This is a genomic window from Fontimonas thermophila (assembly GCF_900113085.1).
GTDB classification, from domain to species: Bacteria; Pseudomonadota; Gammaproteobacteria; order Nevskiales; family Nevskiaceae; genus Solimonas; species Solimonas thermophila.
Map to the genome: position 1 here is coordinate 1 of NZ_FOOC01000011.1, position 56,508 is coordinate 56,508.

Annotated in this window: 53 protein-coding genes (1 of these 53 only partly in view); 23 read left to right on the forward strand and 30 right to left on the reverse strand. The window is 66.3% G+C overall.

All coding sequences use genetic code 11. The features are described 5' to 3' along the window. Positions 1–72: 72 nt before the first annotated feature. From BMZ48_RS10270 to BMZ48_RS10280, 3 genes are all read right to left on the reverse strand, one after another. Positions 73–336 (reverse strand): ComEA family DNA-binding protein, encoded by a 264-nt coding sequence (locus BMZ48_RS10270; protein WP_091533435.1) that lies wholly within the window; start codon positions 334–336, stop codon positions 73–75. A gap of 504 nt (positions 337–840) precedes the next feature. Then, a complete protein-coding gene (locus tag BMZ48_RS10275; protein WP_159431153.1) occupies positions 841–2,982 on the reverse strand; it encodes an amidohydrolase family protein in 2,142 nt (713 codons plus the stop codon). 368 nt (positions 2,983–3,350) lie between these two features. Next, on the reverse strand, positions 3,351–5,549 hold the full coding sequence (locus BMZ48_RS10280) for a TonB-dependent receptor (protein WP_091534764.1): 2,199 nt from the start codon (positions 5,547–5,549) through the stop codon (positions 3,351–3,353). A gap of 174 nt (positions 5,550–5,723) precedes the next feature. On the opposite strand from BMZ48_RS10280, the gene ahcY reads away from it, so the two are divergent. From ahcY to mtgA, 3 genes are all read left to right on the forward strand, one after another. Beyond that, positions 5,724–7,166, forward strand: coding sequence for an adenosylhomocysteinase (ahcY, locus tag BMZ48_RS10285; RefSeq protein WP_091534766.1), 1,443 nt, complete (start codon positions 5,724–5,726; stop codon positions 7,164–7,166). Between the two features lie 48 nt (positions 7,167–7,214). Beyond that, entirely contained in the window at positions 7,215–8,072 is an 858-nt protein-coding gene (metF, locus tag BMZ48_RS10290) for a methylenetetrahydrofolate reductase [NAD(P)H] (RefSeq protein ID WP_091534768.1), read from the forward strand. Between the two features lie 205 nt (positions 8,073–8,277). Next, complete coding sequence (gene mtgA, locus BMZ48_RS10295) at positions 8,278–9,150, forward strand: monofunctional biosynthetic peptidoglycan transglycosylase (RefSeq protein ID WP_234981608.1); 873 nt, start codon at positions 8,278–8,280, stop codon at positions 9,148–9,150. Between the two features lie 17 nt (positions 9,151–9,167). Here mtgA and BMZ48_RS10300 read toward each other — a convergent pair whose 3' ends face one another. Beyond that, a complete protein-coding gene (locus BMZ48_RS10300) occupies positions 9,168–9,989 on the reverse strand; it encodes a hypothetical protein (RefSeq protein WP_143383680.1) in 822 nt (273 codons plus the stop codon). Positions 9,990–10,438: 449 nt separating this feature from the next. Here BMZ48_RS10300 and thiD point away from each other — a divergent pair, with 449 nt between their 5' ends. The 8 genes from thiD (at position 10,439) to rpoH (ending at position 19,248) form a co-directional block, all read left to right on the forward strand. Beyond that, positions 10,439–11,230, forward strand: coding sequence for a bifunctional hydroxymethylpyrimidine kinase/phosphomethylpyrimidine kinase (gene thiD / locus BMZ48_RS10305; RefSeq protein ID WP_091534774.1), 792 nt, complete (start codon positions 10,439–10,441; stop codon positions 11,228–11,230). Continuing rightward, positions 11,227–11,862 carry a thiamine phosphate synthase gene (thiE, locus tag BMZ48_RS10310; protein ID WP_091534776.1) on the forward strand — a complete coding sequence of 212 codons (636 nt, stop codon included), beginning with the start codon at positions 11,227–11,229 and terminating at the stop codon, positions 11,860–11,862. The genes thiD and thiE overlap by 4 nt, the downstream gene beginning before the upstream one ends. 398 nt (positions 11,863–12,260) lie before the next feature. Continuing rightward, entirely contained in the window at positions 12,261–13,583 is a 1,323-nt protein-coding gene (gene hemL / locus BMZ48_RS10315) for a glutamate-1-semialdehyde 2,1-aminomutase (protein ID WP_091534940.1), read from the forward strand. Beyond that, positions 13,580–15,598 (forward strand): VTT domain-containing protein, encoded by a 2,019-nt coding sequence (locus BMZ48_RS10320; RefSeq protein WP_091534779.1) that lies wholly within the window; start codon positions 13,580–13,582, stop codon positions 15,596–15,598. The genes hemL and BMZ48_RS10320 overlap by 4 nt, the downstream gene beginning before the upstream one ends. Next, entirely contained in the window at positions 15,546–16,514 is a 969-nt protein-coding gene (gene ftsY, locus BMZ48_RS10325) for a signal recognition particle-docking protein FtsY (RefSeq protein ID WP_436198145.1), read from the forward strand. The genes BMZ48_RS10320 and ftsY overlap by 53 nt, the downstream gene beginning before the upstream one ends. A 114-nt stretch (positions 16,515–16,628) precedes the next feature. Next, positions 16,629–17,345 (forward strand): cell division ATP-binding protein FtsE, encoded by a 717-nt coding sequence (gene ftsE, locus BMZ48_RS10330; protein ID WP_091534784.1) that lies wholly within the window; start codon positions 16,629–16,631, stop codon positions 17,343–17,345. Beyond that, positions 17,332–18,282, forward strand: coding sequence for a permease-like cell division protein FtsX (ftsX, locus tag BMZ48_RS10335; RefSeq protein WP_091534787.1), 951 nt, complete (start codon positions 17,332–17,334; stop codon positions 18,280–18,282). The genes ftsE and ftsX overlap by 14 nt, the downstream gene beginning before the upstream one ends. Before the next feature lie 108 nt (positions 18,283–18,390). After that, entirely contained in the window at positions 18,391–19,248 is an 858-nt protein-coding gene (gene rpoH / locus BMZ48_RS10340) for an RNA polymerase sigma factor RpoH (RefSeq protein WP_091534943.1), read from the forward strand. Between the two features lie 65 nt (positions 19,249–19,313). Here the strand turns inward: rpoH and cyoE are convergent, their stop codons facing one another. The 4 genes from cyoE to BMZ48_RS10360 form a co-directional block, all read right to left on the reverse strand. Further along, the gene (gene cyoE / locus BMZ48_RS10345; protein ID WP_234981609.1) at positions 19,314–20,225 is read right to left on the reverse strand and encodes a heme o synthase; all 912 of its coding nucleotides are present in this window, start codon (positions 20,223–20,225) and stop codon (positions 19,314–19,316) included. Between the two features lies 1 nt (position 20,226). After that, a complete protein-coding gene (locus tag BMZ48_RS10350; RefSeq protein ID WP_091534790.1) occupies positions 20,227–21,297 on the reverse strand; it encodes a COX15/CtaA family protein in 1,071 nt (356 codons plus the stop codon). Between the two features lie 122 nt (positions 21,298–21,419). Beyond that, positions 21,420–22,010: an SCO family protein gene (locus BMZ48_RS10355; RefSeq protein WP_091534793.1), complete on the reverse strand. Its 591-nt coding sequence runs from the start codon at positions 22,008–22,010 to the stop codon at positions 21,420–21,422. Further along, entirely contained in the window at positions 22,007–22,723 is a 717-nt protein-coding gene (locus tag BMZ48_RS10360; protein WP_091534796.1) for an SURF1 family protein, read from the reverse strand. Before BMZ48_RS10360 ends, BMZ48_RS10355 begins: the two co-directional genes overlap by 4 nt. Positions 22,724–22,833: 110 nt before the next feature. Here BMZ48_RS10360 and BMZ48_RS10365 point away from each other — a divergent pair, with 110 nt between their 5' ends. Further along, positions 22,834–23,085: a DUF2909 domain-containing protein gene (locus BMZ48_RS10365; RefSeq protein ID WP_091534800.1), complete on the forward strand. Its 252-nt coding sequence runs from the start codon at positions 22,834–22,836 to the stop codon at positions 23,083–23,085. 80 nt (positions 23,086–23,165) lie between these two features. On the opposite strand, the gene BMZ48_RS10370 is transcribed toward BMZ48_RS10365, so the two are convergent. Genes BMZ48_RS10370 through BMZ48_RS10390 form a run of 6 tightly spaced genes read right to left on the reverse strand, consistent with a single transcriptional unit; the run spans position 23,166 to position 28,179 of the window. Beyond that, the gene (locus BMZ48_RS10370) at positions 23,166–24,044 is read right to left on the reverse strand and encodes a cytochrome c oxidase subunit 3 (protein WP_091534803.1); all 879 of its coding nucleotides are present in this window, start codon (positions 24,042–24,044) and stop codon (positions 23,166–23,168) included. Positions 24,045–24,056: 12 nt separating this feature from the next. Beyond that, the gene (locus BMZ48_RS10375; RefSeq protein ID WP_234981610.1) at positions 24,057–24,566 is read right to left on the reverse strand and encodes a cytochrome c oxidase assembly protein; all 510 of its coding nucleotides are present in this window, start codon (positions 24,564–24,566) and stop codon (positions 24,057–24,059) included. 32 nt (positions 24,567–24,598) lie between these two features. Next, entirely contained in the window at positions 24,599–24,727 is a 129-nt protein-coding gene (locus BMZ48_RS13300) for a hypothetical protein (RefSeq protein WP_268762375.1), read from the reverse strand. Between the two features lie 13 nt (positions 24,728–24,740). Then, positions 24,741–26,399, reverse strand: a complete 1,659-nt coding sequence (ctaD, locus tag BMZ48_RS10380) for a cytochrome c oxidase subunit I (protein WP_091534807.1) — start codon at positions 26,397–26,399, stop codon at positions 24,741–24,743. Between the two features lie 38 nt (positions 26,400–26,437). Continuing rightward, complete coding sequence (gene coxB, locus BMZ48_RS10385; protein WP_091534810.1) at positions 26,438–27,676, reverse strand: cytochrome c oxidase subunit II; 1,239 nt, start codon at positions 27,674–27,676, stop codon at positions 26,438–26,440. Next, positions 27,676–28,179, reverse strand: a complete 504-nt coding sequence (locus tag BMZ48_RS10390) for a DUF2244 domain-containing protein (protein WP_159431154.1) — start codon at positions 28,177–28,179, stop codon at positions 27,676–27,678. Before BMZ48_RS10390 ends, coxB begins: the two co-directional genes overlap by 1 nt. Positions 28,180–28,371: 192 nt before the next feature. On the opposite strand from BMZ48_RS10390, the gene msrB reads away from it, so the two are divergent. After that, positions 28,372–28,869, forward strand: a complete 498-nt coding sequence (gene msrB / locus BMZ48_RS10395; protein ID WP_091534949.1) for a peptide-methionine (R)-S-oxide reductase MsrB — start codon at positions 28,372–28,374, stop codon at positions 28,867–28,869. Beyond that, positions 28,866–29,465, forward strand: coding sequence for a peptide-methionine (S)-S-oxide reductase MsrA (gene msrA, locus BMZ48_RS10400; protein ID WP_091534816.1), 600 nt, complete (start codon positions 28,866–28,868; stop codon positions 29,463–29,465). The genes msrB and msrA overlap by 4 nt, the downstream gene beginning before the upstream one ends. An 18-nt stretch (positions 29,466–29,483) precedes the next feature. Here msrA and bioD read toward each other — a convergent pair whose 3' ends face one another. From bioD to bioB, 4 genes are read right to left on the reverse strand one after another with little or no spacing between them, the layout of a single operon-like run. Then, positions 29,484–30,149: a dethiobiotin synthase gene (bioD, locus tag BMZ48_RS10405; protein WP_091534819.1), complete on the reverse strand. Its 666-nt coding sequence runs from the start codon at positions 30,147–30,149 to the stop codon at positions 29,484–29,486. Then, a complete protein-coding gene (locus tag BMZ48_RS10410) occupies positions 30,146–30,376 on the reverse strand; it encodes a CBU_0592 family membrane protein (RefSeq protein WP_091534821.1) in 231 nt (76 codons plus the stop codon). The genes bioD and BMZ48_RS10410 overlap by 4 nt, the downstream gene beginning before the upstream one ends. Then, positions 30,373–31,575, reverse strand: coding sequence for an 8-amino-7-oxononanoate synthase (gene bioF, locus BMZ48_RS10415; protein WP_091534825.1), 1,203 nt, complete (start codon positions 31,573–31,575; stop codon positions 30,373–30,375). The genes BMZ48_RS10410 and bioF overlap by 4 nt, the downstream gene beginning before the upstream one ends. Further along, positions 31,572–32,597, reverse strand: a complete 1,026-nt coding sequence (bioB, locus tag BMZ48_RS10420; protein ID WP_091534828.1) for a biotin synthase BioB — start codon at positions 32,595–32,597, stop codon at positions 31,572–31,574. Before bioB ends, bioF begins: the two co-directional genes overlap by 4 nt. A gap of 157 nt (positions 32,598–32,754) precedes the next feature. Here bioB and BMZ48_RS10425 point away from each other — a divergent pair, with 157 nt between their 5' ends. Both BMZ48_RS10425 and BMZ48_RS10430 read left to right on the forward strand, forming a co-directional pair. Beyond that, entirely contained in the window at positions 32,755–33,456 is a 702-nt protein-coding gene (locus BMZ48_RS10425) for a ComF family protein (protein ID WP_143383682.1), read from the forward strand. Between the two features lie 165 nt (positions 33,457–33,621). Continuing rightward, positions 33,622–34,857 (forward strand): DUF819 family protein, encoded by a 1,236-nt coding sequence (locus BMZ48_RS10430; RefSeq protein ID WP_091534831.1) that lies wholly within the window; start codon positions 33,622–33,624, stop codon positions 34,855–34,857. A 17-nt stretch (positions 34,858–34,874) separates the two neighbouring features. On the opposite strand, the gene BMZ48_RS10435 is transcribed toward BMZ48_RS10430, so the two are convergent. The 5 genes from BMZ48_RS10435 to BMZ48_RS10455 all read right to left on the reverse strand — a co-directional run bounded on the left by BMZ48_RS10435 (position 34,875) and on the right by BMZ48_RS10455 (position 41,386). Further along, the gene (locus BMZ48_RS10435; RefSeq protein WP_091534833.1) at positions 34,875–35,693 is read right to left on the reverse strand and encodes an alpha/beta hydrolase; all 819 of its coding nucleotides are present in this window, start codon (positions 35,691–35,693) and stop codon (positions 34,875–34,877) included. 61 nt (positions 35,694–35,754) lie between these two features. Then, positions 35,755–36,636 carry a 4-hydroxybenzoate octaprenyltransferase gene (gene ubiA, locus BMZ48_RS10440; RefSeq protein ID WP_234981611.1) on the reverse strand — a complete coding sequence of 294 codons (882 nt, stop codon included), beginning with the start codon at positions 36,634–36,636 and terminating at the stop codon, positions 35,755–35,757. A 68-nt stretch (positions 36,637–36,704) separates the two neighbouring features. Continuing rightward, complete coding sequence (gene recG / locus BMZ48_RS10445) at positions 36,705–38,798, reverse strand: ATP-dependent DNA helicase RecG (protein ID WP_091534834.1); 2,094 nt, start codon at positions 38,796–38,798, stop codon at positions 36,705–36,707. Further along, the gene (locus BMZ48_RS10450) at positions 38,791–39,174 is read right to left on the reverse strand and encodes a RidA family protein (RefSeq protein WP_091534836.1); all 384 of its coding nucleotides are present in this window, start codon (positions 39,172–39,174) and stop codon (positions 38,791–38,793) included. Before BMZ48_RS10450 ends, recG begins: the two co-directional genes overlap by 8 nt. Positions 39,175–39,226: 52 nt before the next feature. Continuing rightward, positions 39,227–41,386, reverse strand: a complete 2,160-nt coding sequence (locus tag BMZ48_RS10455; protein ID WP_091534837.1) for a RelA/SpoT family protein — start codon at positions 41,384–41,386, stop codon at positions 39,227–39,229. 80 nt (positions 41,387–41,466) lie between these two features. Here BMZ48_RS10455 and BMZ48_RS10460 point away from each other — a divergent pair, with 80 nt between their 5' ends. From BMZ48_RS10460 to BMZ48_RS10470, 3 genes are all read left to right on the forward strand, one after another. Beyond that, positions 41,467–41,868 (forward strand): DUF2946 family protein, encoded by a 402-nt coding sequence (locus tag BMZ48_RS10460; RefSeq protein WP_143383683.1) that lies wholly within the window; start codon positions 41,467–41,469, stop codon positions 41,866–41,868. Positions 41,869–41,950: 82 nt separating this feature from the next. Beyond that, on the forward strand, positions 41,951–42,850 hold the full coding sequence (locus BMZ48_RS10465; RefSeq protein WP_091534841.1) for a hypothetical protein: 900 nt from the start codon (positions 41,951–41,953) through the stop codon (positions 42,848–42,850). Between the two features lie 11 nt (positions 42,851–42,861). Then, positions 42,862–43,704, forward strand: coding sequence for a hypothetical protein (locus tag BMZ48_RS10470; RefSeq protein ID WP_091534842.1), 843 nt, complete (start codon positions 42,862–42,864; stop codon positions 43,702–43,704). Between the two features lie 63 nt (positions 43,705–43,767). On the opposite strand, the gene BMZ48_RS10475 is transcribed toward BMZ48_RS10470, so the two are convergent. From BMZ48_RS10475 to BMZ48_RS10490, 4 genes are all read right to left on the reverse strand, one after another. Continuing rightward, positions 43,768–45,777 carry a BamA/TamA family outer membrane protein gene (locus BMZ48_RS10475; RefSeq protein ID WP_143383684.1) on the reverse strand — a complete coding sequence of 670 codons (2,010 nt, stop codon included), beginning with the start codon at positions 45,775–45,777 and terminating at the stop codon, positions 43,768–43,770. An 11-nt stretch (positions 45,778–45,788) separates the two neighbouring features. Further along, a complete protein-coding gene (locus BMZ48_RS10480; protein WP_091534845.1) occupies positions 45,789–47,768 on the reverse strand; it encodes an LTA synthase family protein in 1,980 nt (659 codons plus the stop codon). Between the two features lie 279 nt (positions 47,769–48,047). Beyond that, the gene (locus tag BMZ48_RS10485; RefSeq protein WP_091534847.1) at positions 48,048–48,530 is read right to left on the reverse strand and encodes a type 2 periplasmic-binding domain-containing protein; all 483 of its coding nucleotides are present in this window, start codon (positions 48,528–48,530) and stop codon (positions 48,048–48,050) included. Further along, positions 48,530–49,594 (reverse strand): porin, encoded by a 1,065-nt coding sequence (locus BMZ48_RS10490; RefSeq protein ID WP_143383685.1) that lies wholly within the window; start codon positions 49,592–49,594, stop codon positions 48,530–48,532. Before BMZ48_RS10490 ends, BMZ48_RS10485 begins: the two co-directional genes overlap by 1 nt. A gap of 89 nt (positions 49,595–49,683) precedes the next feature. Between BMZ48_RS10490 and BMZ48_RS10495 the strand changes: the two genes are divergently transcribed. Together BMZ48_RS10495 and BMZ48_RS10500 are read left to right on the forward strand one after the other, a co-directional pair. After that, a complete protein-coding gene (locus tag BMZ48_RS10495; RefSeq protein WP_091534850.1) occupies positions 49,684–51,447 on the forward strand; it encodes an ATP-binding protein in 1,764 nt (587 codons plus the stop codon). Beyond that, positions 51,444–52,814 (forward strand): sigma-54-dependent transcriptional regulator, encoded by a 1,371-nt coding sequence (locus BMZ48_RS10500; RefSeq protein WP_091534852.1) that lies wholly within the window; start codon positions 51,444–51,446, stop codon positions 52,812–52,814. The genes BMZ48_RS10495 and BMZ48_RS10500 overlap by 4 nt, the downstream gene beginning before the upstream one ends. Positions 52,815–52,878: 64 nt before the next feature. Here the strand turns inward: BMZ48_RS10500 and BMZ48_RS10505 are convergent, their stop codons facing one another. After that, positions 52,879–54,117: an RsmB/NOP family class I SAM-dependent RNA methyltransferase gene (locus BMZ48_RS10505; protein WP_159431155.1), complete on the reverse strand. Its 1,239-nt coding sequence runs from the start codon at positions 54,115–54,117 to the stop codon at positions 52,879–52,881. A 315-nt stretch (positions 54,118–54,432) separates the two neighbouring features. On the opposite strand from BMZ48_RS10505, the gene BMZ48_RS10510 reads away from it, so the two are divergent. Further along, the gene (locus BMZ48_RS10510; RefSeq protein WP_091534855.1) at positions 54,433–54,768 is read left to right on the forward strand and encodes a response regulator; all 336 of its coding nucleotides are present in this window, start codon (positions 54,433–54,435) and stop codon (positions 54,766–54,768) included. A gap of 9 nt (positions 54,769–54,777) precedes the next feature. Then, complete coding sequence (locus tag BMZ48_RS10515; RefSeq protein WP_091534856.1) at positions 54,778–55,377, forward strand: hypothetical protein; 600 nt, start codon at positions 54,778–54,780, stop codon at positions 55,375–55,377. On the opposite strand, the gene BMZ48_RS10520 is transcribed toward BMZ48_RS10515, so the two are convergent. Next, positions 55,304–55,675 carry a DUF423 domain-containing protein gene (locus BMZ48_RS10520; RefSeq protein WP_091534858.1) on the reverse strand — a complete coding sequence of 124 codons (372 nt, stop codon included), beginning with the start codon at positions 55,673–55,675 and terminating at the stop codon, positions 55,304–55,306. The genes BMZ48_RS10515 and BMZ48_RS10520 overlap by 74 nt on opposite strands. Beyond that, a protein-coding gene (locus BMZ48_RS10525; protein ID WP_091534860.1) for a saccharopine dehydrogenase family protein crosses the window boundary here: on the reverse strand, positions 55,672–56,508 show its 3' portion. It continues 345 nt past the right edge of the window; 837 of the gene's 1,182 nt are visible here — the last part of the coding sequence; its start codon lies beyond the right edge, outside the window; it ends in the stop codon at positions 55,672–55,674. Before BMZ48_RS10525 ends, BMZ48_RS10520 begins: the two co-directional genes overlap by 4 nt.

Below are 56,508 nucleotides of genomic sequence, written 5' to 3' on the forward strand. Positions count from 1 at the left end.
CAACCCATCCCCGCTTCAAAAAAGAAGGCGAGCCAAAGCTCGCCTGCAACCCTCCCTCGAGGCCGTTTTGCTTCAGTCCTTGACCTTGATGTTGTCCTTGTTCTGCTCGTAAATCGCCGGACCTATCCCCTCCACACGCGTGATCTCCTGCGGCGCCTTGAACAAACCCCGCTCCGCACGGTCCTTCACAATCGCCTCCGCCTTCGCAGGACCCACACCCTTGAGCTCTTTCGCCAGGGTCTTCGCATCCGCCGTGTTGATGTTGACCACACCCGCATGGGCCACACCCACCACCAAACCCGCACCCACCAGCACCGCCTTGAACCACGTATTCATGTCTTGTCCCTCCACTCTTGCGTCTTCTTGCCACGCCCACACCAGGCGCATGCCCACCCTACCCCAGCACGCCGCGCAACACACTTCCCCAATCGGCTAGTCCTCACCCCACCAAACGGACAATTGACGGCAATCGCGCTTTGTGTTCCACAAAAGACTGCGACACCAGAACGAACCTTGGACCCTGGGATCGCGTCCTCGGTCGTGATGCGGGCTTCTGAAGACCCTCGGAAACAACGCGTGCGAGTTCGATGTTTACACCCTGAACATAAAAACCACCGATGACCGATGGGGTGATCGGCTGCGGACACTCGTGGGCAAGAGCCCGAATACCATCAGCGAAACACAGCGGTTAGTCGCGGTGCATGAAATGGCGCCGCGATCCCGTGCGCAGGCAAAGGCACGCCACCGCTAGGGCCAGGGCTGCCGGGACAATCGGCCGAGTGCACCCCGCCTGCCAACGATGCTCAGAGGGTTGGCGCGATCTATGGACCTTACCGGTTCTTAGCGACCGCTCTTCTTGCGCGCGGCTTCGGCGCGCTCCCAGGCCCGCAGATAGGCTTCGGCCGAGCGGAACAAATACTGGAGCGCCTCGGGCCCACCGGGCTGCATCTGCATGTCGGCGATGAAGTCCGGATAAAGCCCGTAGTGTGCGACGCCGTCGACGTTCAGATCGAACACGCGCTCGCCTGTCACCTGACGGTCGAAGACGACGCGGCCGTCGTAGGATTTGAATGGGTAGATCAGCGGATTCTGCGCCGCGTCCTGACGCGGTGCGGCCTGCACGTGGATGCCATTGATGTCCGAGCCCAAGCCCGTTGCCAGCCGCTCGGTGTTGCCGTGGACTTCCCGATACAGCGCGATGAGGTCTTGGATGAAAGCGACGGTCACCGGTGACGGCTCGTCTGGCAGGTTGGAAATGATCCCGCCGACCTCGAGAATGCGGCGGGAATCGCGGCTGTCGCTGATAAATCCCGTATGTCCGGACAGCACCGGCACGTCACGCGCTTTTGCGATATCGAGAATGCGCTTGCGCGCCAAGGTGCCGCTGTGATCCGTCTCGATCAGGATGCCACGGTCGATCATCGCATTGATGAAATAGTCACCCAGCTCGGTAAGCCCGCGCGCGTTCTGGACACAGCCGGTCAGCGGCGACGCAGGCGGCAGTCCGCGGATCGTCAGCAGCACCGTGTCGATGATGCCGCGCGGCGTTTGGGTCGGCGCCTGCCCGGGCGGGGTAGCGTCGGCCTCCGCACATGGAATCGTGGCGTAAGGGTGGCCCGTCTCGAGGATGTTGCCGCCCTGGTAAACGGCGCTGAGCGCTGGATCCTCAGTCAGGCGTGTGCCGCCGAGCGCGTTGTCGAACAAGTGGATCGGGAAGATGGCGCGCAAGCCAAGGTCGTACCAGCGGTCGAGCTCGGCATCGATGTGCTCGCGCGTGCACTCGGGCACATCGAGGAATTCACCGCAGCCGAAGATTTTTTCGTTCTCCGTACCGAGCACGACGGCCATCTTGCCGTCCTCGATCACCCGACGTGCCTCGGCGGCGCTATACACGATGCGGAAGAAACCCTTACCCGGTCCACCCTCCTGCGCATCGATGTAGTCCTGCAGATCGAGCACCAGCTGGCGCTGTAGCGCGATGCTGTCCATCTCGTCGCAGTCATGCTGTTTGAGCGGCCAGATCTGGCAGATCACCTCGTTGGCCACGAGATGGTTGACCATGAGACGCAAACCTCCCATCCACGCGCGCTTGAGCCAGACCCAATACGTCTGATGGTGGGTTTGTGAACCGTGGCTTGGCCAGTCGCGGAACGTCGGCCAGCCCTGCGTGTCGTGGGGCGGGAAGAACGCTTTATCCGGATTGACGATGGCATCGAGGGCATCGAAAGCCCCGCTCGGGCCGTGATCGACGGCGCAATTCCCGAGCGCATGGGGGATACCGAATTTGTGGAACGGGCTGCCATAACCCAGACGCCCACCCAAGGCCTCGGTGCCGCCCAGGTGCATATGCGTTTCGGCATAGCCGAATACCGTGCCATCCGCAAGCCGCCCTTTGAACGGCTCGCCGGTAGCGTTGAGCTGTGCTTCCGGATACGGCGTGCACCCACTCTGCGCGACGAAAACAAAACGACCGGGCGCACCATCGATTGCCAACGCATCGCCGGTTGCGGTCGCAACAATGCTGAACCCCTGATCCGCGGTATCGACGGTCCACTCGGCACCATCATTGGGCGCATCGACGATGCCGAGCGTGCGCTGTGCGGTGATCGCCGCCTCGATCGCATCCCCGGTTCCGTCGATCGCGTCGCCGGCGTCATTGAGCCCATCGGCCACCGGCAGCGCGGGATTGACCAGCGCGATCACATCGCCCCCACCTCCGACACTCGCCCCCACCGCGTCGACCAGATCACCCAGCGCATCGGCTGCCGTCTGATTGGGCGAGGTCATCGCCAGAAAGCGCTGATCCGGCGTGTAGAACAGGTAGCGCCCGAGCGCCGTCGGCTTCATGAAAAACGGGGTTCCGGTATCGGCCAGACGCACGGTACCCCCCGCGACCGCGAGGAAACGGCCACTGCGCAGCTCGCGCACCGCAAAACAACCGTTGGCCATGGCATAACGGTCGCCGGCCGACATGTCGGACACGGGCACTTCGGGTGCACGGCTGCCACCGCAGGCCCCTAGCAGCAGAGTCGCGGCAACGGCCACGACTCCGACCGAAAAAAGAACGGACCGCGCGATACGGATTGAACTCATGGCAGATGGCATGCGACCGGAATACCGCAGGAACGGCACAAATAGCCGTCACCTGCCAGGTCAGTATCGACATCAGGCGTGCGCGACACCAGGATGTCGATTTACCACTTGACCATCGCAGGCTTGCGGTATCCGCTACCGGCGCACGCGCCAGAACCACCGTCGGATGAACCGACGCGACTGCCGGCCCAGACGCCGTTGCCAGATTCATCGCGCGCCGCAGCCCTGTCTTGCCGGCCACGCGCGCGCCACATTCCTCAGAAATCGACCGACAGCGACACCGTGAACGTCCGCGGCGGCGCCAGCACGAGGTAGTTGGCACCCGGGAATCCGCCGGTCGAAGCCCAGTAATCGCGGTCTGCGAGATTGTCGAGCCGCGCGCGCACCGTGGTGTCGAGTGCGCCGATGCGCCGGGTGTGGCGCACGCCCATGTCGATGCGCGTCCAGGATGGCAGATGCAGGCGGTTGTCTTCTGCCGCGGCCTGCTCGCCGGTGTACACGATTCGGCTTTCCAGCGTCAGGCCCGTCACCATCGGCAAATCCCATTCGGCGCCGAGATTGGCCTGCCACTCTGGCACCCCGATCGGCGTATTGCCATCGTTTGCGCCCCCTTCGGTCCGGGTCAGCTTGGCATCCAGCCAGGTCGCGCCACCCAAGACCCGCACACCGGGCAGCGGCTCGCCAAAGGCGGTGAGTTCCACGCCGACGTGGCGCTGCTCACCGTCGAGATTGACGCGGCGCCCGTCGAAGCGGGTGCTCGGTTGCGCAGTGCGGAACAGTGCTGCCGTCAGGCCCAGCGTGCCGCCATCGTATTTGGCGCCGATTTCGTACTGCTTGGACCTGAACGGTTCGAACACCTCGCCGGCATTTTCCACCGGCTGTCCATCGATCGTCGCCGGGACGGTTTCGCCCTGCGCGAGGCTCTCGATGTAATTGGCATAGAGCGAAACCGCTGCCGATGGCTTGCCCACGATGGCGAAGACCGGGGTCACCGTACTCTCATCGTAGGCGGAGGTCTCCTCGCCCGTATTGAAGTCGTACCCGTACTGCTCGATCGTCTGGTGACGCGCCCCCAGAGTGACCAGTACGCGGCGATCGAGCAGCGCCAGCGTATCGGCCAGGGCAACGCTGGCAGTCCTGGTCAAGGCCGTGGTCCGCGGCGCCCGCAGGTCGCCGCCGGCAAACACCGGCCCCGAGGACGGTTCGACCGGCTGTGGCTCGTACAAATCGTTGGCGAACGGCGTCAGGTAGAACGCAAAGGCGTTCTTCGAATCCAGCCTCAGCACCGAGGCGGACAGGGTCAGGCGATGCCCGACCGCACCGGTTTCGAATTCGGTCCGCAGTCCGATTTCGCTGGTCGTGACGCGATCCTCACGGGTATTGTCGAAACGGTTCGACGAGGTCTGCCCGTCGGCGTCGGACCGCGGATTGGCCAGCACATTGGACTCCTCGCCGTTGCGCAGACCGGTCGCAGCCCAGATTCGCGTGGTAGCCCCGAGGTCGAACTCGCCGCGCAGGGTACCGAACAGATCCTCCTCGGTGCTGAACGTCCACGGCTGCGCAAAATTCCCCGAAGCATCCGGGGGCCGGGGAATCCCGTCGCCGGGCGTTACGCTCGGGCGCGGCGCATCGAGCCGGTAGTCCTGCCAGCCCAGATCGGCCGACAGGCGCAGACGCTCGCCGCGATAATCCGTGCCAATGGCGACGACACCAAGCTCCCGGTCTTCGCCCGCGATCGCGGTTTCGCCGTCGCGGCGCACGGCGTTGACACGCAGGCCGTATGCACCATCGCGACCGAAACGGCGTGCCACATCCGCGGCGGCATAGCGCTGGGCCGCGTTTTCATACCCCAGCGTCACGCGATTCAACCCTTCATCCGGTGCGCGCTTGGGGACGAGATTGATCAACCCCCCGATGCCGGACCCCCCGGGCGCGGCCCCGTTGAGAAAGCTGTTCGCACCGCGAAACACCTCGACGCGTTCGAGAAACTCCGCGGCGGTGTACTGGCGCGGCAACACGCCGTACAAGCCGTTGTAGGCCATGTCGTCGGAGAACACGGGAAAGCCGCGGATGAAATACAGCTCCTGGAAATTGCCGAAGCCGCGTGCGACGCGCACGGCCGGGTCGTTCTGCACCACGTCGGCCATGCTGCGCGCCTGCTGGTTCTTGATCAGCTCGGCCGTATAGCTCGTGCTGTTGAACGGGGTGTCCATCATGTCCAGGTTGCCGAACAAGCCGACACGCCCGCCGGTGGCGACTTGCCCGCCGGCAAAGGGCTGCGGCAATTCCACCTGGGAGCCATCGGCCTTGACCTCGATGTCCGCGAGCCGGACGACCTCGCGCGCCGCGGACGCAGCGGTGCCACCCGCAGGGTCCGGTGTGGCTTCCGGTGCAGTGGCCCAGGTGGTGGGGATCGACAACAAGGCGGCGACGGCCGCCAGAATGGATTGGCGCATGGATCGGGTCGACAGGCGGGAATCACGGTATGCAATAGATAATCATTGTCATTTTTATAATGAATGGCGTCAACCCGTCGGCACAGAGCATCCTTTTATCCGCATGGACGGATATACTGAGCCCCATCGCGTGCCGGCCGGCACGCCCCCTTCTCTTACCGACCGGGATACCGCATGAACGCCGTCGTCAAACCCGCCAGCGCGACCGATTTCAAGGTCCGCGACCTGTCCTTGGCCGAGCTCGGCCGTCACCGCATCCGCATGGCCGAAGAAGAAATGCCGGGGCTGATGCGCATCCGCGCCAAGTACGCACCGCTGCAGCCGCTCAAGGGTGTGCGCATCACCGGCTCGCTGCACATGACCAAAGAAACCGCGGTGTTGATCGAAACGCTGGTCGCACTCGGCGCTTCGGTGCGCTGGGCGTCCTGCAATATTTTCTCGACGCAGGATGATGCGGCCGCCGCTATCGCAGCCGCCGGCATCCCGGTATTCGCCTGGAAAGGGGAAACCCTGGAGGAATATTGGGATTGCACGCTCGACGCCATCACCCACCCCGGCATGAAAGGCCCGGAACTGGTCGTCGACGATGGCGGCGATGTGACCCTGCTGATCCACAAGGGCGTGGAGATGGAAAACGGTGACGGCTGGGTCGATACGCCTTCGAGCAATCCCGAGGAGCAGGTCATCAAAAACCTGCTCAAGCGCACCAGGACCGAACGCCCCGGCTTCTGGAAGCGGGTTGCCGCCGAATGGCGCGGCGTCTCGGAGGAAACCACCACCGGCGTGCACCGCCTCTACCAGATGATGGAAGCCGGCAAGCTTCTGGTGCCGGCGATCAACGTCAACGATTCGGTCACCAAGAGCAAGTTCGACAACCTCTACGGCTGCCGCGAATCGCTCGCCGACGGCATCAAGCGCGCGACCGACCTGATGATCGCCGGCAAAGTCGCCGTAGTCTGCGGCTATGGCGACGTCGGCAAGGGCTCGGCCCACTCGCTGCGCGGTTTTGGCGCGCGCGTGATCGTCACCGAGATCGACCCCATCAACGCGCTACAGGCGGCGATGGAAGGTTTCCAGGTCACGACCGTGGAAGACACGCTGGGCACGGCCGACATCTACGTCACCGCCACCGGCAACCGCGATGTCATCACGCTCGAGCACATGCGGGCCATGAAAAACAACGCGCTGGTCTGCAACATCGGCCACTTCGACAACGAAATCCAGATGGGCCGGCTCAATGCCGAAGTCGCCGCCGGACGCGCGATACGCGAGACGATCAAGCCCCAGGTGGACCGCTATACCTTCAAGGACACGGGCCGCTCGATCTACGTGCTCGCCGAGGGCCGGCTGGTCAATCTGGGCTGCGCGCATGGCCATCCGAGCTTTGTGATGAGCAACTCGTTCTCGAACCAGACACTCGCCCAGATCGATCTTTGGCAGAACCGGGACCGATACCAGAAAACCGTCTACCGCCTGCCCAAGAAACTCGACGAGGAAGTCGCGCGCCTGCATCTGGAACAAATCGGCGTGAAGCTGACCGCGCTGACTCCCGAGCAGGCGGCCTATCTGGGTGTACCGATCGAGGGGCCGTATAAGCCCGAGCATTATCGCTATTAGTACGAAGGGACTTTCGGCAACAGGCCGCGTCAGCGGTGTCGTGCGCGCATGAGTGCATCGTCGATCCATTTCTCCTTCGAACTGTTTCCGCCGCGCACGCCCGCGGGTGCGGAGAAACTGCCGGCGGTCGTCTCCCGGCTGGCGGCAGTGGGGCCCGCCTTTTTCTCGGTCACCTATGGCGCCGGTGGCTCCGACCAAGAGGGCACCTACGAGACGGTGATGCGCATCGCCGAAGACACCGGCATCGAAACGGCGCCGCACTTAACCTGCATCGGATCGACCCGCGCGAAGATTGCCGCACTGCTACAGCGCTATCGCGACAGCGGCATCCGCCGCATCGTCGCGCTGCGCGGCGACCTGCCGGCCACCGCGGCGAGCGCCGCCGCGCCCGGCGAATTCCGCTACGCAAGTGAGCTGGTGCGCTTCATCCGCGAGACCCACGGCCAGCACTTCCGGCTCGAGGTCGCCGCGTATCCGGAGATGCACCCGCAGGCACCCAATCCGGACACCGATTTCGAAAACTTCCGGCGCAAGGTCGAAGCCGGCGCCGACGGCGCGGTGACGCAATACTTCTACGCAGCCGAGGCCTACTTCGACTTCATGGAGCGCTGTGCCCGCGCCGGTATCACGATTCCGGTCGTCCCCGGGATCATGCCGATCACCAACTTCGCGCAGCTGACGCGTTTTTCCGCCGCCTGTGGCGCGGACATCCCGCGCTGGATCCGCCTGCGCCTGGAGCAGTACCAAGACGACAAACAGGCCCTGCTCGACTTTGGCCTCGAGGTCGTCACGCGCCTGTGCCGTACCCTGCTCGATGAAGGCGCGCCGGGACTGCATTTCTATACCCTCAATCAGGCCGAACCGACGCTGCGGCTATGGAAACATCTCGGCCTGCCGGTGCGCTGATCCGCCGTCCGGCCATGCACGACCCGAGCGTCTTTGCGCCCGTGTTCTCGCTCGAACGCCGATGAACACCGCCCCTCCACGCCAGCCGCCCAGTCTCGGAGTGCCTGCACACAAGTCGCTGCCCGCGCTGTACGGATCACCCCGCCGCCAAACTCCCCCCGCTCCCTCACCGCGCCGGCGCAGACTCTCCGTACTGGACTGGATTGTGCGCCTGCTCCTGGGGCTGTTCGCGCTGATCGTGCTCACCGTGCTTGCGCTGCGCTGGCTGCCGGTGCCGACCACCGCGTTCATGCTGCAAAGCCCGGTCACGCCGGTGCGCTACACCTGGGTACCCGCCAGCCGCATTGCCGACAGCATGCGGGCCGCGGTCATCGCCGCAGAAGACCAGAAGTTTTTCGAACACCGGGGATTCGACTTCGAGGCGATTGAAAAAGCCATCGACCACAACCGCCAACGCCGCCAGCGCCGCGGCGCCTCGACGATCAGCCAGCAAACCGCGAAAAACCTCTTTCTGTGGCCCGGCGGCGGCTATTTCCGCAAAGGCCTCGAAGCCGGGCTGACCGTGCTGATCGAAACACTGTGGCCGAAGGAGCGCATCCTCGAGGTTTATCTGAACATCGCCGAGTTCGGCCCCGGTATCTATGGGGTCGAAGCGGCTGCGCAGACCTTCTTCGGCAAACCCGCGTCCCGGCTCACGGCGCTGGAATCCGCGCGCCTGGCGGCGGTCCTGCCCAGCCCGCGCCGCTGGAGTGCACGCCAGCCCGGACCGTATGTGCAGGCGCGCAGCGCCTGGATCCTGCGGCAGATGGGGTACGGCCCGCGCCACGACCCCGAGCCAGAACCCCCGGCCGAGCCGGATCAGAACGACGAGTCCGGGACCGCCGCCCCCCTGACAACCGATACGCCACCGGCGGCACCGGAAGATGCCGGCATGATGGAAACCGACCCGGCACATGAGCGCGCAGTGCCGGCCCGTGATCCAACCCGTGATGCCGATCCGCAACCGCTGGCAGCAGAGACCGCCTCCACAGCCGAGCAACCCGCCGACAGACCAACGACGGATAACCCGCCGCCTTGAGTCTGGGCTGAGCCCGGCTATTCCCGCAAACGCATGAGCGGCGGATCCGCCCCTTCGGAAGTCGCCCACAGGTGTCCCTGGGCATCGACGGCGAGAGCCTCATACAGTCGTTTGTCCCGCGGCAGCGGCACCACCGCATCCGGCGCTTGCTGCAAGACATCGGCCCAGGGTCGCTGCGGACCGGTGCGAAACCGCAGCACACGGTGATAGGTCAGCACGTACAGCGCACGATGGATGGGATCGAAGTCCATCGCCGTCACGGTATCGCGGTAATACCAGGCCGAAAGCGTCTCCGCCGGCACCGCCGGCGAGGGCGGCACGGCCGGGAGCTCACCGACGATGCGCGCGACCTGTTGCTCCGGCCCCTCCAGCGCCAGCGCGTACAGGCGCGCCGGCGGCGGCCGCTTTTCGAACAGCAAGAGTTGCCCGTTCTCGACATCGACCATCAAGGCCTCGACATCACGCGGGCCATCGGGATAGGTAAACCGCAGAACCTTGCGCGGCCGCACGCTGGACTGATCGACTTGCGGCTCCTCGACCAACCATACCCGCACTTCGCGCCGCCAGGCGAGGTTGTCGCCGGTATCGGCGAGCGCCAGCATCGGCACCCCGTGCCAGTCGAAACTGGCCAGATCCTCCCAGTCCTCCAGATCCGCCTCGACACGCACACGTCCGCGCAAACGCCCCCTGGAGTCGAAGGCGTACAGCTCCGGCCGATGCCCGCTGTCGTTGTGAACCCAGAACAGGCCGGGATGACGGCGCGAGCATGCCAGCCCGGAGACCTCGCTCAAGCCCTCTGCCTTGAGCAAACCCTGCACTGCCCAAGGTCCTGGGGGCATCGCCACGGCCCCCTGCATCAGCCCCGCTGCGAGCAGCGCGCATCGGATCGCCAGCCGTGAGCACTGATTGAACAATTTTTCTTACCTCGTCCGGGAACTGACGCGAACAATAGCGCCTAAACGTCGATTTGAAAAAGAAAACATTGCCGTTACCCACAACGCCTGTGGATAACTGTGTGCACAGCCATCCGGATAGTTGCCGCAAATGCCCGCAGCGGCTCACTTTCTGCGCTGCGGCCGGTTTTTGTACATCTTCATTTTTAATAATTTATTCAAATGTTTGCATGAAAATTACGGCATTTTTACGGCAAAACCTCGCAAGTTCGCGGCCCGGCCCGGCGTCGCGGCAGTGCTGTGCATAACCACCATGGCGTCAACCCGATATCCGGACATTTGTCAACCTGCGCGCCGCCACACGGTGAACAGAATCGGCGGCTAGACTCCCCGGCATGACGCAAACATCCATCCCCCAGGTCTTGTGCATCTCGGGCCACGATCCCAGCGGCGGCGCCGGGCTGCAGGCCGACATCGAAGCCATCGCCGCGCAGGGTGCGCACGCGCTGGGCGTGATCACCGCGCTGACGGTACAGGACAGCCGCGATGCGCGCCGGGTGCAGCCTATCGCACCCGCACTCATCGGCGAGCAACTTGCGCATCTGCTCGCGGACTGCCGGATCGATGCCATCAAGCTGGGCCTGCTCGGCGATGCCGACCAGGTTCCGCACATCCTGCGCGCGATCGAGCGTGCGCGTGTGCCGGTCGTCGTCGATCCGGTGCTGCGCGCCGGCGGCGGCGGCGCACTGGCGAGCGCGGCCACGGCACGTGCGCTGCTGGAGCAGCTGCTGCCAGTGGCCACGGTGGCCACACCCAATGCCGCCGAAGCCCGCCGTCTCGCGGCCGAAGCCGCGGATCTGGACACCGCCGCGCAGCAACTGCTGGCGCGAGGCTGCGCCCATCTGCTGATCACCGGCGGGGATGAGGATACGGCAGAGGTCGAAAACCGCTGGTACCAGCCCCATCAGCCCCCCTATATCTTCCGCTGGCCGCGGCTGCCCGGCGGCTTTCACGGCGCCGGCTGCACGCTGGCGGCCGCGCTGGCGGCACGACTGGCGTTCGGAGAACACATCGCCGTGGCCCTGGACACAGCCCAGCGCTATGTCCAGGGCTGTCTGGAACGGGCCCTGCGCATCGGCGGCGGCCGTCCTATCCCCAACCGCGTCGCACGCACGGCACAGCGATGACGACACTGCGCGGTTTGTATGCCATCACCTCACAAGATCTCGTCGCCGACGAGGTCCGCCTGCTGCAGGCCGCACGGGCGGCCCTGTCCGGCGGTGCGGTCTTGCTGCAATACCGCGACAAATGGAATCCACCCGCGCGCCGAGAACGCCTCGCCGCTGCGCTCGTCGCGCTGTGCCGCACGCACGGAGTACCGCTGATTATCAACGACGACATCGACCTCGCCGAGCGCTGTGGCGCCTATGGCGTGCATCTGGGTGCCGCCGATGGCGACATCGCCGCTGCGCGCGCACGGCTCGGCCCCGATGCGATCATCGGCGCCACCTGCGGCAATGCGCTGGAACGCGCCCGGCATGCGGTGGCCGCGGGCGCGAGCTACGTCGCCTTCGGCCGTTTTTTCGCCTCGCGCACCAAGCCCGACGCACCACCGGCGGAGCTGGCGACGTTGCGCGCCGCGCGCGCAACCCTGGCCGTGCCGATCTGTGCGATCGGCGGCATCACACCGGACAATGCCGCGCAGGTCATCGCCGCCGGCGCTGATCTCGTGGCCGCCGTCGAAGGAATTTTCGGCGCACCGGACATCGACACCGCCGCACGGCGTTATGCCCAGTGTTTCGTACATGCCGGGCCTTGACGAAGGCATCCCGTACAATGCGCCCTTGCCTTCGGCCTTGTGCTCCGATGCGGCGTCATGAACCGATCCGTACGCTCTCACCCTGCCCCCACCACCGCAGTCCGACCACGCCACGCGCACGTGCGCGTGCGCAAACAAAAGCCCTGTGTTGACGCCGCCTCCCACCGAGTCCGCCAATGAACACACGCTCCGAAGCCTTGTTCGCACGCGCGCAGAACGCGATTCCGGGCGGCCCACGGACGCGCTTGCGCGTCCGCAAACAAAAGCCCTGTGTTGACGCCGCCTCCCACCGAGCCCGCCAATGAACACACGCTCCGAAGCCTTGTTCGCACGCGCGCAGAACGCGATTCCGGGCGGCCCACGGACGCGCTTGCGCGTCCGCAAACAAAAGCCCTGTGTTGACGCCGCCTCCAACCAAGCCCCCAAAGAACACACGCTCCGAAGCCTTGTTCGCACGCGCGCAGAACGCGATTCCGGGCGGCGTCAACTCGCCCGTACGCGCGTTTCGCGCGGTCGGTGGCACCCCGCGTTTCATCGCTGCGGCGAGCGGTGCCTGGCTCACCGACGCCGACGGGCGGCGGTATATCGACTACGTCGGCTCCTGGGGCCCGATGATTCTCGGCCACGGGCACCCAGCGGTGGTCGCGGCAATCCAGGCGCAGGCGCAAATCGGTGTGTCCTATGGCGCGCCGACCGAACTCGAGGTCGAGATGGCCGAGCTGTTGTGCGCACGCGTGCCGGGGATGGAGATGGTGCGCATGTGCAACAGCGGAACCGAGGCAACGATGTCCGCGCTGCGCCTGGCACGTGGTCATACTGGACGCGACGGCATCATCAAGTTCGAGGGCTGCTACCACGGCCATGGTGACGCGCTGCTGGTCAAGGCCGGTTCGGGCTTGCTGACGTTCGGAGTCCCGACGTCGCCGGGCGTGCCGGCGGACATGGCCCGGCACACGCTGATCGCCCAGTACAACGATCTCGACTCGGTGCAGCGTTTGTTCGAGGCGCACCCGCAGGGCATCGCCGCAGTCATCGTCGAGCCGGTGGCCGGCAACATGAACTGCGTCTTGCCGGCGCCGGGCTTTCTCGAAGGTCTACGCCAGTTGTGCGATCGATATGGCGCGGTGCTGATCTTCGATGAGGTCATGACCGGCTTTCGCGTCGGCCCACGCGGTGCCTCCGGGCGCTATGGCGTGACACCGGATCTGACCACGTTGGGGAAAATCATCGGCGGCGGCTTGCCGGTAGGAGCTTTCGGCGGCCGTCGCGCAATCATGTCGCAGCTCGCTCCGACGGGCCCGGTTTACCAGGCCGGCACCTTGTCGGGCAATCCGCTGGCGATGGCCGCAGGACTCGCCGTGCTGCGCCAGCTCGACGACGAGGCGCTGTACGCGCGCCTTGAGCAGACCACCGCCGAGCTGCTCGCCGGCTTGCGCCGCGCGGCCGCACGCGCCGGCGTGCCACTGGCGACGACCCAGGCCGGCAGCATGTTCGGGCTGTACTTCACCGACGGCGAGCCGCCGCGCCGCTTCACCGAGGTCATGGCCTGCGACGCCAACGCCTTCAAACGCTTCTTTCATGCGATGCTCGAACGCGGCATCTATCTGGCGCCGTCGGCATACGAGGCCGGCTTCGTCTCGGCCGCGCATGGCGCAGATGAAATCCGGCGCACGCTGGAGGCCGCCGACGCAGCCTTTGCCGCACTGGCCTGCGCGGCATGATCGCAGCGCTGCAGCAATCCCTGGCGTGGATCCACCTGCACCCGCACTGGGCGCTGCTGTTGTTGCTGCTCGCCGCACTGCTCGATTCGGTTTTCCTGATCGGGGCCTTCGTCCCCGCCGGCGTTGCCCTGTTCGCGGCCGGCGCGCTCGTCGCACTCGGCTCGTTGGAGTTGTGGGAGGCGATTCTGGCCGCGGCGCTGGGCGCGATCGCCGGCGATGTGTTTTCCTTCTGGCTCGGCCGTCGCTACGGCGAGCGCCTCTTCGCCTGGCGACCGCTGCGCCGCCACCCGGAACTGGTGCTCAACGGCCGCCGTTTCTTTCAGCGCCATGGCGCCTGGAGTGTCGCCCTGGCGCGCTTTCTCGGTCCGATGCGCGCCATCGTACCGGCGCTGGCCGGCGCCTCCGGTCTGCGCACCCCGGCCTTCCTGCTGGCCGACATCGGCTCGGCAACCGCATGGGCGTTCGCCTTCGTCCTGCCTGGCGTTGCTTTCGGGGCCTCGCTCGGTCTCGCCGCGGAGGTCGCCGGGCGCCTGGCGTTGCTGCTGCTCGGTGTCATCATCGCCCTGATTCTCACGGTCTGGATCACGCTGCTGATCGGCCGTGCGGCACAGCGCCACGCCAGCGCCTGGATCGGTGCATGGCTGGACTGGAGCCAGCGGCACCGCCGGCTCGGCAAATTCGGACCTGCACTCGCCGATCCGGCGCAGCCGGAAACCCCGGCGCTGGCCCTGCTGGCCGTCCTGCTGCTGCTGATCAGCGGCATCGGACTCTGGCTGTGGGCCGGCACGGCGCTGCATACCTACCCGTGGGCCTTCGACGCCGCAGTGTTCCAGTCGATGCGCGATCTGCACAGCCCGTGGGGATGGGCGCTGGCACAACGGCTCGACCAGATCGGGCAGTGGATCGTCTATGGTCCAGTCGCGCTGGTGACCTTCGCCGGCCTCCTCGGCCTGCGCCAGAAGCGGGCCGCCGCGCACTGGGCCGCGGCGATCTGTTTTGGCGCCGCGCTGTCGGTCGGATTGCATGCCGTACCCACACTGCCGCCACCCCACGTGTATTTCGGCACGCCGGCGCCGTCCGCGCAGCACACACGCGACCTGGTGCTGGTCACGGTGATTTATTCGTTTCTGCCGGTCTTGCTGGCCACCGGCCGTAGCGCACTGCTGCGCCGGCTGCTCTACGCCAGTGCGATGAGCATCATCCTGCTGGTCGTGCTCGCACGCCTTTATACCGGCACCCAATGGGCCAGCATTGCTTTGTTCTCGGTCCTGGTCGGCGCCGTGTGGTCGGCCATGCTGGGGCTCGGTTACCGCCGCCATCAGCCGCAGCGGCTGCCGGTGCGTCGGGTGCTTGCGCCGAGTCTGATCGCTTTCATCGCCAGCGTCGCCTTTGCGTGGGCGACGCCCCATGCCGTTGCGCCGAACCCACCGCTGACCGTGCATCGGGTCGGTGCCGCCGAGTGGATGGCAACGGCCTGGCAAGAGCTGCCGCGGCATCGCATCGACATTGCCGGCCGCAACCAGCAGGCACTCACCCTGCAATGGGCCGCCGATCTTACGCACATCAAAGCCGCCCTCGCAGCCACCGGTTGGGAACCGCCGCCCCCACTGTCCGGCAGTGCGGCCCTGCGCTGGCTCGGCCGTTCTCTGCCGATCGCAGAACTGCCGATCCTGCCGCAAGTCCATGCCGGCCATCATCCCGTGCTGAGCCTGCGCCGTATCGTCGATGAGGAACAGGCCGAGCTGATCCGGTTATGGCCATCGACGCTCGCACTCGACGACGGCCGCCCGATCTGGCTGGGTACGATCACACGCATCCAGGCGCGCACGATGTACCGCGTGCTGCGCTATCCGGCCACGACTTTGCTTGCGGTGGATCCGGCTGTGGCGCTGGCCGACGTCGCCGGCCTGCAGATCGCGCCGCGCCCGAACGTCTGGCTGTTATCCTTCGCCGATACTTCCGATGCGACCGCGGCGGCCCCTCCCGGTCGGCTCCAGACCCCAACCCATGACTGACAGCGGCTTCATCAGCAGACTGCGCGCGCGCCTGAACAAAGGTGATTCCTGGCTCACGCGCGATATCGCCACGTTCTTCAGCAACGAGCGTCTGAACGATTCCGCCTTCGATGAACTCGAAACACGCTTGCTGACGGCCGATGCCGGCGTGGAAGCAACCGAATGGCTGATGCAGCGCCTGCGCAGCGAAGCCAGCGCCGGTCGGGTGCGCACGCCGGCGCAACTGCGCGCCGCGTTGCGGCGGGCCCTGGTGGAACTGCTGGCCCCGGTGGCCCAGCCGTTGCGTATCCCCGATTTCATCCGTCCGTACATCTTGTTCGTGGTCGGCGTCAATGGCGTCGGCAAGACCACGACGATCGGCAAGCTCGCGCTGCGCCTCAAACGCGATGGCAAGAGCGTGTTGCTGGCCGCCGGCGACACCTTTCGCGCCGCCGCGACCGAACAGCTGCGCGCCTGGTCCGAGCGCGCCGGTGTCCCGATCCTGGCGCAGGGAGAAGGCGCCGATGCGGCGAGCGTGATCTACGATGCAGTCCAGTCGGCCAAGGCGCGCGGTATCGACGTGGTCATCGCCGACACCGCCGGACGGCTGCATACCCAGGCGCACTTGATGGAGGAGCTGCGCAAGATCAAGCGCGTCGTGCAAAAGCACGACTCCTATGCGCCCCACGAGGTGATGCTCGTCGTCGATGCCACCACCGGCGGCAATGCGCTGATGCAAGCCCTGCAGTTTCACGAGGCGATCGGCTTGACCGGCATCACCCTCACCAAGTTGGACGGCACGGCCAAGGGCGGTATCCTGCTCGCGATCGCGCGCCGCATGGCCCTGCCGGTGCGCTTCATCGGCATCGGCGAGGCGGTTGATGATTTACAACCCTTCGACGCCGAGGCGTTCGCAGATGCGTTGATCGGGGAATGACGCCGTGCGAGAGGTAACGCCCATTCGTGCAACATCGGCCGTCCACGGAGACGTGGCTGCCGCCACGGTCCGTCGATACCGGATTTCGCTCCGCCTGTCCTGCAGCCTGCGCGCATGACCGATCTCATCCGCTTCGATCGTGTCAGCTATCGCTATCCGGGTGGGCAGGACGTGCTCGCCGACGTGAGCTTTGCCATCGCCCAGGGCGAGATGGCTTATATCACCGGCCCCAGCGGCGCCGGCAAAACCACTGTGCTGCGCCTGATCGCGGCGCTGTGCCGGGCCACCCGCGGCCAGATCGTGGTCATGGGGCAGAATCTGTCCACCCTCAAACCCCGACATGTACCCGCTTTCCGGCAGCGGTTGGGTCTGGTCTTCCAGAACTTCAACCTGCTCTACGACCGCACGGTGTTCGACAACGTCGCATTGCCGCTGGTGATCCGCGGCTATGCCCATGCCGACATCGGCCGGCGTGTGCGCGCGGCGCTGGATGCAGTCGGCCTGCTCGGCAAGGAAAAAGTGCTACCGCTGACCCTCTCTGGGGGTGAGCAACAACGCGTCGGCATCGCGCGCGCAATCGTCACCAAGCCGGCGCTGATTCTGGCCGACGAACCCACTGGCAATCTCGATCCGGAAATGGCACTGGAGGTGATGCGCGGCTTTGCACGGTTCAATGAAGTCGGCGTGACCGTGCTCGTCGCCACCCATGCGATCGATCTGATCGAAGCCGTGCCCCGCCGCATCATTCATCTCGAACAGGGGCGCATCACCGACAAGCATCCGCTTGCGGCATCGAAGTTGAAAGAGGCAGCCAGCCATGGCCATCGCTGAAGCCGGTCTTGAGCGCCCCAACTGGCTTGCGCGCTGGACGCAGGAACATCTGCGCGTCTTGTTCTTCTCGCTCGGCAAGCTCGCACGGGCGCCCATGGCCGCGGCCTTGACCGCGCTGGTCATCGGCATCGCCCTGGCGCTGCCAGCCGGCCTGTTTGTCGCCGTACGCAATCTATCGACGGTTGGGTATTCCTGGCAGGAATCGCTGCAGATCTCGCTGTTTCTCAAGGACAGCGTCAGCGACGAGCGCGGCAAGGCCCTGGCCCGCGAGATCGGCGCCGAAACCGGCGTCGCCCGCGCCACCTACATCTCCCGTGAACAAGCGTTGGCGGAATTCCGCGAGCTGTCCGGTTTCGGTGAGGCATTGGACCTGCTCAAGGACAACCCGCTGCCGCCGGTGATCGCTGTCACACCGGCGCGCGGCCAGACCAAGGCCGAGGTGCGCAGCCTGCTCGCCCGGCTGTCGCAGCGGCCCGAGGTCGATCTCGCCAAGCTCGACCAACAGTGGCTGGAGCGACTGTATGCCGTGCTGTCGATCGCCGAGCACGCCGTCGGAATCATCGCGCTGCTGCTCGGGCTCGCGGTCATGGTCATCATCGGCAATACCATCCGCCTCGACATCGAGGCGCGCCGCGAAGAAATCGAGGTCATGAAGCTGATCGGCGCGCCGCACAGTTTCGTGCGCCGACCCTTCCTCTACAGCGGGGTCTGGTTCGGACTCGGGGGTGGGCTGCTGGCCTGGGGTCTGGTGGCCCTGGCCACACATCTGCTCGACGCCCCGACCGCCCAGCTCGCGGCGCTGTACGACAGCACCTACCGGATCGCCGGCCTGAGCCTGAGCGATGGGCTGGCACTGGTCGCCGCCGGAATCGTCCTCGGCTGGTCCGGCGCTTTTGCCACCGTCACCCACCGCCTCGCCCAGATCGAGCCCCGCTAGTGATGATATCTTTATAAATCATATAGTTGGAAATGAATTCCGAACTTTTTGCGGGATTAGCACTCAATGCGTGCGAGTGCTAACATCAGCCGCATGGGAGAACAACCGATGACCACCGCTCTGACGCTGCGCCAACCGACGGCGCTGGTTCCGGTTGCCGGCAGCCTTGATGCGTACATCGCATACGTCAACCAGATTCCGGCGCTGGACGCCGATACCGAAAAGCACCTGGCAGAAAAGCTGCGCGACGAGAACGATCTCGCCGCCGCGCAGCAGCTCGTGCTGTCCAACCTGCGCCATGTCGTCCATATTGCCCGTAGCTATCTCGGCTATGGTCTGCCGCTGGCCGATCTGATTCAGGAGGGCAACATCGGGCTGATGAAGGCGGTCAAGCGCTTCGATCCAGCGATCGGGGTGCGCCTGATTTCCTTCGCCGTACACTGGATCAAGGCCGAGATCCACGAGTTCATCCTCAGGAACTGGCGCATCGTCAAGATTGCGACGACCAAGGCCCAGCGCAAGCTGTTCTTCAACCTGCGCTCCGCCAAACGCGAACTGGGCTGGCTCAACCAGGAGCAGGCCGAGGCCATCGCGGCCGATCTCAAGGTCAAGCCCGAAGAAGTCCTGCAAATGGAAGCCCGTCTGGGCGGCGGCGACGTGTCCTTCAGTGCACTTCCCACCGACGGCGAGGACGGCTATGTCCCCGAGGACTATCTCGCCGACAGCCACGACGCGATCGCCGAGATCGAGGACGCCGAATGGCAGGCAGAGCGCGAGGCGCGTATGCGCACGGCGCTGGCCACGCTCGATCCCCGTGCGCGCGACATCGTCCAGCGCCGCTGGCTCACCGAAGGCGAGAAAGCCGGGCTGCAGGAACTCGCCGACGAGTACGGGGTGTCTGCAGAGCGCATCCGCCAGATCGAAGCCGCGGCAATGAAAAAACTGCGCAAGGCGATCGAGGGCTGAGCGCCTGATTTTTTCTGCAAATGCTCGGGCCAGGGAAGGCCAAGATCGGCTATGCGCTGCGCGTATCAGAGCAGACCAACGACCACGTAGTGATCGACGAGCAGCAGCGTAAAAATCCCCATCAGATAGACGATCGAGTAACCGAACGTACGCATCGGCAAACCCGGAACGGGGCGCCATTTCAGGCGCACGGCATAGCCCAGGAAAATGCCGCCGAGCACCAGCGCACCCACCAGATACAGCCAGCCCGACATCCCGGTGGCAAACGGCAGTAAGGTCACCGCCACCAGCAGAATCGTGTACAGCAGCACCTGGGTGCGGGTGAACTCGATGCCGTGGGTCACCGGCAACATCGGGATGTCAGCCTTGGCGTAGTCGTCGCAGCGGTCGATGGCCAGGGCCCAGAAATGCGGCGGAGTCCAGACGAAAATGATTGCGAACAAAACCAGCGCATGGGCGTGTACCTCACCGGTTGCTGCCGCCCAGCCCAGCACCGGCGGCGCAGCACCGGCGGCGCCGCCGATGACGATGTTCTGCGGCGTCGCCCGTTTGAGATATAGGGTGTAAACCCCGGCATAGCCGATCAGCGTCAGCTGCGTCAGCACCGCGGTCAGCGGATTGACCAGAAACCACAGAATCGCAAAGCCCGCCAGGCCGATGACCGTGGCGAACGCGATGGACTCCGTCATCGTCAGCCGACCAGTGACCAGCGGACGCCCACAGGTGCGCGCCATCCGCGCATCGATGTTGCGGTCGATGATCTGGTTGACCGCAGCGGCCGAGGCCGCCTGCAGCGCGATGCCGAGCGTGCCCCAGACCAGCGCGGACAGCGGCGGCAGCCCCGGCACGGCCAGAAACATGCCGACGACGGCCGTGAACACGATCAGCATGACCACCCGCGGCTTGCACAGCTCGTAGTACTCCTGCGCCCGCATGCGCAGACCCATCGTGCGCAGACCCTCCGCGACGACCGCCATCTCAGGTGCGCCTCCAGACCGCGTGGTTGAGTACCACCAATGTGGCCAATAGTAACGCCGCGCCGGCATTGTGGGCGGCGGCGACCAGTAGCGGGAACTGGAACACAACGACACTGATTCCGATCGCGACCTGCAGGCCCAGCGCCGCGATGACGGCAATCCCAAAACTCCGCCAGCGGCCCTGCTGCGCGCGCAGCAGGCACAAACCCAGTCCGGTGAGCAACACGGTCACCACCAGCGCGCCGACACGGTGGAAATGATGGATCGTGACCCGCGCGCGGGCATCGAGGATGCCGTACTCGTAATTGATGCCCAGACCGTGCCACAGGGTAAAGGCGGTCTTGACATCGGTTGGCGGCCAGAATGAGCCATGACAGGTCGGAAAATCGGGACAGGCGAGCGCGGCGTAGTTGGTGCTGGTCCAGCCGCCGAGAAAGATCTGGACGATGACGGCGATCAGCGCAACTGCGGCGAATCCGCGCAGCCACCGCGGCGCCCGATCGACCGCATGCGCCGCGCAAACGCCGTTGCCCCCCCGCTGCAGCTCGACGGCCAGATGCCGTTCGCTGCGATACTCACGCGAGACGTGAACCGGCGCCGATGGGCGCGACGACAGATACAGCCACAACAGCAGGGCCAGCGTCGTCATGCCGCCGAGCAGATGCGCCGTGACCACGAGCGGCTTGAGCTGCCAGGTCACGGTCCACATCCCGAGTATGCCCTGGAACACTACCAGCGCCACCAGCACCCAAGGCAATACGCGCGGCGCGCCGGCCTCGCGCAAGCGCCGCGACATCAGCGCCAGGGCGATGATCAGCACGCCCAGCGACGATGCGAGGTAGCGGTGGATCATCTCCTTCCACGCCTTGGGTGCCTCGACCGGGCGCTGCGGGAATCGCGCCTCCGCCTTGGCGATCTCATGCTCGGTATCCGGCACCGTCAGATGCCCATAACAACCGGGCCAGTCCGGACAGCCGAGACCGGCATCGGAAAGACGCACGTATGCGCCAAAAACGACGACGCAAAAACACAAGGCCAGCGTCAGCAGATTGATACGGCGGAACCAGAGCATCGCTAGGAAGATCGCGCGGCGGACAAGAAAAGCGGAGACGGTCCATGACCCGTCTCCGCAAGCGTTCATTTTAGCCCAGCAAGGCGTAGTCCGCGGCGTCGGCGCAACCGTTGCGCCGTGGTTCAGCCGATCTGCGAGAAGCGCAACAGGCGCTTGATATCGCGCAAAATGCCCTTGGACTCGGCATTCCCCGGATACACCATCAGCCAGTTGCCAAGGGGGTCGACCAGATACAGCGCCTGGGGATCATGTCCACCGAAAAACCGCCGGTAATCCTGCGCCGGCGTATCGGCGTAGTACCGCAGGTCCGGATGCTCCGGCGCGAGCACGGCCCTGGCCCGCTCCAGGGCCGCGCCATCCGGCGCGATGTAAACCCGCTGCACGCGCATGCGTTTTTCGTTAAGCAGGGTGCGAATCTGGCGGATCTGATAAAGCTTATCGGCGCACTGCGCATCGCAGTTCTCGGCGCCGAGGTAGATGAAACTCCACTTGCCGTGCAGCGCAGTACCGCCGGCATCCGCGCCGTCTGCGTCGAGCAGGGGCGCTGCCGGCAGCATCCGCGCCGGGACGATAAGCTCCCCGTAATTCGTATATGTCTGCGGCTGCCACTGCGGAAAAACGAAATACAGCAGCACCGCCGCCAGCAGCGGGGCGAAAAACAGCACGGCCAGCAGCAGCAACTGCAGCCGGCCACGACGCAGCACATCGGTCATGTCGGTCGGGGACGAAAGCTGAATTTGACGAAAATCACCAGCAGCACGAGGGTAAAGGCAAACCACTGGGCGGCGTAGGCATAGTGCTTATTCGGCGACAGCTCGGGCGTACCCGTCCAGTCACGCACGAAACCGCCCGGCAGATCAGCGTCCATCAGCAGGATGCCGCTTGCGGTCGACTCGCCGTAGATGCAGCGCAGATCATCGACGGTCGGATACTGCACGATCCGCGGCCACGGACCGCCGGCGCAGTTATCGGTCTGCACCCGCAGACCCGGTTCGGGCGGCGCCCGCCAGTAACCCTTGACCGTGACCTCCCCCTGCGGCACGGGCAAGGCGGGCAGCTGGCTGCGGTCACCACCGGCCGGAATCCAGCCGCGATCGACGACGACGATACCCCCATGCACCAAGATCAACGGCGTCCACACACGATACCCCGGAATGTGATCGTGGCTCTGGTTGTCGAGCAGCAATTGCCGGTCGGCGTCGAAGTGGCCGCGCGCCAGGGCGCGTTCGATCACGCCCGCTTCCGCCCAGCCGCCGGCTGTCAGTTCGCGCGGCGTCTGGCTATCGGCCGCACGGTAACGCGCAAGCAGCTCCGCCTTTTCGAACCCACGCTGGATCTGCCAGATGCCGAGCCCCACCATCGTCCCGCCCAAGACCAGCACGAGGATCACAGCCCACCACCGTGGCCGAAAGATTTTTTGCCCCATCGCTCGTCCCCTTCATCACCCTCTGGCCGCGGCCGTCGGCAATCGAGCGCCGCACCGCCGCCATCGATTTGGCATATGATGCCCGCATTTGCTCTGCCTGTAACGCGGACGTGCTCGTAAAAGCCATCATCATCGGGCTGTTGCTCGCCATCGTGACCTCGCTGCTGACGAGCATGGTTTTCCTGGTGCGCGACCGCAGCGACCAGCGGCGCACACTCACCGGCCTTAAAATCCGCGTCGCCCTGTCGATCACATTGCTGGTTTTCGTCGTGCTCGCCTGGCGCGAAGGCTGGATACAGCCGCACGGCCTGGTCCGAACACCGCCGCCGACGTCATCGCCTGCGCCGTCCCCGGCGCCGTAAAAGCCAAAGGGCGGCTGGTGCCGCCCCTCGCTCTTCAGCCTGCTGCCACGGCCCAGGGTGCCGGTCAGCGAGCAGACCTTCTACAGCCAATAGACGACGATAAACAAGCCGATCCAGACGACATCGACGAAGTGCCAGTACCAGGCCACGCCCTCGAACCCGAAATGGGCATCGGGCTTGAAATGCCCGGCCATCAGGCGCAGCGTGATGACGATCAGCATGATCGTCCCCAGCGTCACGTGCATACCGTGAAAGCCGGTCAACATGAAGAAAGTCGAACCGTAGATTCCCGAATGCAGCGTCAGGTTCAGCTCGGTATACGCATGGATGTACTCCTCCGCCTGGAGGAAGAGGAAGGAGACGCCCAAGGCCACCGTCGCCCACATCCACAGAATGCAAGCCAGACGCTTGTTCTCCTTGAGCGCGTGATGCGCCATCGTAATCGTGAATCCAGAGGTGAGCAGGATGATCGTGTTGAGCAGCGGCACGCCAAACGCCGGGATCGTCTCGAACTCCCCCCCCAGATTGGCCGGACCGTTGGACGGCCACACTGCCTCGAAGCCGGGCCATAGCGTCAGATGGGTCGCGAGCTTGGAGCCCTCGCCCCCCAGCCACGGCAGCGACAGGCTGCGCGCGTAAAACAGTGCGCCGAAGAAGGCCCCGAAGAACATCACCTCGGAGAAAATGAACCAGGACATCCCCCAGCGGTAGGTGCGATCCACCTGTGCGCTGTAGAGCCCGCCCTCGCTTTCACGGGCGATGCCACGGAACCAGCGGAAGATGATGTAGATCGAAAGGGCGACGCCGATCCAGATCGGCAGCGGACCGATGTGCGCGCCTTCGAGATAAGCGCCGACACCGATGATGGTCGCGACCAGACCCACGGTGAGCACGAACGGCCAGGCGCTGGGCGCAGGTACGTAGTAGCGTTGCGTATGAGGGGCGGCAGTGCTCGCCATTTTTCAAGCTCCTTAAGTTCCTCGGTTCTGCTGCATCGCGACGTCGGTCACGTCAAAGAAGGTGTACGACAGCGTGACGCGGTCAACGTAGGCCGGCAGCTCGGGATCGAGCATGAACACAACCGGCATGCGCTTCTCCTCGCCCGCCTTGAACGTCTGATTGTTGAAACAAAAGCACTCGGTCTTGCGCAGATGTTTGGCGGCGTCCCACGGCGCCACCTGCGGAACCGCCTGGGCGACCAGATCGTGCCCTTCAGTATTGGTCGCGTAAAAATTGACCGTATACAACTGCCCGGGGTGCACGTCGATCGATGCCTGCTCGGCGCGGAACTTCCACGGCCGGCCGCCGTTGACCGTGGTCACGAACTCAACGGTCACGGTACGGCTGCGATCGACCTCGACCGTGCCGACGCGGGCTGCGGTCGTCGCCACCTTGCCGTTGATGCCGAACGCATCGCAGAGCATGTTGTACAACGGCACCAAGGCATAACCGAAGCCGAACATGCCGGCGGTGACCAGCACCAATCGCAGCGCATGACGGCGAGGGTTCGAATTCATGGCCTGTGCACCACCGACCAGACGAACCAGCCCAGAATCGCCGCTGCGAGTGCGAGATGCAGCACAAACAACACCAGGTTGCGCCGTCTGCGCTGCCGGTCTTGATCGACGCGGGGCGAATCCATGCGCCTGACGACCTCAGGCCAGCTTGTGCCCATCGAGGGCGTCGGTCTTGTCGTGCACCGCGGTCAGCTCCGCCTCGGTGACCTGCGGCGGATCCTCGAAGGTGTGGTACGGCGCCGGGCTCGGCACGGTCCACTCCAGACCGTGGGCGCCTTCCCATACCCGCGCCGGAAGCCCCTGCTTGCGCCCGAACCAGCCGTAGCAGCAGGCCAGGATGTTGATGATGAAAATGAACTGTGCGGCGAAGAAACCGAATGCACCGATCGAGGAAATCACGTTCCAGTCGGTGAACTGCACCGCGTAATCCGGCACACGGCGCTGCATCCCGGCCAGGCCCGCGAAGTGCTGGGGGAAGAAGGTCAGATTGATGAAGATCGCCGACAGCCAGAAATGGACCTTGCCCCAGAATTCGTTGTACATGCGACCGGTCCACTTCGGGATCCAGTAGTACACGGCCGCGATGATCGAAAACACCGCGCCCGGCACCAGCACGTAATGGAAGTGCGCAACGACAAAATACGTGTCGTGATACTGGAAGTCCACCGGCGTGATGGCAAGCATCAGGCCGGAGAAACCGCCAATCGTGAACAGGAAGACGAAGCCGAGCGCGAACAGCATTGGCGTCTCGAAGGTCATCGACCCCTTCCACATCGTCGCGACCCAGTTGAAGACCTTCACGCCGGTGGGCACCGCAATCAGCATCGTCGCGAACATGAAGAACAGCTCGCCGGCCAGCGGCATGCCGACCGTGAACATGTGGTGTGCCCAGACGATGAAGCTCAAGAACGCGATCGACGCCGTGGCATAGACCATCGAGTCGTAGCCGAACAGGGCCTTGCGCGCAAAGGTCGGGATGATCGTGCTGACGATGCCGAACGCCGGCAGGATCATGATGTACACCTCGGGATGCCCGAAGAACCAGAAGATGTGCTGGAACAGCACCGGATCACCCCCACCGGATGCCGTGAAGAACGAGGTGCCGAAATACTTGTCGGTGAGCAGCATCGTCACCGCGCCGGCGAGCACCGGCATCACCGCGATCAGCAGGTAGGCGGTGATCAGCCAGGTCCAGACGAACAGCGGCATCTTCAGCAGGGTCATGCCCGGCGCGCGCATGTTCAGGATCGTGACGACGACGTTGATCGCGCCGGTGATCGACGAGATACCCATCAGGTGCACGGCGAAGATCAGGAACGGGAAGGCCTCGCCGGTCTGCAGCACCAGCGGCGGATACATGGTCCAGCCGCCGGCCGGCGCGCCGCCGTCCATGAACAGCGTCGACAGCAGCAGGCCGAAGGCGAACGGCAGGATCCAGAAGCCCCAGTTGTTGACACGCGGCAGCGCCAGGTCGGAGCAGCCGATCATCATCGGCACCATCCAGTTGGCGAGGCCGACGAAGGCCGGCATGACGCCACCGAAGATCATCACCAGCGCGTGCATCGTCGTCATCTGGTTGAAGAACTCCGGCTGCACAAACTGCAGTCCGGGCACGAACAGCTCGGCGCGGATCACCAGCGACATCAGGCCGCCGATGAAGAACATCGTGAACGCGAAGAACAGGTACAGCGTTCCGAGATCCTTGTGATTGGTCGTCTTGATCCAGCGCATGATCCCCTTCTCGGGACCGTGATGATCGTCGTGCGCGTGATCGGCGTGGGTGTCGTGGTGAGCCATGGCGGAACTCCGGAAATCTTCTTTGAAGCAGGCTGCTCTTAGCGCTGGGCGGCGACCTGGGCCGGCTGGACGACGCCGCCGCTGTTACCCCAAGAGTTGCGGGTATAGGTGACGACGGCGGCGATGTCGGCGTCGGAGAGCTGCTTGAACGGCGGCATCAGGTTCTTGCCGACGAGCACCTGCTTGATTTGCGCATCGGCCGGGCCTTTGATCACGGGGCTGCCGATCAGCGACGGGAAATTCGGCGGCAGGCCCTGGCCGGTGGCCTGGTGGCAGGCCATGCAATTGGCCTTGTAAACGGCCTCGCCCTGCTTCATCAGCTCGTCCTTGGACAGCGCCTTGGCGGCGGCCGGCGCCGCTTCGGCAGCGGCAAGCTGCTGCGCCGGCGCGGCCGGGGCGGCGGCGGGCGCATCGGCCGGCACGTCGGTGGCGGTCGCGGCCGGAGCAGCGGCGACGGTCTCGCCCTTCTGCTGCGCGAGCCAGCTCTTGTACTCGTCCTCGGTCACGGCCTTGAGCACGATCGGCATGTAGCCATGGTCACGGCCGCAAAGCTCGGCGCAGACGCCGCGGTAGGTGCCCGGCTGATCGATCTTGGTCCAGACCTCGTTGACGTAGCCCGGGATCGCGTCCTTCTTGACCGCGATTTCCGGCACCCACCAGGCGTGGATGACGTCGTTGGACGTGATCAGGAAGCGGATTTTCTTGCCGACCGGCACGACCAGCGGGTTGTCGACGTCGACGAGATAGTTGGGCACCGTGTTGACGTCGACGCCGGAGTTGAGCTGGCGCGCCTTGTTGGATTCGGCCGACAGCGTCGAGAAGAAGCTGACGTTCTCGCCCAGGTAGTCGTAGTGCCACTTCCACTGATAGCCCGTGATCTTGATGCTCATGTCGGAGTTGCGCGTGTCCTCCATCTTGATGAGCGTCGCCGCGGCCGGGACCGCGATCGCGATCAGGATCAGGAATGGAATCGTCGTCCAGATGATCTCGACGGTGGTCGATTCGTGGAAATCCGCCGGCTTGGGGTTCTTGGAGCGGCGATGGAAGATGATCGAGTAGATCATCGCTCCGAAGACGATCACGCCGATGACGACGCAGACCCAGAAGATCGCCATGTGCAGATGGAAGACCTCGCGGCTGATCTCGGTGACCCCCACCGGCACGTTGTACCCGCCACTGGTCTCCGTATATGCCTGCGCGGTCAGTGCGGCCAGCCCCAATCCAGCGCCCGCCGCCCGCTCGGCCAGCCACTTCGCACGCAAACCCCGTCTCGACATCAGCGATCTCCAAAAGACAACCCGTGCGCGGACCCAAGGTCCGCTGCCGCCGGTGCCGGGCACCAGGCAGGCGTCAGCAACTGTTTCAGGCGGGCCGCGAGGCCAGCCCGCTCCTCATCCGTCAGGCAGGCGGCGATACGCACACGCTGCCCGGCACAGCTCAACACCAGGCGCGTCGCATCGTGCCGATGCGCTCCGGGCTCGAGCAGCACACGGGTCAATCCGCGTGTCAGCTCGACGACCGCGGTGGCCCCCGAGCCGACGCGCCCGTATTCGACGCGCAGGACATGCGGAGTGATCACCAGCACTTCGCGATCCGCGTTGCGGCGCACCGACACGTAAACCGCCGCGCCGAGCGCCGCCAGCTCCAGGCCGGTGAACGGCAGCACGAGCCACAGCCCGTGCCAGGCCATCACTGCGGCGATCCCCAGGCCGAGCGCGGCACTCAGACCCATGAACAGCCATGCCTGGCGCGCACTCAGCGACGCGTTGGGACTGATCACGATCCGTGTCTCGACGGACTCTGCGACAGGGGATTTCGAAGCCGCGGAATTGTAGTGCATAAGTCGGCGGAAAAAAATCGTGTGCGGGCCGCTCGGCCGACATGCTACGCCGATCCGGCCGGATCCGGCAGTCCAGCGGAACTCCCTTGCCACGGACGGCGTCCAAGCATCGAGCCCCGCAACGACATGGTCATGCATCGACGGCCCCTGCTACAGGCCTTGTCCGCCCTCCTCGCCACACCGGTGATGCTGCGTGTGCATGCCCAAGAAACCATCGGCACCCTGGGACACACGCCGGCGTACTGGCGGCCGTACTTAAGCGAGGCCGCCGGGCGTGTGCTGTTCGAGGAAGACACCGAACCACCGTTCAGCAGCCCGCTCAACGGCGAGAAACGCGCCGGCACCTACGTCTGCGCCGCCTGCCATCAACCCTTGTTCAGCTCGCAAACCAAGTTCGACAGCGGGACCGGCTGGCCCAGCTTCTGGGCCACACTTCCCAACGCCGTCGGCACCCGGCCCGACCGGCGGCTGTGGATCGAGCGCACCGAGTATCACTGCCGCCGCTGCGGCGGCCACCAAGGTCATGTCTTCGACGACGGGCCACCGCCGACCGGCCTGCGTTACTGCAACAACGGCCTGGCGCTGCGCTTCGTACCTCTCGGCGAGAAGCTGCCGGAGCTGCGCGGATGAACACCCTGCGCGCGACGCTGCTCGCGCTCGCTGCCATGGCAGGACCGGCAGCCCAGGCCGCGACATCGGTGGCCACCTTCGCCGGTGGCTGTTTCTGGTGCACGGAGGCGGACTTCGAGCGCGTGCCGGGCGTGATCGCCGTGGTGTCCGGCTATACCGGCGGTCATGTCGATGATCCAAGCTACGAGGAGGTCTCCGCCGGCGGCACCGGCCATGTCGAAGCCGTCGAGATCCGCTTCGATCCGGCCGTCGTCAGCTACGCGCGCCTGCTCGAGATCTACTGGCACAGCATCGACCCCTACGACGCCGATGGCCAGTTCTGCGACCGCGGTCCGCAATATCGCAGCGCGATTTTCGTCCACGATGCCGCACAGCGCGCTGCCGCCGAGCGCAGCAAGGCCGAACTGGCGCAACGCTATCCCGATCGCCCGGCGATCGTCACTCCGATCCTGCCGGCGGTGCGCTTCTGGGTCGCCGAAGTGGCGCACCAGGACTATCACCGGAAAAATCCGGTGCGTTACCGCTACTACCGCTGGGGCTGCGGCCGTGATGCCCGGCTCGACGCATTGTGGGGGCCCCACCGGCCAGGCAGGTAGATTCCCCGCACCTTTCGCTCACCAGGGCGCCCCGGCGAGCGCCGCGGCCGCGGTATCCGCATCCGCATGCATCGGCACCACTCCCCACAGCGGGGCGGGCAAGCGTGCGCGCAGGGTATCGACATTTTCCCGCCAGTAAGGCTGCTCCGGCGGCAACACGTTGGCGACCCAGCCGGCCAGCGTCGTGCGCCGCAGAATCGATTCGGCGCTGAGCAAGGCATGGTTGATACAGCCCAGACGCAGACCGACGACGAGCACCACCGGGAATCGGTTGGCCGCGACCCAGTCATCGAACCCGCTGTCCGCGTCGAGCGGCACACGCCAGCCGCCGGCGCCTTCGACGACGACACGCTCGTATCGCTGCGCGAGTTGCGCATGCTGGCGTGACAAAAACAGCGGATCGATGCGCACACCGCTACGCGCCGCGGCAATGTGCGGTGCAATCGGCTCCTCGAGTGCAATCGGATTGACCTGGGCATAGTCGAGTCCAGGGGCGGATTCGGCGAGCAGCGCGAGCGCATCCTCGTTACGCAAACCCTGCGCGGTACGCGCACAACCCGATGCCACCGGTTTGTAGCCGCAGGCGCGCAGCCCGCGCTGCCGCGCGCGCCGCAGCAGGGCGCAGGCGATGCGCGTCTTGCCGACGCCGGTATCGGTACCCGTGACAAATAGTGTTGTACTCATCGCATACCCCCGCGCAGCAAGCCATAGAGACTCACCGCCATCCATACCGCCTCGAGCAGCAGAAATCCCAACTGGCGCTCGAGGGCGGCAACCCCCGTGAGCAAGGTCGCGCCCACAAGATTGGCAAGCAGATAGGGGCGATCCGTTGGATGCCAGCGCCCGGCCTGCTGCAACGCAAAGGCAGTGAGAATCAGGCCGGCACCGCACAGAGAAACGAGCTGGATCATGCCGCGCGCGCCTCGATTCCTTGGGCGAGGACCTCGACCAGGCGATCGATCTGGGCCTCGGTATGCGCGGCCGACAGCGTGATCCGCAACCGCGAGGTACCCGGTGGCACCGTCGGTGGACGGATCGCCGCAACCCAGAACCCGGCCTCGAACAGCCGGCGCGACAAAGCCAGCGTCGCCGTCTCCGACCCGAGGATCAGCGGCTGGATCGGCGTCGCCGAATCCGTCATGGCGATGCCGCACTGCCGGCAGCCCGTGCGGAAACGTTCGACGTTGGCCAGAAGCCGCGCGCGCCGGTGTGCGCCCTCGTCGCTGGCGACGATGGCCAGGGCCGCACGCGCCGCGGCAGCGAGCGCCGGAGGCGGTGCGGTCGAGAACACCCAGCTACGCGCGCGCTGGATCAGATACTCGATGAGCGCCTCGTCGCCGGCGACGAAAGCCCCACCGCAGCCGAGCGCCTTGCCGAGGGTGGCGACCTGGATCTGTGGCACCAGCGTCTCGCCGCACAAGGCGGACCAATGCTCGGCGATGCCGCGCCCGCCGGCGCCGAGCACGCCCAGGCCGTGGGCATCGTCGACCATCAGCACAGCGTCGTGCGCGGCGCAGAGGCGTACGAGCTCCGGCAGCGGCGCAAGATCGCCGTCCATCGAGAACACACCATCGGTGGCCACGAGCACGAGATCGGTATCCGACCGCCCAGCCGTGCGCGCCAGCGCGGCGGCATAGGCCGCGCCATTGGCATGTGCGACCCGGACATAAGTCGCGCCACTGAGCCGGCCACCGTCGATCAACGATGCATGATTGAGCTCATCGGCGATGAGCATATCGTTTTTGCCGAGCAGGGCACGCAGCACGCCCAGATTCGCGGCCCAGCCGCTCGAGAACAACAGAGCGCGCGGTCGCCTGAGGAAAGCGGCGAGCGCCTCCTCGAGCGCGCAGTGTTCGCGGTTGTAGCCGGATACCAGAGCCGCGGCGCCGCTGCCGGTGCCGGATGCATCGAGCGCACGCCGTGCTGCCGCGGCGACGCGCGGATCCGCGGCGAGCCCCAGATAGTCGTTGCTGCAGAAATTGATGCAACTGCGACCATCGACGCGGATCTGTACGCCGTGGGCGCCGTCGATGATGCGGCGCACGCGGTACAAATCCGCTGCGCGGATTTGTTCGAGCCGCTGCTCGAGCCGCCGTGCCAGCGCGTTCATGCAAGGGCCTGACGGCACTCCCCCTCGCCGTGCGGCGGCTGCGGCAGAGCCTGCGCGCCGGCGGACTCGCCGTCCTCGGCCGCAATGCCCAGCCGCGCGAACAGGGCGCGGTCTTTTGCGTTCTGCGGGTTTTCGGTGGTCAGCAGCCGGTCGCCATAGAAAATCGAGTTGGCGCCGGCGAAAAAGCATAGCGCCTGCAGCTCGTCGGACATCGCGGTGCGGCCGGCCGACAGACGCACGTACGATCGGGGCATCAGAATGCGGGCGACGGCGATCGTGCGCACGAACTCGATCGGATCGAGTGCCTCGGTCCCATGCAGCGGGGTATTTTCGACCTGCACGAGCTGATTGATCGGCACGCTCTCCGGATGCGGATCGAGAATCGCGAGCTGGCGCAGTAACTCGGCGCGGTCGGCCGGGCTCTCGCCCATGCCGACGATGCCACCACAACAGATCTTGATACCGGCGGCGCGCACATGCGCGAGCGTGTCCAGGCGGTCTTGATAGGTACGCGTGGTGATGATCTTGCCGTAGTACTCCGGCGAGGTATCGAGATTGTGGTTGTAGTAATCCAGACCCGCCTGGGCCAGACGCTCGGCCTGCTCCGGCCTGAGCATGCCGAGCGTCACGCAGGTCTCCATGCCCAGACGCTTGACCTCGCGCACCATGGCCTCGACCTTCGCGAGATCGCGGTCCTTGGGCGAACGCCAGGCCGCGCCCATGCAAAAGCGCGTCGCACCATTGGCCTTGGCCGCGCGGGCCGCGGCCACCACCGCCTCGACCTCCATCAGTGGTTCGCGCTTTAAGCCCGCGTCGTAATGCACCGACTGCGGACAGTACGCGCAGTCCTCGGGGCAGGCGCCGGTCTTGATCGACAGCAGGGTGGACAATTGCACGCGGTTGGGCGCAAAGTGGCTGCGGTGCACGCCGTGCGCGCGGAACAACAGGTCATTGAACGGCAGGCGGAACAAAGCCTCGACTTCCTCGCGGGTCCAGTCGTGACGCACGGCGGCAAAAGACATCCAGATACTCCCTCAAGCTCGATGAAACGGCCGGCGTTGCGGCCAGGTTGGAAACGTGCTGAACCGTCGATCACCGCGGCGACCCACCCCGCCCCGGCGTACCCGGCAGCCGTGGGCTGGGAGTGTTCCGCGCACAGCGGATGCTGTCAACCAATCCGTGCCCGGTTTGGTTGACGACATGGTGGGGCGTGCGCTCGCCGCGCTGTTGCCACCGCGCTGTCGCCGATGCCATACCCCCCTGCGCGGCGGCATGCTGTGCCCACCCTGCAGCGCCGAGCTGCCGTGGAACCACACGGCCTGTACGCGTTGCGCGCAACCGCTGGCCGTGGCCACGGTTTGTTCCGGCTGCCAGGCACAACCGCCGCCGTTCGATCAAGCCTGGGCGGCGCTGCGCCTCGAACCCCCGGTGCAGCACTGGATCCACGCGCTCAAATACCGCGCCGATTTGGCGCAGGCGCCGCTGCTCGGCACGCTGATGTGCGCGCAGCTCGCGCGCCGGGCGGCGCCCCTGCCCCAATTACTCCTGCCGGTACCGCTGCATGCCATACGCCTGCGCCGCCGCGGCTACAACCAGGCCTTGGAAATCAGCCGCGTGCTCGCGCACGGGCTGTCGATCCCCCTGGCCATCCGCGCCGCCGAGCGTATTCGCCCGACCGAGGATCAGATCGGCCAGTCAGCCGCCGCACGCCGGCGCAACATGCGCGATGCCTTCGCCATCAATGGCCGCCTGGATGGCCTGCACGTGGCGCTGGTGGACGACGTCATGACCACTGGCGCCACGTTCGCATCCCTCGCCCGCGCCTGTCGCGCCGCCGGCGCGGTGCGCATCGAGGTCTGGGCCGCGGCGCGGACACCCTGAGTACCCCGCGCCGGATGGGGCCCACTGCGCGCACCAATCGCACACGGTCTGGCGCAGCACGATGGCGCAACCGGCCCGGTCGCGTCATCCTGAAAGCTTTCCCGCTTGCGCAGATCCGCGCGGATCGCGAACGTGCCGATTTCTCAGCAGAAATGACGACGCCCCGTGAAACCCGAGCCATTGATCACCAACGACGCCGTCACCCTCGGTCTGTTGTCGGCGCTGCTGGGCGTGGTGTTTTACACCGCCCATAGCGCGCATCCGTTCTGGCGCCGGTTTTACGCCTACGTGCCAGCCCTGCTGCTGTGCTACTTCCTGCCGGCGCTGTTCAACTCGCTGGGGGTGATCGATGGTGAGCACTCACAGCTCTACGTCGTGGCCTCGCGCTACCTGCTCCCGGCGACGCTGGTGCTGCTGACACTGTCGATCGATCTGCCTGCCATCCTGCGCCTCGGCCCCAAGGCGCTGGCGCTGTTTCTGACCGGCACCCTGGGCGTGATCGTGGGCGGACCGCTGGCTCTACTGATCTGGCAATCCCTTGCGCCCGGGGTCGTCGCCGGCGAGGTCTGGCGCGGCATGGCCACGGTCGCCGGCAGCTGGATCGGCGGCAGCGCCAATCAGGCGGCGATGAAGGAAGTGTTTGCGGTCGACAACAATCTGTTCGGCATGATGGTCGCCGTCGATGTCATCGTTGCCAATCTGTGGATGGCGGTGCTGCTCTACCTCGCCGGGCGTTCGCAGACCCTCGATGCGCGGCGCGGGGTGGACACCTCGGCATTACAGGCCTTGCGCACGCGCATGGAGCGCTTCGAGGCCGAGCATGCCCGCATCCCCCAATTACCGGATCTGATCTTCATGCTCGCGCTGGCCTTCGGCGCCACCGGGCTTGCGCATGCGCTGGCCACGCCGCTTGCGGCCTTCTTCGATGCGCAAGGGGCCTGGGCGCAGCGCTTGAGCCTGGCCAGCCCGTTTTTCTGGATCGTCGTGCTGGCGACGAGTTTCGGTCTTCTGCTGTCGTTCACCGGCGCACGCCGACTCGAAGGCGCCGGTGCCTCCAAGATCGGCAGTGCGCTGCTGTATGTGCTGATTGCGAGCATCGGCATGCACATGGATCTGCGCGCGATTCTCACCAATCCGGGGCTGTTCGGAGTCGGCCTGACCTGGATTGCGATCCACGCCGCCCTGCTGATCGCCGTCGCCCGACTGCTCAAGGCTCCGGTGTTCTACCTCGCGATCGGCAGTCAGGCCAACATCGGCGGCGCCGCGAGCGCACCGGTCGTCGCCAGCGCGTTCCATCCGTCGCTGGCGCCGGTCGGCGTGCTGCTCGCCGTGCTCGGCTATGCGCTGGGCACCTATGGCGGCTGGGTGTGTGGCCAGTTGCTGCGTCTGGTCGCGGAGTAAATCCGCGCGCATCAATCTTACGGCGGCGCAAAGCGCAGGTGTCGATCGAGAAAATCGAGCGCGTGCTCGCGGGCCGCACCGGGCCAGAAAAAACCGGCGATGTGCCCGCGCCAGCCCAACCATTCGAGGGCGTGATCGACGCCAGCGGATGCCAGCGCCGCCTGCATGCGCCGGGGATGCTCGGAAGACACGATCCAGTCCCAGCGCGCGTGGTAGAGAAACATCGGCGGCGCATTTGCATCCACCTGATGCAGCGGAGAAGCGGCACGATAGCGCTCCGGCATCTGCTCGAGCGTGCCGCCCAAGAATCGCTGTACCAGGGGGCTGTCGGCGGCCGCGACCAGATCGGCGGGCAAGCCCCCGGCGACGACGGCGCGCACGCGCGGCGTTTCGGTGGTCAGCGCCGCCAGCGCGGCAAGGTGCGCACCGGCGGAATACCCCCAGGCACCGATGCGCTGCGCATCCAGACCCAGCGCCGGTGCTTGTGCCTGCAGCCATTCCAGGGCCAGGCGCACGTCATCGAGCTGCGCCGGAAAAATGTAGGCAGGGACGAGCCGGTAGTCGATCGAAAAAGCGGCATAACCGCGCGCCTGCAAGTCGGCGGCAAACGCATGCATGTGCGTGCGCTTGCCGCTGCGCCAGCCACCACCGTGGATCAGCAGCACGACCGGGCAGGCGGTGCAGGACGCAGGCCGGTACAGATCGCCCGATAGCGGCTGCGGCCACTCCGGCGGCGTGAACACATACGTCTGAGGCTGCGCCGCACGCCCCGCCGCCGGCAGCAACCCCAACACCCACACCAGTCCGGCCAGCACATTGCGCCATTGGGTTGTCATCGATCCATCCCTTCTCACACAGTGCCTGCGGGATACGTAGCGCCACCGCGCCTTGGATGCATCACGCCGTCAGCGCGTAATCGGCGGCAAGCCCGGCGAACACCGCCAGACCGAACCAGTTGTTGTGCAAGAAGGCGCGGAAGCAGGCCTGCGGCTCACGCGTGCGCGTGAGGTACTGCTCATACAGCGCGCATCCGGCCGCCACGGCGATACCGCCGAAATACAGCGCGCCACGACCCGTGATCCAACCGAGACAGATGAGGAGCAGCAGCGCCGCACCGTGCAGCACACCGATCACCAGCCGATCGTATCGGCCAAACAGGATCGCCGAGGATTTCACGCCGATTTTCAGATCGTCGGCGCGGTCGGCCATCGCATAAAACGTGTCGTAGGCGATGACCCAGCACATATTCGCGGCCATCAGCAGCGCCACTTCGTTCCAGGCGATGGTGTGCCGCACCGCGGCGTAGGCCATCGGAATGCCCCACGAGAACGCCACGCCCAAAACCGCCTGCGGCAGGCTGATCCAGCGCTTGGTGAACGGATAAACCGCGGCGAGAATCACCGCCGGCAGCGCCAGCAGCAGCGCCAGCGTGTTCTTCAGCGAGGTCAGCAAACCAAAGGCGATCAGCGCAACCGCAACGGACAGGCGCACCGCTTCTTCCGGCGTCACCCGGCCGGCGGCGAGCGGACGGTCGCGGGTACGGGCGACGTGTGGATCGAAATCGCGGTCGGCGAAATCGTTGATCGCGCAGCCGGCGGAGCGCATCAGCACGGTCCCGGCGACGAACACGAACAGCACGTGCGCATCGGGCACTCCGCCGGCTGCGAACCACAAGCCCCACAGCGTCGGCCACAGCAGCAGGTAAATGCCGATGGGGCGGTCAAGCCGCATCAGCACGAGGTAGTCGCGGAATTTGTCGGTGAGCGCGGTCATCGTCATGGCGCGCAAGCTTAGCCGGCGCACAAGACGGCTGCAGCGCCAGCGGCCTTGCCCGCGACCTGCGGCCTTCAGACCTGGGCGTAGCGCTCCGGATCACCGACCCAGCGTCGGATCAGGCGCTGCGCGAGCGCCGGATGATGGATGAGCCAGTCGTCGGCGAGGCGCTGCAGATCCGCAAGCAGCGCGGCATCGCGCACCGGATCGGCGAGTCTCATGCCGATTTCCCCGGTCTGGCGGCGGCCGAGCAGCTCGCCCGGTCCGCGTAGTTCGAGATCACGCTGCGCGATCGCAAATCCGTCGGTCGTCGCCCGCAGCGTTTCCAGGCGCGCACGCGCCATCTCGCCGAGCGGCGACTGGTACAGCAGGACACACTGGCTCTGGCCTGCACCGCGTCCGACGCGGCCGCGCAGCTGGTGTAACTGTGCCAACCCCAGGCGCTCGGCATTGTCGATCACCATGATGCTGGCATTGGGCACATCGACGCCGACTTCGATCACCGTCGTCGCGACGAGCAACTGCGTCGCACCTTCTTTGAACGCGCGCATCTGCGCGTCTTTTTCTTCCGGCCTCATGCGCCCATGCACGAGACCGATGCGCAGTTGCGGCAGTTCTTCGCGCAGACGGGCGGCCGTCGCCGCCGCTGCCTCGGCGTTGAGCTCCTCGGACTGCTCGATCAGCGTGCACACCCAGTAGGCCTGACGCCCCTGCCGGCAAGCCTCGCCGATGCGCATCACAACCTCATCACGACGCGCGTTGGACAACACCACCGTCGTCACCGGCGTACGCCCCGGCGGCAACTCGTCGATGACCGAGACGTCGAGATCGGCATAAATCGTCTGCGCGAGCGTGCGCGGAATCGGCGTCGCCGACATGATCAACTGGTGCGGCGCGAGGTGACCCGCCTTGTCACGCAGGGCCAAGCGCTGCTGCACACCGAACCGGTGCTGCTCGTCAACGACGGTCAGCGCCAGGCGTGCGTAGTCAACGCCCTCCTGCAGCAAGGCATGCGTGCCCACCGCAATCGCCGGCCGTTGCGCGGCGAGCGCGGCGATCACGTGCGCGCGCTCGCGCTTCTTCACGCGCTGCGACAGAAACAGCGGCGCAATCCCAAGCGGCGCAAACCAGGCCGTGAGCGTGCGCAGGTGCTGCTCGGCGAGCAGTTCGGTCGGCGCGACGAGCACGGCCTGCAGGCCGTCGCGGTAGGCGGCGAGCAGGGCGGCGGCGGCGATCACGGTCTTGCCGCTGCCCACATCGCCTTGCACGAGACGCAGCATCGGCCGGCTGCTGGCGAGATCCTGCGCGACCTCGTCGAGCACGCGGCGCTGCGCCGCCGTCGGCGCGAACGGCAGCACACCCAGCAGCTCGGCGATCGCCGCCTGCGGGCGGCGGATCACCGGGGCCGGCCTGGATTTCAGATGCGCGCGCAGCAAGCGCATGCCGAGCTGATGGGCGAGCAACTCCTCGCGCGCGAGACGCCGCTGCGCCGGGTGTGTGTGTGCAAGCAGCGCCTCGGCGTCGGCAGCGGTGGATGGATGATGGATGATGCGCAGCGCTTCGAGCGTCGCCGGGCCATCGACGCCCGGCAGGGGGGTCAGCAGATCGGCATCGGTCGCGGCGATTTCGAGCGCGCGGTCGATGAGCGCGCGCAGGCGCGACTGGGTGATGCCCGTGGTGAGCGGGTAAACCGGCGTCAGATCGGCATCCGGTTGCAAGACCTCGGCGGCATCGGCGATCCGGTACTGCGGATGGACCATCTCCGGCCCGCCAGGACCGGCACGCACGGTGCCATAAGCCTGCACCCAGCGACCGACTGCGAAAGCCTGCCTCTGCGCTTCGTTGAAATGAAAGAAGCGCAGCAGCAAGCCACCGCTGCCGTCGTCGAGGACGACGCGCAACGTGCGCCGGCCGGCGATGCGCACCTCAGCCGCGACGATACGGCCGCGGACCAGGGCCTCCTCGTCCGGACGCAGATGCGCGAGCGGCGTATGCCGCCGCCGGTCCTCGTAGCGCAACGGCAGATGGAACAACAGGTCGCGCACGCAATGCAGGTCGAGCGCACGCAGACGCTGGGCGATCGCCGGGCCGGCCCCCTTGAGGTAGGCGATCTCGCTGTCGAGCGTGGGCGCAACTGGCCCCCCGCGCGAAAACCGGCGATCAGCCAAGCACCAGAATCCCGTCGGCCTCGATACGCGCCCCGCGCGGCAGGCTGGCAACGCCAATCGCCGCGCGCGCCGGATATGGCTGCGGGAAATACTCAGCCATGATCTCGTTGACCCTGCCAAAGTGGGCCAGATCGGTGAGATAGATATTGAGCTTGACGATACCGCAGAGCGCGCCACCAGCGGCCTCGCAGACCGCCCGAAGATTGCGGAACACCTGATGGATCTCGTCGTCGATCGTGGCGTTGACCAGGGTCATCGTCCGCGGATCGAGGGGGATCTGGCCGGAGAGATAAACCGTGTTGCCACAGACCACGGCCTGCGAATAGGTGCCGATCGCCGGCGGCGCCCGGTCGGTCTGGATGATGCTGCGTGTCATGTCGGCCTCGTATGCGTGCGGGGGATTGCCACCCCGGATCGTTTCGGATTGTTCATGCCCGCCAGACGCGCTCGATCCACTCGATGCGGCGCAGACGGCGCAGCACGCGCGCGAGATGGATGCGGTTCTTCACCGTGATGACGAAGCGCATCTCGACGATCTCGCCGCCGGCGCGGTCTGGCATCTGCACATTCTCGATCGAAGATTCGGCGTTGGAAATCTCGGTCGTGATCCGCGCCAGCAGGCCACGCTTGTTGTGCGCCTTGATCCGCACCTCGGCGAGAAAATCTCCCTGAACCTTCTCCGACCAGGCCAGCGGCACCCAGTCCTGGGGGCGGCCCTTGGCATGCTTGCATTCGATGCGGTGCACGACGATACCCCGGCCTACGCTGACATGGCCGCGGATATCGTCGCCGGGCAGCGGATGGCAGCATCGTGCGTAATCGAGCGCCAGCCCTTCGGTGCCCTCGATCGCCAGCGGTGCGGGTTTGCCCTGCGGCGCATCAGTCTGCTCCTTGGGCAGAAACTGGCGGGCCACTAGCGCGGCGAGCCGCTGACCGCTGCCGATCGCGGCGTACAGCTCTTCGACATCGGTGAAATGATGGGCCGCCAGCACCGGAGCGAGCCGCTGCTCATCCTTGAGCACGCTGGATGGAATCGACAGCTCGCGCAGCGCGATTTCAAGAAGCCGCCGGCCGAGCCGCACGGCCTCGTCCTCGTGCTGCTGACGCAGGTAGTTGCGTATCGCCGAGCGCGCCTTGGCGGTCTTGACGAAATTGAGCCAGGCCGCGTTCGGGCGCGCATGGCGCGCAGTGATGATCTCGACAGTCTGGCCGTTGTGCAGGACCGTGTTCAGCGGCTCGAGCACGCCATCGACGCGCGCGGCGACACAATGATCGCCGAGCTCGGAATGCACCGCGTAGGCAAAATCCACCGGCGTGGCGCCCTTGGGCAGGCGGCGGATCTCGCCCTTGGGTGTGAATACGTAAACCTCGTCCGGAAACAGATCGATCTTGACGTGCTCGATGAAATCCATCGGGCTGGCGCCACCGAAATCGTTGAACAGTCCGGCAACCCATTCGTGCGCGCGTGCCTGCGGGGCTCCGGCGCCGTCGCGTGCGCCCTGCTTGTATTGCCAGTGCGCGGCGATCCCGCTCTCGGCGACATGGTGCATGTCGCGCGTGCGGATCTGCACTTCGATCTTGTGGCCGCCAGGACCGATGCAGGCGGTATGTAGAGACTGATAGCCATTGGACTTGGGATTGGCGATGTAGTCGTCGAATTGCTGCGGCACCGGCTTGTAGACGTGATGCACGACCCCGAGCGCACGGTAACAGTCGTCCACCTTGGAGACGATGACGCGGAAGCCCAAGAGATCCATGACCTTGAGCAGTTTGAGCTTCTTGCGCCGCATCTTCTGGTAGATGCTGTAGATGTTCTTCTGCCGGCCGACGACGCCCGCCCCGATGCCCTCCTCGCGCAGCGCCACCGACAGCCGCTGCTCGACCTCGCGGATGACCTTCTTGGCATCGCCGAGCTGTGCGCTCACCGCCTGCTGCAACACCGCGTAGCGCTTTGGATACAGCGCGGCGAAGGCCAGATCCTCGAGCTCGGTGCGCATCGAGTAGATGCCGAGCCGCTGCGCGATCGGCGCGTAGATCTCGAGTGTCTCGCGTGCGATGCGGTGCCGCTTCTCCGGCGCGACGTGCGCGAGCGTGCGCATGTTGTGCAGCCGGTCGGCGAGCTTGATCAGGATCACGCGCAGATCCTTGGTCATCGCGAGCAACAGCTTGCGGAAGCTCTCCGCCTGCTGCTCCGCGCGCGTACGGCCCTCGACGCGGGTCACCTTGCTCACACCATCGACCAGTTCGGCGACATCGGCGCCAAACTCGAGCGCGAGCGACTCCTTGGACACACCGGTATCCTCGATGACGTCGTGCAGGATGGCTGCGATCAGCGTGGTGTGGTCGAGCCGCATCTCGGCCAGCGTGCGCGCCACTGCCAGCGGGTGATACACATACGGCTCGCCTGACGTGCGGTGCTGGCCTTCGTGCACGCTGGTGGCGAACTCGGCGGCGCGGCGCACTTCGGCCACCTGCTTGTCGGGCAGATAGGTCTCGAGCACACGACACAGCGCGTCGATGCCGAACGCGCGCTCGACACGCTGCGTGCGGATCGCGTTGCTCAGCCGCTGGATCACCGACATGTCCATGCCGCCAGTATAGGCCTGCGCTCGCGCACACCGGGGGCGGGCTTGCCCCCGGCACGGCGGTCTGCGAAGCTGCGCGCCCCATGCGTCCCGCTACCCGCCCGTTGGCCTGGATCGGCATCCTCGTGCTGCTCGTGCAGCTGTGGGTGCCGTCCGTGCACGCCACGGCCTATGCCCAGCGCCACGGCAACGCGCTGGCCTACGCCATCTGCGGCAGCGGTTCGCCGGCGCTGCAGGCGCTGCTGCTCGCCCGCCTGCCAGACGAGGTCAAACGAGCGCTCGATGACCGGACCACCGCCACCCCGCTGGCAGACTGCGCGCTGTGCGCTGCGGTTCATGGCAGCCCGGCCGCCGGCGTACCGGCGGTGCCGGCCATCGTGCCCCGACCCGCAGCGCCGGCCGCGGTCATCCCAGCGATATCCGCCAACCTTGGCGCATCACCGGTCCTGACGCCGCCGGCCCGCGGCCCTCCGACTCCAGGCTGAACGTGTAGCCCTGCGGCATGCCTGCGTGCCGCAGCTTCCCGTCACAGCGGCCGTTTCTTTCGGCCATATCAGGAGTCTTCCGATGATTTGGATGCATCCGCTGCGCGCGGCGGCCTGCGCGAGCCTGGTCGTGCTCGCCGCCAGCCCGCCCGCGCAGGCTTGTTCGACCTGTAAATGCGGTGACTACAGCATCACCCTGCTCGGCACCGAAAAACCCTACGCCGGGCGGCTGCGCGGCGCACTGGACGTGCTCGTGCGCAGCGAAACCCAGGGGCGCGGCGCCAGCGCCCGCGAAACCGACGAATGGCGCAATACGCTCGGCTTTTCCTACAGCCTCAGCGAGACGCTCATCCTCGGCGCGCAATGGCCGTGGGTACGCAAGCGCATCCGCGACGCCAATCTTGCCGAGCTGGAAGCGCAAGGCTGGGGCGATGCGGATCTGGTCGCGTGGTGGTCGCCCTACCGCAGCGGTGATCCGAGCCTCAAGCAGATTGCCGGCCTGCGCTTCGGTCTGCGCGTTCCCACCGGCGAGGAGATCGCACGCAACGGCAGCGCGCTCGACATCGATGTCCAGCCCGACGCTGGTGCGCTCGCACCCAATCTCGGTGCCTGGTATCGCTACTACCGCTTCCCGTGGCTGCTCAGCGTCTCCGGCACTTATTACTTCTACGGCGAGGGACGGCAGAACTTCGATCCCGGCGATGCGGCGACGGCCTCGCTGCTCGGCCAATACGCGATCGACCCCAACTGGGCCATCCAGCTCGGGCTCGATCTGCGGCATGCGCAGCGCAACCGCTTCGATGGCACGCCCGATGCGGACTCGGGCGGCACGCTGGGCATGGTCTACACCGGCATCGCCGCGCGCTTTTTACAGGAGCTGTCGGTTAGCGCCGGCGCGCAGCTGCCGGTGATCGAAAACCTCCATGGCGCACAGGATGAAGACGCCGTGCTGCGCCTGTCTTTGGCTTACGACTTTCGTTGAGGAATGGGACGATGAAACGTTTGTTCTTGTTCGGCAGCGCGCTGCTGCTCAGCGCCTGCGGCAGCGGCGACAGCCGCGACGGCATCCACGCCGAGGTCTCGGCGCTGCATCACACCCACGATGCCGCGATGACGACGGCGCATACCGCGAACTACGCGCCGAAGCACTCGACATCCAATTACAAGACTTTCCGCCGCGAGGACGGCATGCGCATCGACCTGCAGCGCGGATTGCTGGGTATAAGCCCGGTGGCGCTCGAACCTTGCGGCATCCATGCCGCTGCGCTGGTTCGCAAAATCGCGGATGCCTTACTGCCGGCTGCGCATGCGCATGGTGGCGAAACACACGATACCGGTGACTTTATCGACGTCCTCGAACCCGATCTGAACACCATCGTCGATCTCGGATCGCTGCCTGCGGAACCGGGCGAATACTGCGGTCTTGTCGTCGAGCTGCTGCCAGCGCCCGCCGGCACGCAGATCGGAACAGACGATGGACCACTCGATATCGGCGGACAGTCAATCGTCGTCTCGCCGTGCTATTACCCGAATACGGTCGGCGTTCCCGAGCTGCCGGCAGAGCGCACGGCAGACAATGCGCCGCTGTTTGCGCACGAGTGCATCGATGCCGCCTATGGCGGACCTGCGCTGCGCACGACGCTTGCCTTCGAGACGCCCGTTACCCTGAACGGCGAACATCGTCATCTCGAAGTCACCGTCGGCGTGATCTACGACCGCTGGTTCGAGGGCATCGCAATGGACCGTCTGGCCAGCGATACCGCCGAGCAGGGCCGGTTCGCGCAGCAGGTGCTCGCGAGCCTGCACGTGCACGCCGTCGGCGATCACGCCGACTGACCCACCGGCGCCACGGAAGCGGTCGGCGCCTGGTGTGCCGGCCGCTTCCGATCAAAAGCCGTTTCAAAAGCCGTTGCGATAGCCGTAAAAGCGCGCGCTGTCGCCGGAGAGTGGCAGCGCGACGCCGGCTTCGAACTCGACCCCCACCAGCCGCGGCACGCGGATCCGCAAACCCAGCCCCAGACTCCAGTGCACGGTGGTATCCAGATCATCGGCATCGTCGTAGACATTGCCGGCCTCGATGCTGGCCACAAAACGCAGCCAATCCCAACCGAAGGGGCGCAGATAACTCAAGGTCGCCAAGTAATAGGCGCCACCCGCGAAACTGTTGCGCGCATAACCGCGCAGTCCCTGGGTGCCGCCGAGCGAGAACGGCGGAATCTCCTGACGTCCGCCATGGGCGCTGCCGAGCTTGAGGCCATATTCGAGCGTCTGATGGGGGACCTCGCCCAGGGCGAGCGCGCGGCGGTATTCGGCGGTCAGCCGGGTGTAGCTGTAATCCGACAGCAGATGCTGATCGGCGATCTCGTAGCGCAGACCTAAAACCGTGCCCTCCTCGCTGAACACATAATCGTGCTCGTCGCGGTAGCCGAGCAGGGCGACCAGCGCGTACGTATCGCCCCACGGCGCCGGCGCATCCTCGCCCGCGGTCCGCTGGCTGCGCCAGAGCAACCCGCCGCCCGCGCTCCAGCCCTGGCTCGCTGCGCCGCGCTCGCCAAACTTGCGCGTCGCGAGCAACTGCAGCTCATCGATGGTTTCGTCATACGACACGGCAGCGCCATCGAGCAGCGTGACCGGGGTCGTCGTCTGTGAAATCTTGAAACTGAGCGTGTACGGCGTCCCCCATGCGAACGGGGCCTGGTAACTGACCAGATAGCCGAGCTGACGGCCACGCCCGCGTTCGCGCCGATCGGCGCTGCTGACGAGCGCGCGCAGACCGTGATTGAGACCGAACACATTGTTCCAGCGCAGCTCGGCGCCTATCGAATCCTGCCCGTCGCTGTTCGCGGACAGGCGCGGATACGCCAGCACATACCATTTCTCGCGCACCACGAACACCACGCGCACACCGTCATCGAGCGGTTCCTGCACGGCATCGACCATACGGAACAAACCGAGATCGAGGATCGCCTGGCGGCTGCTCTCGATCAGCGCAGGGTCGGCGGCATCGCCGGCGCGCAGGGGAATCTCGCGCAGCATCACCTCGGGCTGGGTCACCGCATTGCCGCGAAATGCGATCTCGCGCACCACGGGCAGGTCATCGGCACGCGCCACCCCGCTGCCGGCGAGCATCGCCAGCAACAAGGCCACACCGAACAAAACGGCAATCTGACCGCCCCCGGACTGTGCCGGCGCGACCGCGGCGGGACCCGCCGGTCGTCCCAGCATCGGCCCCGCCAGGGCATGCGCCACACTCCAGGCGATGAATGCGCTCCAGAGGTCATGGGAAGGGAAATGCGCGCCACGCAGCCATTGCAGCAGGGCAAAACTCAGCCCCAGCATGAGCGCCGCGACAAAAGCCGCACCGGCCCCGGGGCGACCACGCCGGCGCAGCAGCACGGACAGCGCCAGCAGCGCGAACGCACCAGAAGAATGGCCGCCGGGGAAGCAGCGGCCGCCACCGCCATCCCGCGGATCGAAGAGATGCCGGTAGGGTCGTTCGCCGCCATAGCCGGCGAGATCCCAGGGGCAGTCGAGCGCGGTCACCTGCTTGAGTCCACCGACGGTGGCCGTGGTGAGCGCGATGCAGGCCAGCAGATAGAGCGCGTCGCGGCGCAGCGGGCGCAGACGCGGTCGCACAAAGCCGCCGACGAACACGGCGAGCGCGGCCGATGCGACCAGCACGATGAATCCGGTCTGTCCCCGATGCAGCACGGTCTGCGCCCAGAACGCACGGCGGGCGGGGAACTCCCCGCGCGCGGGATCGAAGAAATGATCGAGCAGCCAGCGGTCGAAGCCTGCGTAGGCAGACAGCAGCGCGAGCACCGCCAGCGCCAATGCGACCGGCAGGTAGGCGCCGGCCAGATCGGCGAGCACCGACGCAGGCACCGCACCATGCGAATGGCGACGCACTCGTCCCCCGCCTAGCGGTAGCGCCGTTCGGTGAACTGCGTGTAGGCCGTCTGGTAATAGGCGATCGCCAGATCGATCAGCGCCGGATCGTCGGCAATCGGCGCAAAACGCGTCGTTTCCGGCCCCGGCGCGCCCGGCAGGCGCGTATAACGCTGGCAGTGCGCCGTCTTGCGCAGGCCGAGGATGCACAGCCGGTCGCCCTGCAGCGCGGCGACATCGTGGTTGTGATTGAACAGCAGCGTGCGCGGCTCGCCCTCGGGCCAGGCGAGCACGTTCTGCCCGAAGAACGGCGCCTCATAGGCCAGGCCGAGCAATCCGAGCACCGTGGGGGCGACGTCGATCTGACTCGTCGGCGTATCGACACGCCGCGGAGCCAGATGTGCCGGCGCGTAGAACAGCAGAGGGATCTCGTAGGTGTTGAGCGGCAGATCGGCTCGGCCATAGACGCGCGCACCGTGGTCGGCGACGATCACGAACAAGGTGTCGCGGAACCAGGGCTTGCGTGCCGCCATGCGGATGAAGCGGCCGAGGGCATGGTCGGCGTAGCGGACACCGGCCAGGCGCCCGCCCCCTTGAGGCGGCACCCCGGGCACGCCTTCCGGAAAAGTGAACGGCTTGTGATTCGACGCGCTCATGATCACCGCGAAGAACGGCCGGCCATCGGCGGCGCGCGCATCGAACCAGTCGAGCGCATTGTCCAGCAGATCCTCGTCGGACACACCCCAGATGTTGGCGAACCGCGGTTTGGGCATGCGCGCGCGATCGAGGATCGCAAAGCCATTGCTGCCGAAGTAGTGATTCATGTTGTCGAACGCGCCGTAGCCACCGTAGAGGAAGCTCGACTGATACCCGAGGCGATTCATGACCTTGCCCCAGGTCGCGATGTCCTCGTTGCCGGGGCGCTTGACGATCGATTCGCTCGGAATCGGTGGCAGCGAGGCAGTCAGCGCTTCGAGGCCGCGCACGGTGCGCGTGCCGGTGGCGTAGGCACGGGTGAACAGCACACCGTCCTGCGCCAGGCGGTCGAACTCCGGCGTCAACCCGCGTCGGTCGCCATAGGCACCGACGAACTCCGCACCCAAGGATTCTTCGACCAGCACGACGACGTTGAGCCGGCCGAGCCCTGCCGGATTGGCATTGTGACGGCGCGTGAGATCGCCATGCGGCAGATCGACGAAGCTCCCACCGCCGCGGCCCAGATCGGCGACGAGACGGTCGAACATCACCTGCGCATCGCCAGTGCGGTAAAAAGACGGATAGTCGATGTGATTGGTGCGCAGCGCCGAGAAGAAACGCGCCGGACCATTGGCAGCAAGCTCATTGGCGAGGCGATCGCCGAACACATCCAACGTATTGGCCGTCCACAGCACCGCCATTGCTGCCGTCAATGCGCCATGCACGAGCAGAGCAACCATCCGCTGCCGCCATTGCGGCGCTGGCGCTGAGGCCTCGACGAACAGATACGGCCTGAGCGCGAAAACGATCAGCGCCGCGGCAAGCGCGATCGCGGTCAAGACCGGACCGACCGGATAACTCTCATCGATGTTGCCGATCACCTCGGTCGGATAGATCAGATAATCGACGGCGACCAGATTGAACCGCGAATCGAATTCCTCGAAGAAAAAGTACTCGGCGGCTCCGATGAATAACATGCCGGCGACGATCATCCATGCGACGGCGGCGAAGACAGACCGGCGCTGCGGCAGCCACGGAGCCAAGCCGAGCAACAGCGACACCGGCAGGAACAGATACACAGCTTGCGCAAGATCGTTGACCACGCCGAGCCCGCAAATCGCCGGCAATTCCGCAATCGACACACCGCCGGCGCGCCCGAACGCCCACCAGAGCAGCAGCCGCACACCAGCGCAGAGCGCAAGATAAACCCCGACCAGGGTGGCGAGCGGGCGCAGCCAGCGCCAGGATGCGGCGGCGCCGCCTCCCGTGCGGACGGCGCTGCGCGCCGGCCAGGGCAGGGCAGTCGTCGTTTCCATGCAGTCATTCCTCTCGTCGATGCCCACACTCGGGCTGTACGGGAACAACGGCACGCAAGGCCGATGCCGGCGCCGGGCATCGCGCCATCAATCACTCAAGCCGCTGAAAACAAAAAGAGATTTACGCCATCACCAAGGCCGTCGGGGGAGACGGCGGCGCTGCAAATCCTGCGCGGCTGCAAAAATTGCAGACGTTTGCTGCAGGGCGCGGCAACGCTGGCCGGCACGCCGGCACATGCCTCGGTCGCCACCTCATCACCATGGGCGCCGATGCGGCCTTCACGGACAGGCCGGCAGTGGCGCCTGCGGCGGCCGGATACGCCCTTGGGCATCCAGGGTCAGCACCACGCGCAAACCCTCGCCGAGCCAGCAATGGCCGAGATAGCCGATCGCCTGCGGCGTGGCGCGCACGAAGCGCGCCACGGCCTCCTCGGAAGCGAGCACATGGGGCGGCAATACGCCGTGGAAATATTGCGCGTTCCAGTACTCGTCGAGTGCCTCTGGGAGCTGTCCCAGGATTGCGACCGAAAAGCGTCGGCGCAGGGGATGGTCCGGCGGCAGGTTGACCGGCTGGATGCGCGCCCCATCGCGCCAGTACAGCCGGCGTCGCTTGTAAATCTGCGCGAGCATTTCGGCATCGAGCCGGCCGGTATCGACCGCCGGGTGCACGACGACGGCGATGACCGCATCCTCCGCCCGCGCAGCCGGCAGCAGCAGCGCACAGACGAGCGCACCGGCACACCACCACCGGCTGCGACGCATCAGAACAGCACCGCCACCGACGCACGCACGGTATCGTCGCGCCCCATGCGGTCGTCGGTCATCCGCGCATATTCGGCCTTGAGCGCAAACGCCGGCAATGGCCGAAAGGTGAGCCCGGCGAGATACCGATTGATGTCGTGCGCGGCGTTGGAAGCATGGAAGTTCTCGTAGCGCGCGACTGCGAACAGCCGTGCCGACAGCGGCGCCACCGCCTGCAGATAATGGCCATGCTCGTCGATCTGGTCCTCGCCGAAATCGCGCGTGCGGTAAGCCAGCTCGCCGGACAATTCATACCGCCGCCACGCCCACCGGAAATCCAGACCGTAGAGCGTCTTGCGGTCCGGCGTGCTTTCCTGCTCGAAGCTCGCAAAGGAAATGCCGAACTGGGTGTCCGGCAGCAAGGACGTGGCCAGGCGCAGCCCCAAAGCTTCGCGGAACGTATCGATGTCCTTGGCGGCAAACAATTCCTCGCCGGGCGATACGTACAGCGCGTATTCGATGCCATCCGCCGTCCACGGCAGTACGCCGTGGACCATCGCGCCGGTGGCATTGGTCGGAAACGTGGCCTCGGTGATCAGCGGACGTGAAGTCGTCCAGGTCAGCGGCGCGGCATGAATCAGATTCCAGCGCCCGATCGGCGTCAGAAATTTACCGAGGCGCAGCTGCCATCGATCGCCGTAGGCGTAATCGACGTGAAACCGCTCGAGCACGGGCGTCGCCGTATCGGTGGTCGTGTCACCCGGCTGCACCACGAGTCCGTCTTCGAGCTCCAGCTCCATCAGGAAACGCCAGCGCCCGCCGCCGTCCCACCACAGAATGCCGCTCAAGGCATTGAGCGCGAGCCGCCAGGGCTGCTCGCCGTCACGGCTGGCGTAGGCAGCTTCTGCATAGCCACCGAGATTAAAGCCGCTGTCGCCGAGCCGGTAACCGAGCCCGAGCCCTTCGCGCAAACCTGCGAGCGCCGGATCCGGCACCGGCGGCTGCGCCGGTGCGAGCGCGGCCTGGAGCAGGCCCAGCGCCATGACCAGCCCTCGCACCCCCATCGCCTTCGATCGCCCGTTCACACGCTGCCCTGGTTGACGCGGTCCTGCTCCGCTGCGGGGTATTCTAGGATGGCCATGTATCCGCATCGCAGCATCCCCACCACGCGCACGTGAGCATCCGCCGCATCCTGCTGCTCACGCTGCTGCTCGTCAGCCTGCTGCCGGCCACGTTGCTGACCGCGCTCGCCTTTGGCCGCACGCGCGCAGCGATGCTCGCCGAGATCGAAAGCGGCGTCCTGCGCTCGGCGGCAGCCATTGCCGAGGACGTCGAGCGGCTGATCCTCGAGCGTGTGTTCGACGCCAGCACGTGGAATCACCTCGAGGTCATGCAGGACCTACGCCTGAACGACGTCGACAAACGCCTGTCCGCGTTTCTTGCGGAAATGAAGCGCCGTCATGGCGGGCTCTATCTGGGCCTGCACGCCAGCGCACCCGACGGTCGGATCGTCGCCAGCAGCGAACCCGCCCTGCTCGGCACACCTCTGCCGCCGCAACAGCCGTGGCGATCGATCCGGCTCGCTGGCAGCGAGATCCACATCGAACGTCCGCAGAACACGGACACGGGCCTGCGCCTGCGGCTGCGCTGCGCCATCGATTCGGCGTTCGCCGACGGCCGGATCGGCGATCTCGTCCTCGACGTGAACGGCGCGCTGCTGGAAGACGCGCTCGACCGCGTCGCCACCGCGGACCGACAATTGCTGCTGCTCGATACCGACGGCCGCGTGCTCGCCGCCTCGCACGCCCTGCGCGCCCGCGGCGTCGGTCTGGGCAGCGCACTCCCCGGCTGGTCCGTGGGCACTGCCGGCAGCGCCGTGCAGACACGCGACGGCGCTCCGCTGATGCCGGCCGAAGTCATCGCCGGCCAGCACCGCGTCGAGCGCATCGGCGACTTTGCCGGCCTGGGCTGGACCGTGCTGCTCCTGCAGTCACGCGCGACCGCGCTGGCGCCGGTACGGCACATGGCCTGGACTTTCGCCGGCCTGCTCGCGGCCATGGCCGTGGCCATCGTCGTCGCCGCGGGCTGGCTGGCCGCGGTCATCTCCCGCCCGGTGGTCGCGCTGACCGAGTACGTGCGTCACTACACACAGCCCGGCGCGCTGCCGGACGCCCCGCCGGCCGGGCCGGGCGAGATCGGCGAGCTGACCCGCAGCTTCACGCAGATGGTCGAGACCCTGCACCGCTCGCAGCAGTCGCTGGTACAGGCCTCCAGGCTCGCCGCGCTCGGCGAGATCACCGCGCTGCTCGCGCACGAGATCCGCACACCGCTGGGCATCCTGCGCTCGGCGGCACAGACGCTGCGCGCGGAATCCGGGCTTTCGTCCGAAACCCGCGAGCTGCTCGGCATCATCGAGACCGAGACCGCGCGGCTCAACCGCCTCGTCGGCTCCATGCTCGACAGCGCGCGCACGCGTCCACCCCAGTTCGCCGCCACCGACGTGCACGCATTGATCGCGCACACCCACACCCTGCTCGCCGCGCAGATCCGCAATCGCGGCATCTCGTTGACATTGCGGTGCGCGGCACGCCGGCACGTCGTCGAATGCGACGCCGAGCAGATTACGCAGGTCTTGCTCAATCTGGTGATGAACGCGCTGCAGGTGTTGCCACGCGGCGGTCATGTAGAGGTGGCGACGCGGGATGAAGCCTCGCGCCTGGTCATCGACATCGGCGACGATGGCCCGGGGATCGCACCGGAGGACCGCGAATTGATCTTCGAACCCTTTGTCTTCCGCCGCGAGGGCGGCATGGGGCTCGGACTCGCCGTCGTGCGCCGTATCCTGCGCCAGCACGGCGGAGATGTCGTCGCCGACCGCAGCCCCCTGGGCGGCGCATTGTTCCGCGTCTGGCTGCCGGCACGGGAGTCGATCGCATGAAAGACATCCGCGTACTCGTCGTCGATGACGAACCCAACATGCGCCGCGTGCTCGAGATCATGCTCGCGCGCCGCGGGTACAAGACGATCAGCGCCGCCGACGGCCGCGAGGCCTTCTCGCTGCTGCAATCCGCGCCGGTGGACCTGGTCATCAGCGATCTGCGCATGCCCGGGATGAATGGCATCGAACTGCTGCGCAAGCTGCGGGAAAGCGGCAGCGATGTGCCGCTGATCATGATCACCGCCCACGGCAGCATCGAAAGTGCGGTCGAGGCGATGCGGCTCGGCGCCTGCGATTACCTGCTGCGGCCGTTCGACACGGAAACCCTGGATCTCTCAATCAGCCGGGTCTTCAGCGTCCGCGACGTGATCCAGCAGAAGGACTATCTGCGCGAGCAGATCGAGCACGCCTGGGAGGGGCTGATCGGCACCAGCGCGGCGATGCAGGCGGTGCGCACCCAGATCGAACGGGTTGCGCCGACCCGCGCCGCAGTGCTGCTCACCGGCGAGACCGGCACCGGCAAGGAAGTGGTCGCCCGCGCGATCCACCGCGCCTCGGATCGCCGCGAGCGCCTGTTCGTGCCGGTCAACTGTGCCGCGATCCCCGCGGACATGCTGGAAAGCGAGCTGTTCGGTTTCGAGAAAGGCGCATTCACCGGCGCCGTGCGCCGGCACATCGGCAAATTCGAGCTCGCCGATGGCGGCACGCTGTTCCTCGACGAAATCACCGAGATGCCGGTTGCCCTGCAGGCCAAGCTGCTGCGCGTGCTGCAGGATGGCGTCATCGAACGCCTGGGTGGTGATCGCGCGCTTTCCCTCGATGTGCGCATCATCGCCGCCAGCAACCGCTCGCCCGTGCAGGCGATCCGCGAGGGCCACCTGCGCGAGGATGTGTACTACCGGCTCAATGTCTTTACGATCGAACTGCCGCCGCTGCGCGCGCGCCGCGAGGACATTCCGGCGCTCGTGCGGCATTTCATCGCACTGCATGCGGGGGCGCGCCCGACGCGCGCCGTGCCGACGATCACGCCGCAGGCCCTGGACCTTCTGCAGCGTTACGACTGGCCGGGCAATGTGCGCGAACTCGGGAACATGATCGAGCGCGCGCTGATTCTGAGCGGCGGACGCACCCTGGAGGCATCACACTTTCCGCTCGATGTGCCACCACGCGCGCCGCCGGCGGCTTCAGCTCATGCCCCCGTTCAGGATCTGCGCCTGGAGCCGGCGGTGGAAGCGTTGGAGAAACAACTGCTCACGCAGGCCCTGCGCGAATCCGGCGGCAACAAGGCGCGCGCCGCGCAACTGCTGCAGATCAGCGAACGCTCGGTCTGGTACAAGCTGAAGAAGTACGGCATCGGCGACGCCTGACCGCGCACGGCCGGGCAGCCGCGCCAGAACGAACGTTGCCCGCGCACCGGCGATCCACGCGCCCTCAGCGGCGGCGCAGACAAGCGCCGAAAAAACCATCGGTCCCGTGCACGTGCGGATACAGCCTGAGACGGCGACCGGGCAGCGCGATCCCCTGCGCGGCGAGCACCGCACCGGCATCCTCTTCGAGGAAATCCGGATGGCGGGCGCAGAAACGCTCGACCACGGCGTCGTTCTCGGCGCGCAACAGACTGCAGGTCGCATAGACCAGACGGCCGCCCGGACGGACGAGCCGTGCGGCCCGCGCGAGGATCTCGTACTGCTGGCGCGCCAGTGCATCGAGATCGAGCGCCTTCAGCCGCGCCTCTGGCTGGCGGCGCCAGGTTCCCGTGCCCGAGCATGGTGCATCGACGAGCACGGCGTCGAAATCCGCAACCCGCACCTGTGCCGCATCGACCGGCAGCAGGCTCACGATGCGCACACCGGCGCGCTGCAGGCGTGGTTTCAAGCGTTCGAGCCGGCCGACGTCGATATCCATCGCGACGAGCGTGCCGCGATCCTGCATCTGCGCAGCGAGCGCGAGCGTCTTGCCGCCCGCACCGGCGCAGTAATCGACAATGCGTTCGCCCGGACGTGCGGCTACGAGCAGCGCGAGCAACTGGCTGCCCTCGTCCTGCGGCTCGATCCAGCCGTCACGGTAGGCCGTGAGCGCCGTCAGCGAAACCCGCCGGTGCAGGCGCAGCCCCAGCGGCGCGTAGGGCGTCGGCATCGCCGCGAGTCCTGATGCGGCGAGCGCACGCTGCGCTTGCTCGCGCGTGGCCCTGAGCGCGTTGACGCGCAGATCCACCGGCGCTTGCCGTTGCAGATCCTGCGCCAGGGCAGCCGCCGCGTCCGCGCCCAGCTCGGCCTGCCAGTACGCATAGATCGCGTCGGGAACGTTGTAGCGCTCTGCCGGCGTCAGCGCTGCCGGATCGAACACGCGCAGACGGTGCGCCATGGCCTCGGCGCCGGCGAAACCCAGCGCCGCGAGATGCGGCACATCGGCATACCCCGACTCCAGGGCCTGCAGCGCGCACAGCGCATTTGCGTCACTGCACCCGGCGATGCGCTGCAGGCGCCGCAGATCGCGCAGCACGCCATAGACGAGTGCAGTCACGGCGGCGCGGTCGCGGCTGCCCATGTTGCGCTGCTCGCGAAACGCCGCGTGCAGCCGATGATCGGCAGCCGCACCTGCGCGCAGCACCGCCTCGAGCGTCGCACACGCCAGGCGCCACTGCGGTGGATACAGACGCCGCGCGCTCATTGCTTCACCCGGATTCGGGGGCATGACCGTTCGTCGGCTCGTGCCCACAAGCTATTGTGGCTTGACAAATCAAATGACACTATGAGTCGTGGTTGGCGGACTGTAGACACAGGGTTTACGGAGCCGACCGCTTTGCGCAATCAGGAGGTCATCATGGCTGCCAAGAAAGCGACCAAAAAAGCGGCGAAGAAAACCAAGAAGAAGTAAGTCTAGCCCCCGCGAAAAGCTGTATCGATTGCGCGGCGGTTCCACTCGGGACTGCCGCTTTTTTGTCGTGCTAGATTCGCCGCCACGCACCGATGGAGACATCGCAGGATGAACGCACGACTCGCGCTGATCGTCGACGACTCTCGATCCGCCCGCTTCGCACTGCGCAAGCAGCTCGAACACCATGCCTTCAAGGTCGAAGCCGTCGAAAGTGCGCGTGCGGCCTATCAGTGGCTCGCTGCGCAGACACCGGACCTGATTTTTCTCGACCACGTCATGCCCGGAGAGGATGGATTCGAGGCCCTGCGCCACATCAAGGCGAACCCGCGCACGGCGGCGATTCCAGTGGTGATCTGCTCGTCCAACGAGGGCGGCAGCTTCGTCGCCGAAGCGCGCAGCCAGGGCGCCGCCGACGTGCTGCAGAAACCGCCGTCGCCGGAGTAGCTGCAACGTGTGCTGCAACAGCTCGAAGCCGTACTCGCCACACCGATCGCGAAAACGGCGGTGGCGGCTGCGAATACACAGACTGGCGGCAGCGTGCCCGATCGCGTCGCATCGCCAGCGGTGGCGCAGACCCCTGCGGTCGTCACCCGCGCGCCGTCGCCGGATCGCGATGATCGCATCGCCGGACTGATGGCCCGGCTCGCCGCGCTGGAGCAGCGCCACAGCGCCGATCTCGCCGCGCTCGAAGCGCGCCTCGCCGCGGCGGAGCAGCGCCACAGCGCCGATCTCGCCGCGCTCAATGCGCGCCTCACGGCGCTGGAGCAGCGCCACAACGCCGATCTCGCCGCGCTGGAAGCGCAGCACAAGACCCTCGAAGCCTTCAAGAAGGCCTACGAACAGGACTGCGAGACACTGCGCCGCCACTTCGACACCGCCCTCGAGGCCGGCATCCGCCGCGCGCGCGAGCAGGCATCCGCCGACATCCGCGCAACGCTGCTGCGCGCGCTGGTTCGGCGGAATGACGGCGGACGCGCCTTCAGCGCGAGGAAAGCAGCGCGGCCAACAGCAGTGCCCAGCCGGCAATCAAGAGCACGCCGCCGAACGGCGTGACCACGCCCCAGGCGCGCACGCCGCTCAAGCACAGGACATAAAGACTGCCCGAGAACAGCAGCACGCCGACGGCGAAACACACCGCCGCGGCGTACAGCAGACCCGATTCCGCCGACCGCAGCAGCACGCCGACCAGCACGAGAGCGAGCGCGTGATACATCTGGTACTCGACCGCGGTCTTCCATACCGACAGCAGCCCCTCCGGCAGTTGACCGCGCAGCGCATGTGCGCCGAATGCGCCGAGTGCGACGCCGAGCAGGCCATAGACGGCGCCCAGGGCGGGCCACAGGGCGCTCATGACCGGGCCTCGGCGACCCTGAACGCGATGCCGGCGCGCATCAGCCGTTCGATCAGCGCATTGCCCATCGCCTGCACCGGCGTGATCACGCCGCAGGTCTTGGCCAGCCGGTCGCGCGCAAGACACAGCGCCGACTCCGCAAGCATCTTGGAAGTCTCGCCATAGCCTGGATCACCGCCGCTGACTTCGCAGCGCACGCGTTTGCCGCCGCCTTCTCCGAGAAACGTCACCTTGAACCAGCCGCGGGCGCGGGCCGAGGGACTCGGCCCCTCGCCGCTGTCCAGCAGCGCGAGCAGACGCTCGCGGGTGGGCTTGAACTGACTGCCGACGAGCACGATGCCGGCACCGCCGACGAGCTGCAGCAGGGTGGAGAGCTTCTTTACCTGCAGGAAGTGACCGTAGCGGAAATCGGGGCCGTAGCGCGCGATCGCCGCTGCGCTGCGGCGCACGATCTGCGGGTCGATCGTCGGCATCGGAAGCGTCCAGGTGCCCAGCTCCTCGACGTAGCGCACGCCGTGGTGGATCGCGCCGATGTGCCGATCCAGCGGCAACCCTTCCTCTCGGCGCCGCTCGCGGCGGACTTTCGCATACTCACCCAGACGCGAGAGTGCCGTGACTGCAGAATGCAGCGTGCCGCCGGAAAACCGCCCGCCGGCGCGCACAAAGCCCTGCACCCGCAGCGGCACGTCTTCCGGCAGCTGCTGCACGGTGAACCAGCAGCCGAGATCGTGTGGAATGCTGTCGAAGCCGCAGCAGTGGACGATGCGCGCCCCGCTGGCACGGGCGCGGTCGTGGTAGCGCAGCCACATGCGATCGACGAACTCGGGCTCCCC

What these genes read in the sequence shown, in the direction of transcription:
- BMZ48_RS10270 (WP_091533435.1), bottom strand. Translation starts at nt 336, where the DNA reads ATGAATACGTGGTTCAAGGCGGTGCTGGTGGGTGCGGGTTTGGTGGTG.
- BMZ48_RS10280 (WP_091534764.1), bottom strand. Translation starts at nt 5,549, where the DNA reads ATGCGCCAATCCATTCTGGCGGCCGTCGCCGCCTTGTTGTCGATCCCC.
- ahcY (WP_091534766.1), top strand. Translation starts at nt 5,724, where the DNA reads ATGAACGCCGTCGTCAAACCCGCCAGCGCGACCGATTTCAAGGTCCGC.
- metF (WP_091534768.1), top strand. Translation starts at nt 7,215, where the DNA reads ATGAGTGCATCGTCGATCCATTTCTCCTTCGAACTGTTTCCGCCGCGC.
- BMZ48_RS10300 (WP_143383680.1), bottom strand. Translation starts at nt 9,989, where the DNA reads ATGCCCCCAGGACCTTGGGCAGTGCAGGGTTTGCTCAAGGCAGAGGGC.
- thiD (WP_091534774.1), top strand. Translation starts at nt 10,439, where the DNA reads ATGACGCAAACATCCATCCCCCAGGTCTTGTGCATCTCGGGCCACGAT.
- thiE (WP_091534776.1), top strand. Translation starts at nt 11,227, where the DNA reads ATGACGACACTGCGCGGTTTGTATGCCATCACCTCACAAGATCTCGTC.
- BMZ48_RS10320 (WP_091534779.1), top strand. Translation starts at nt 13,580, where the DNA reads ATGATCGCAGCGCTGCAGCAATCCCTGGCGTGGATCCACCTGCACCCG.
- ftsY (WP_436198145.1), top strand. Translation starts at nt 15,546, where the DNA reads ATGCGACCGCGGCGGCCCCTCCCGGTCGGCTCCAGACCCCAACCCATG.
- ftsE (WP_091534784.1), top strand. Translation starts at nt 16,629, where the DNA reads ATGACCGATCTCATCCGCTTCGATCGTGTCAGCTATCGCTATCCGGGT.
- ftsX (WP_091534787.1), top strand. Translation starts at nt 17,332, where the DNA reads ATGGCCATCGCTGAAGCCGGTCTTGAGCGCCCCAACTGGCTTGCGCGC.
- rpoH (WP_091534943.1), top strand. Translation starts at nt 18,391, where the DNA reads ATGACCACCGCTCTGACGCTGCGCCAACCGACGGCGCTGGTTCCGGTT.
- cyoE (WP_234981609.1), bottom strand. Translation starts at nt 20,225, where the DNA reads ATGGCGGTCGTCGCGGAGGGTCTGCGCACGATGGGTCTGCGCATGCGG.
- BMZ48_RS10350 (WP_091534790.1), bottom strand. Translation starts at nt 21,297, where the DNA reads ATGCTCTGGTTCCGCCGTATCAATCTGCTGACGCTGGCCTTGTGTTTT.
- BMZ48_RS10355 (WP_091534793.1), bottom strand. Translation starts at nt 22,010, where the DNA reads ATGACCGATGTGCTGCGTCGTGGCCGGCTGCAGTTGCTGCTGCTGGCC.
- BMZ48_RS10360 (WP_091534796.1), bottom strand. Translation starts at nt 22,723, where the DNA reads ATGGGGCAAAAAATCTTTCGGCCACGGTGGTGGGCTGTGATCCTCGTG.
- BMZ48_RS10370 (WP_091534803.1), bottom strand. Translation starts at nt 24,044, where the DNA reads ATGGCGAGCACTGCCGCCCCTCATACGCAACGCTACTACGTACCTGCG.
- BMZ48_RS13300 (WP_268762375.1), bottom strand. Translation starts at nt 24,727, where the DNA reads ATGGATTCGCCCCGCGTCGATCAAGACCGGCAGCGCAGACGGCGCAAC.
- ctaD (WP_091534807.1), bottom strand. Translation starts at nt 26,399, where the DNA reads ATGGCTCACCACGACACCCACGCCGATCACGCGCACGACGATCATCAC.
- coxB (WP_091534810.1), bottom strand. Translation starts at nt 27,676, where the DNA reads ATGTCGAGACGGGGTTTGCGTGCGAAGTGGCTGGCCGAGCGGGCGGCG.
- msrB (WP_091534949.1), top strand. Translation starts at nt 28,372, where the DNA reads ATGCATCGACGGCCCCTGCTACAGGCCTTGTCCGCCCTCCTCGCCACA.
- msrA (WP_091534816.1), top strand. Translation starts at nt 28,866, where the DNA reads ATGAACACCCTGCGCGCGACGCTGCTCGCGCTCGCTGCCATGGCAGGA.
- bioD (WP_091534819.1), bottom strand. Translation starts at nt 30,149, where the DNA reads ATGAGTACAACACTATTTGTCACGGGTACCGATACCGGCGTCGGCAAG.
- BMZ48_RS10410 (WP_091534821.1), bottom strand. Translation starts at nt 30,376, where the DNA reads ATGATCCAGCTCGTTTCTCTGTGCGGTGCCGGCCTGATTCTCACTGCC.
- bioF (WP_091534825.1), bottom strand. Translation starts at nt 31,575, where the DNA reads ATGAACGCGCTGGCACGGCGGCTCGAGCAGCGGCTCGAACAAATCCGC.
- bioB (WP_091534828.1), bottom strand. Translation starts at nt 32,597, where the DNA reads ATGTCTTTTGCCGCCGTGCGTCACGACTGGACCCGCGAGGAAGTCGAG.
- BMZ48_RS10435 (WP_091534833.1), bottom strand. Translation starts at nt 35,693, where the DNA reads ATGACAACCCAATGGCGCAATGTGCTGGCCGGACTGGTGTGGGTGTTG.
- ubiA (WP_234981611.1), bottom strand. Translation starts at nt 36,636, where the DNA reads ATGACGATGACCGCGCTCACCGACAAATTCCGCGACTACCTCGTGCTG.
- BMZ48_RS10450 (WP_091534836.1), bottom strand. Translation starts at nt 39,174, where the DNA reads ATGACACGCAGCATCATCCAGACCGACCGGGCGCCGCCGGCGATCGGC.
- BMZ48_RS10455 (WP_091534837.1), bottom strand. Translation starts at nt 41,386, where the DNA reads ATGGACATGTCGGTGATCCAGCGGCTGAGCAACGCGATCCGCACGCAG.
- BMZ48_RS10460 (WP_143383683.1), top strand. Translation starts at nt 41,467, where the DNA reads ATGCGTCCCGCTACCCGCCCGTTGGCCTGGATCGGCATCCTCGTGCTG.
- BMZ48_RS10465 (WP_091534841.1), top strand. Translation starts at nt 41,951, where the DNA reads ATGATTTGGATGCATCCGCTGCGCGCGGCGGCCTGCGCGAGCCTGGTC.
- BMZ48_RS10470 (WP_091534842.1), top strand. Translation starts at nt 42,862, where the DNA reads ATGAAACGTTTGTTCTTGTTCGGCAGCGCGCTGCTGCTCAGCGCCTGC.
- BMZ48_RS10480 (WP_091534845.1), bottom strand. Translation starts at nt 47,768, where the DNA reads ATGGAAACGACGACTGCCCTGCCCTGGCCGGCGCGCAGCGCCGTCCGC.
- BMZ48_RS10485 (WP_091534847.1), bottom strand. Translation starts at nt 48,530, where the DNA reads ATGCGTCGCAGCCGGTGGTGGTGTGCCGGTGCGCTCGTCTGTGCGCTG.
- BMZ48_RS10500 (WP_091534852.1), top strand. Translation starts at nt 51,444, where the DNA reads ATGAAAGACATCCGCGTACTCGTCGTCGATGACGAACCCAACATGCGC.
- BMZ48_RS10505 (WP_159431155.1), bottom strand. Translation starts at nt 54,117, where the DNA reads ATGAGCGCGCGGCGTCTGTATCCACCGCAGTGGCGCCTGGCGTGTGCG.
- BMZ48_RS10510 (WP_091534855.1), top strand. Translation starts at nt 54,433, where the DNA reads ATGAACGCACGACTCGCGCTGATCGTCGACGACTCTCGATCCGCCCGC.
- BMZ48_RS10520 (WP_091534858.1), bottom strand. Translation starts at nt 55,675, where the DNA reads ATGAGCGCCCTGTGGCCCGCCCTGGGCGCCGTCTATGGCCTGCTCGGC.